Source organism: Nostoc sp. ChiVER01 (genome assembly GCF_034531155.1).
GTDB lineage: Bacteria > Cyanobacteriota > Cyanobacteriia > Cyanobacteriales > Nostocaceae > Nostoc.
The window spans coordinates 1-42,514 of sequence record NZ_JAVRBS010000046.1 but is presented as its reverse complement, the minus strand read 5'-3'; the positions used below and the strand labels follow the sequence as shown (position 1 = coordinate 42,514).

Below are 42,514 nucleotides of genomic sequence, written 5' to 3'. Positions count from 1 at the left end.
AGAAGAGGTAAATTCAGGACTAAAAGCGACTTTTGAGTACAATACCGACTTGTTTGAAGCTGATACTATTGAACGGATGGCAGGGCATTTGCAAACACTGTTGTCTGGAATAGTTGCTAATCCCCAGCAGCAACTTTGGGAGTTACCACTGCTTACTGAGGCTGAAAAGGTGCAGTTTGCACGCTGGAATCAAACACAAACTGAGTATCCACAACAGTGCATTCATCAACTATTTGAAGCGCAAGTAGAGCGTACACCCGATGCTGTAGCTGTAGTGTTTGCAGACCAAAATTTGACCTACGCACAACTGAATCAGCGTGCCAATCAACTGGCGCATTATTTGCAAAAGCTGGATGTGAAGCCAGAAATGCCTATAGGCATCTGTGTAGAACCTTCCCTTGAGATGATAGTGGGGCTTTTAGGAATTCTCAAGGCTGGTGCAGCATATTTGCCGCTTGACCCTGCTTATCCACAACAGCGATTAGCTTTCATGTTATCTGATGCAGCTGTTCCAGTGATATTAACTCGGCAACAGTTAATTAAAAGACTTCCCGAACATAAAGCACAGTTAGTTTGCCTAGATACAGACTGGGACACCATTGCCCAAGAAAGCCTAGAGAATCCCTTTAGTCATATAACAGCCGACAATCTTGCTTACGTCATCTACACCTCTGGTTCTACTGGCAAACCTAAAGGAGTTCTCGGACTTCATCGAGGTGCTGTCAATCGTTTTTACTGGATGTGGCAGACTTACCCATTTACAGAGGGAGAAGTTTGTTGTCAGAAAACATCCTTAAATTTTGTAGACTCAGTTTGGGAAATTTTTGGGACTTTACTGCAAGGAGTAAAAACGGTAATTGTACCCGATGATGTTGTCAAAAATCTACAACAGTTTGTGGAAACACTGGCCAACAATCACGTTACGAGGTTGGTACTTGTTCCTTCATTGCTACGCGTACTATTAGAGATTGACAGCGACTTGCAAAAGCGACTACCCCAATTGAAGTTTTGGGTAACTAGTGGAGAAGCTCTATCTTTAGAACTTTCGCAGAAGTTTCGGCAGACTATGCCTAACAGCATCCTCTTAAATCTTTATGGTTCTTCAGAAGTATCTGCTGACGTTACTTGCTATAAGATGGGTACTGAAGATGAGACTTTGCGTGTTGCGATCGGTCGTCCTATTAACAACACACAAGTTTATGTAATGGATAGTAACCTACAGCTTGTTCCTGTTGGCGTACCTGGAGAGCTGTATGTTAGCGGTGCAGGATTGGCAAGAGGCTATCTCAATCAACCAGATTTGACAGCACAGAGGTTTATCTCAAGTCCGTGTGAGAAGGTAGGGAAAGCAAAGGAGCAGAGGAGCAGGGGAGCAGAGGGAGCAGAGGGAGAAAACTATACTCAGCACCCCTTACTCAGCACTATTTCAATTCTGGAGGATAAACCAAAGCGTTTGTACAAAACAGGAGACTTAGTACGTTATCGAGCTGATGGTAACTTAGAATTCTGGGGGCGAGTTGACCATCAAGTTAAGCTACGTGGCTTCCGCATTGAACTAGGAGAGATTGAAGCGGTGTTAAGTCAACACCAAGGAGTGCAGGAAACTGTAGTCGTGGCTAAAACAGATGAACACAGTCAACAGCAGTTAGTAGCTTATGTTGTTTCTCAAGCCGAGCAAATCATCACTATTACCGAGTTGCATCGCCTGCTAAAAGAGAAGCTTCCCGAATACATGGTACCAACAGCTTTCGTGATGTTAAAAGCTTTACCATTACTGCCTAATGGCAAGGTTAACTACCAAGAACTTCCGATGCTGGAGGGCGCACGTCCCGAACTAGACCAAAAATTACAGCTTCCTCAAACCGACATAGAACAAGCCATTACTGATATTTGGCGTGAGGTGCTTCATATTCAAGAAATAGGTCTACATGATAATTTCTTTGAACTTGGTGGTCATTCACTACTATTGATTCAAGTTCATCACAAGTTACAACAAAAATTTCAACACGACTTTTCTTTAGTTGAAATGTTTCGATATCCAACTATTAGTCACTTAACAAAGGTTTTCAGTCAAGGGGAAAGCGCACAAATATCTTTAGGACAAAATGTTCGCCAAGTCGAAACCAGAACTGGATCAATACAGCGTCGTAAAGAAGTTAGACAAAGGTACAGAACAGCTAAACAAAAAGGGTAGAAATTTTAATATAAAAATTCTATTTAATGAGTAAAAGCGAATTTCTGAGAGCCACAGAGAAAGCAAAAACATTTTGGATAAAAATCACATGACATTAAGCCAACAAGAAATTTCCAAGCCAAATTACTTTGTTGATAGCGAGCAAATATTGCATTATGGGATTGAGAAAGAAATAATGCAATTGTTTAATCCATCTAGCCAATCGACATCTGTAGAAAAAAATATAGATGAGTTGGTTGATAATTTATGCAATTCTTTTTTAAGCGCAAATAATGCTAATACTGATATTGATTTAAATTTTTTAAAAAATCAGTTCTTTGACAGTGAAATACCTGAAAATCCTGCTGATTTTGAAAAGTATATTGAATATTTAAGCGATAATGTTATTGACCATTCAATACACACATCTTCGCCAAGGTTTATTGGTCACATGACCTCGGCACTCCCTAATTTTGTGATACCCATTGCCAAACTGATGACGGCAATGAATCAAAACGCCGTAAAAATTGAGACTGCTAAAGCTCTCAGCTTTTATGAACGTCAGGCTTTGGCGATGATGCACCGTCAAATTTACAATTTTTCTGATCGCTTTTACGAGCAGCATATTCAAGATAGTCAAAGTACGCTGGGAATATTGGTATCTGGTGGTACTACAGCAAATATTGCAGCGCTTTGGTGCGCTCGCAATGCGGCTTTGGGAGCTAAGGATAATTTTTCTGGTGTAGAAAAGGAAGGCTTAACAGCAGCACTCAATTTTTACGGTTACAAAGGAGCCGTAATTATTGGCTCGGAATTGATGCACTATTCTTTTGATAAAGCCGCAGACTTATTAGGTATGGGTCTTCGGAGTTTAATTAAAGTTCCCACTGACAGTAACAATCGAGTCAATTTGCGATCGCTACGTCAGGCTGTGGCAGAATGTCAAGAACAAAACTTGTGTATTATTGCGATCGCTGGTATTGCTGGCACTACAGATTCTGGTGGGGTAGATTCGCTCTTAGATATTGCAGAAATAGCACATGAAGCTAATGTTCATTTTCATGTAGATGCTGCTTGGGGCGGGCCGTTAGTTTTTTCCAGACAACATCGCTACAAGCTTGCAGGTATCGAACTGGCTGATTCAGTCACCATTGACGGACACAAACAACTTTATCTGCCAATGGGTATTGGTATGGTTTTCATGCGCGAACCGTACACCGCACAGGCGATTGAAAAGCAAGCTAGCTATACCATGCGTAAGGGATCATTCGATTTGGGCAAACGTGCTTTGGAAGGTTCTCGACCAGGTATGGCTTTATTCTTACACGCAGGACTGAATCTCATCGGGACTCAGGGATATGAATTTTTGATTGACGAGGGAATTAGAAAAACTCAGTATCTTGCTAATCGTATTTCTGCAATGCCTGAGTTTGAATTGCTCGCAGAGCCTGATACTAACTTAGTTATATATCGCTATATTCCTGAGCAATTTCGAGAAATTGTTGCTCAAAAAAATTTGACAGAAATTGATAATTTACTCATTAGTGAATTTAACCAAACTCTGCAAAAATTACAGCGTCAAGCTGGTCGTACTTTTATTTCGCGAACAACAAAAACGACTAACTGCACGGGTAAAGAAATTCCGATTATTGCTTTGCGTGCAGTCCTCGCTAACCCGTTAACAACTGAAAATGATATTGATGCAGTTTTGAACGACCAAATACAGATTGCATCGGAAATTTCTATATCTTGAACTGGGGATTGGGGACTGGTGAATTAATTATTTCTCACCCTGCTCCCCTGCCTCCTCTGCTTCTTCTGCCTTCTACTAAACACCAGGAATAAATTTAACAGATTTGATAAGGTATAGATTGATGGATATTTTGCATGATTTAAATAGCTCCTCTGGACAGGATGAAATAGCTATTGTTGGTATGGCCTGCCGTTTTCCTGGTGCGAAAGATGTTGATAGCTTTTGGCAAAATTTGCAAAATGGTGTTGAATCAATTTCTTTTTTTAGTGATGAAGAATTGAACACAGCAGGAATAAACCCTACTGTATTAAATGACCCCAACTATGTTAAAGCTGGCGGTGTAATGAAAGATATAGAATTATTTGATGCTGCTTTTTTTGGTTTTACTCCTCAAGAGGCAGAAATTACAGATCCCCAACATCGCCTTTTTATGGAATGTGTTTGGGAAGCTTTAGAAAATGCTGGGTATAATTCCGAAACTTATCCCGGTCAAATTGGTCTTTTTGCTGGTACCGCTCTCAGTTCTTACTTACTAACAAATATATTTTCTAATTTCTATGCCCATTGGGATTTATTGAAACCAGCAGAAACATTCAAAATTTTTATTGGCAATGATAAAGACCACTTACCAACTCAAATTTCTTACAAATTAAACTTGAGGGGCCCAAGCGTTAATGTTCAAACAACCTGTTCTACATCCTTAGTGGCTGTTCATTTTGCTTGTCAAAGTTTGCTCAATGGCGAAAGTGATATTGCTTTAGCAGGTGGTGTTTCAATTACAGTGCCACAAATAACTGGTTATTACTATGAACAAGGGGGAATTGTTTCACCAGATGGACACTGTCGAGCCTTTGATACCAACGCTGGGGGGACTGTTTTTGGTAATGGTTTGGGTGTGGTAGTACTGAAGCGACTAGAGGATGCTATTAGCGATCGCGATTATATTCATGCAGTTATTAAAGGTTCGGCAATTAACAATGATGGCTCTTTAAAAGTTGGTTACACAGCTCCAAGTGTGGATGGACAAACAGCAGTAATTTCGGAAGCAATGGCTTTAGCTGGAGTCGCTCCCGAAACTATTTCTTATGTCGAAACTCATGGTACTGGCACTTCCTTGGGAGATCCAATTGAAATTGCCGCTCTGACACAAGCTTTTGCTTGCAGCACTGATAAAAAGAATTTCTGTGCAATTGGTTCTGTAAAAACTAATGTTGGACACCTAAATACAGCAGCAGGTGTAACTGGCTTAATCAAAACTGTTCAAGCTCTGAAATACAAGCAAATACCCCCCAGCTTAAACTTTGCTCGTCCCAATCCCCAGATAGATTTTGCCAACAGTCCGTTTTATGTCAATACCACACTATCAGAATGGAAAACTAACGGTGTCCCTCGCCGTGCTGGAGTTAGTTCCTTTGGTATAGGAGGAACTAACGCTCATGTGATTTTAGAAGAAGCACCTGTAACAGAGCAGGGGTACAGAGAGAAGTCCGAGCGGAGGCTTCCTCCGTTGGCGAAGCCCGCCGAAGGCATCGGAACTTCGGAGGGTGCAGGAGTGCAGGGGAGAGCATATCAGTTGTTGTGTTTATCGGCTAAAACTGAGAATGCTCTTGAGCAGGTGACAGCTAATCTTGTTAACCATTTAAAAGAGCATCCCGAACTTAACTTGGCTGATGTTGCTTATACACTCAACATCGGGCGGCAGACTTTTGAACATCGCCGGATGGTGGTTTGCCATGATTTTGATGATGCGTTAAAGGCTTTGATTACCCTAGATCCGCAACGAGTTTTTAACTATTACCAAAAACCTAGCAACCGTCCAGTCATCTTGATGTTTTCTGGACAGGGCGTGCAATATGTAAATATGGCGCGGGAACTCTACGAGGTTGAGCCAATATTTCGTCAACAAGTAGATATATGTGCGGATATTCTCAAACCTCACTTGGGGCTTGATTTACGTCAGCTAATTTATCCCAGCAAACAACAAATAGCAACAGCCTCAGCGCAACTGCAACAAACAGCACTCGCTCAACCTGCACTATTCGTGATTGAATATGCGATCGCCAAGTTATGGATGCAATGGGGAGTGTGCCCCACTGCTATGATTGGTCATAGCATCGGTGAATATGTAGCCGCAACTTTAGCAGGCGTTTTCTCTTTGGAAGATGCTTTAGCTATAGTCACAGCCAGGGGTGCAATGATGCAGTTATTACCTGCTGGAAGTATGCTTGCTGTACCACTACCAGAAAAAGATGTACAACAATTTTTGGGTAAGGAACTCTCTGTTGCTGCCATTAACAGTCCATCTACTTGCGTAGTGTCGGGAAGAACAGAGGCTATAGAAGCACTACAAACCTACTTAGGCTCTAAAGGTATAGATTGTCGCCTTTTGCATACATCTCATGCCTTTCATTCTCAGATGATGGAACCTGTTTTAGCATCGTTTCAAGAGCAAGTCAAAAAAGTTCGCTTAAAATCGCCTCAAATTCCTTTTATCTCCAACCTTACTGGCACTTGGATTAGAAATGATCAAGCCACAAATTCAAATTATTGGAGCCAGCATCTACGCTCTTGTGTGAGATTTTCTGCTGGGATATCTGAGTTATTGAAACAGTCAGAAGGAATTTTTTTAGAAATTGGCCCAGGACGAACATTAAGCACATTAACTAAACAACATTTAGCACCAGATACAAATCAATTGGTACTCACATCCTTACGTCATCCTCAAGAACAACAATCAGATATTGCTTTTTTATTAAATACATTAGGTCGCCTTTGGCTGGCAGGTATAGAAATAGATTGGTCGGAATTATATCAGCAAGAACAGTGTTATCGCATTCCTTTGCCTACTTACCCTTTTGAACGTCAGCGTTATTGGATTGAAGCCAAATTGCCATCTTTATTAACAGATGAAAGAAATCAAACTTTTGATTCTATAGCGCATCCGCAAGATACAGAAGTAAAAGACTTATACTCACAATATTCCCGACCCAAACTCGGTAATTCTTACGTTGCGCCAACTAACGAATTAGAACAAAGAATTGCCCATATTTGGCAAGAAGTTTTGGGAATTGAGCAAGTCGGTATTTATGATAATTTCTTTGATTTAGGAGGAGATTCTTTAATTGCTACTCAATTAGCTTCTCGTCTACAAGTGAATTTTCCTGTGGAATTACCACTACGTGAACTTTTACTGCAAGCTTTGACTGTTGCCAAGCAAGCAGAAATGATTGAGGCATTTATGATTGAAAAAATTGCTGAATTATCTGAAGAAGAAGCTGAAGCTTTTTTGAATACTATTCAGGGTTGATTGTTTCTTTGCTTTTTTAAACGCATACCGCTAATACCAATTCGCAATTGATAAATCCTGACTTGACAAGGGTTTCTGGGTTTGGATCTGTATCAGAATTTTAGTGAATGGGTATAACGCAAAACCCGCAGAATAGGTGCGCGGAGATTGGCGCAAAGGTACGCAGAGTTTTTATAAAGTTAACTGGGCAAATTTTTATTGGGGATTGAAGTTTATAAACGAAATAAAAGCCTGTTTGACATCTGACTCCTAACTCATGTTTTAATTATCAGTACATCTTTAATTATGGACAAGCAATATTCTAATTTATCAACTACTAAAAAGGCTCTTTTAGAAAAATTGAAAGGAGGAAAATTTAAAGCTGAGACTATTCCTCAACGTCAAAGCTCTGAACCTGTACTTTTGTCTTTTTCTCAGCAGAGACTATGGTTTATTGACCAACTTTATTACGGTAGTTCTTTTTACAATATTTCTAGTGCTTTACATTTAAAAGGTTTTTTAAATGTCACAGCACTTCAGCAAAGTCTTAACGAAATTATTCACCGTCACGAAGCTTGGCGAACAAATTTTATTACGGTAGATGAACAACCATTACAAGTAATATCATCCCAAGTCAATGGGAATTTAAATATTATAAATATTGAACATTTATTTGGGACAAATTGGGAAGTAGAAGTTACAAAAATAGCAAATACAGAGGCTAAAAAGCCCTTTGATTTAGCTAAAGATTTGCTAGTAAGAGCTACTTTGCTACGCTTGAGCGAAGAAGAACACGTTTTGCTTTTGACTATACATCACATTGTGACAGATGGATGGTCTATGGGTGTATTTGCACAAGAACTGGCAAAGTTGTACGCTGCTTTTTGTGCAGGTAAACCTTCCCCTCTACCCGAACTTCCCATCCAGTATGGAGACTTTGCTATTTGGCAGCGCGATCGCCTGCAAGGTAAACTACTCGAAACCCAACTTAATTACTGGAAGCAACAATTAGGAGGTAAGCTACCAGTACTACAGTTGCCTACAGATCGTCTACGTCCTGCTGTTGCTACTTTTAAAGGTGCAAAACAATATTTTACGTTCTCCAAACAATTGACTCAAGCACTCAATAAGTTCAGCCAGCAAGAAGGATGCACCTTATTTATGACTCTGCTGGCAGCTTTTAATACATTACTTTACCGCTACACAGACCAAGAAGATATCCTAGTAGGTTCTTCAATTGCAAACCGCAATCGAGCTGAATTAGAAGGGTTAATTGGTTTATTCGTTAATAATTTGGTACTGCGTAACAATCTAGGTGGTAATCCCAGCTTTCGAGAATTTTTAAGTCGAGTCCGAGAAGTAACTCTTAATGCTTATGCACATCAAGATTTGCCCTTCGAGAAGTTAGTAGAAGCTTTACAACCCGAACGCGACTTAAGCCGTAATCCATTGTTTCAGGTGATGTTTATTCTACAAAATGCACCCACGCCTGTTAAAGAGGTTTCTGGTTTAAACTTGCGTGCGTTGGAAATTGATGGTGGTACATCTGAGTTTGATATTTCTGTGTCTATTTCTGAATTTGAACAAGAATTAACTGGATTTTGGGAATACAATACAGATTTATTTGATTCTTCAACAATTAAAAGATTGATTGATAATTTCCATACTTTATTAGAAAGCATTGTTAGTAACCCCAATCAAAATATTTCTGAATTGCGGCTACTAACTGCTCAAGAGCAAAAACAATTATTAGAAGAGTGGAATAATACCAGCGCAGATTATCCTGGTGATGTATCTTTGCACCAATTATTTGAACAGCAAGCCAAGCGATCGCCCAATATTTTGGCACTAATTGACCAGTCAGAACAGCTAACTTATCAACAACTCAATCAAAAAGTAAATCAGCTTACTCATTATTTAATCAATTTAGGAATTACCAGTGAAATTGTTGGTATTTGTCTAGAACGCTCGATTGATATGGTAGTGGCAATTCTAGCTATTTTCAAAGCTGGTGGTGCTTATCTACCCCTTGATCCTAATTATCCGGTTGAGCGTCTTCAGTTTATGCTTGCTGATTCCCAAGTTTCATTAGTAATTAGTAATACATCATTAATTAATCGCTTAGACAAAATAACAGCGATCGCTCTTGATACAGAGTGGGATACTATCCAGAAAAAAAGTCCAGAAAATCCCGTCAGCAAATCTTCAGAAAACGATATTGCTTATGTAATTTACACCTCTGGTTCCACCGGAACGCCTAAAGGTGTTCTCGGTACACATCGAGGTACAGTTAATGGCTTACATTGGTTGTGGAAAACCTATCCTTTTACAACCGATGAAATTTGTTGTCAGAAAACAGCTATTAGTTTTGTAGACTCGGTATGGGAAATTTTTGCCCCCTTATTGCGGGGGATTCCTACCGTTATTATCCCTGATGCGATCGCTAAAGACCCCCAACTTTTCTTAGAAAACCTCGCTCGTCACAAAGTTTCGCGCTTGGTGCTTGTTCCTTCACTGCTGCGAATACTCTTAGATTCTTACAGCCATCTCACTCAAAATTTGTCCCATCTCCGACTTTGGATTTGTAGTGGAGAAGCTCTTAGTGTTGATTTAGCGCAAAATTTCCAAAAGTTACTCCCAAATGCAAAACTAATTAACCTTTATGGTTCCTCTGAAGTCTCTGCTAACGTAACTTTTTACGATACAAATTTGTTAACTGAAAAGTCTACAAATGTTCCTATTGGTTATCCCATAAACAATACACAAGTTTACGTCTTAAACCGTCATTTGCATATTGTTCCCATCGGGGTAGTTGGAGAATTATGTATTGGTGGATATGGATTAGCCAAGGGTTATTTACATCGTACAGGACTAACTGACGAACGATTTATTGATAACCCTTTTGTTCCAGGGAATAAGCTTTACAAAACTGGCGACTTAGTGCGCTTTCTCAACAATGGTCAGTTGGAATATTTAGGTCGCTATGATGACCAAATCAAAATCCGTGGTTTTCGGGTAGAGTTGGGAGAAATTACTTCAGCAATTACGCAACATCCATCTGTGCAAGATGCTGTTGTTATATCTCGTCAAGATGCTCAAGACGAGCAATATTTGGTTGCTTATATAGTCACTAAACAAGAAGATTTAATTCCACAAATAATACAATACTTGCAGCATAAATTGCCGAGTTTTATGATTCCTGCTGCTTTCGTGGTAGTAGATACAATACCACTAACACCAAATGGAAAAGTAGACAAAAACTCACTACCAAATGATGATTTAATTCGTTTACATTCTACTAAATCCTTCATTGCTCCTCGGAATTTTACAGAATTAGCATTAGAAAAAATCTGGTCAAATCTCCTCAATATTAGTCCTATAGGAGTAACCGATAACTTTTTTGATTTAGGTGGACATTCTTTTTTAGCCGTGCGCTTAATGGCTAAAATTTATGAGCGTTTTGGCCACAATCTACCTCTATCTACTCTTTTTGAAAATACAACAATTGAAAAACTAGCAAAGATTGTTAGCCAGCCAGTTAGTTTGGGTTCTGGTTCTCCTTTGGTAGCAATTCAGGCTTCTGGTTCTTTGCGTCCTTTCTTCTGCATTCATGCAGCCGGAGGTGATGTTAATAATTATCCCATTGTGGCAAAAAAGCTAGGAAAAGAACAACCATTTTATGCTTTAGAACAGACTCCCGAACAACTCGATTTTGCAGTTATTTCAGTAGAAGCCACAGCCGCTAACTACCTCAAAGAAATTCGTACTGTACAGCCAAAAGGCCCTTACCTTTTGGGAGGTTGGTGTTATGGCGGTGTCATTGCCTTTGAAATAGCACAACAATTACAAAGGCAAGGTGAAACTGTTGATTTGCTTGTGGTAATTGACGCTATATTGCCAGAAACAGTTATTCAACCGACAAAAGACGATGATGCTAAATTCTTACTTCGTCTAGCTGAGTCTGTAAAAAGCTGGTTTAATGTTGATTTTTCTGTTTCTTACGAAGAATTGAGAAATTTGCCAGTAGATGAGCAATTTCATCTGTTATTTAAAAAAGTAAACCTCGAATTGAGTAATACGGAGATGGAACAATATATAAGTGGTTTTAAACTATTTAAAGCTCACATTCAAGCTATGCGAAACTATGTTCCACAAGTTTATCCTCATGAGATTACTTTATTTATAGCTAGCGAAATCATTAATCACGATTTTGATAGTTCAGAATTCTATACTGATGACCCCCTGTTAGGTTGGGGCAAATGTTCTAGTCAACCCATCAAAACAGTTGAAGTGCCAGGCAATCATTTCTCTATGTTCACTGAACCCCATGTCCAAGAGCTAGCAAATCAATTAAAAAATTGTCTTGATCAGGCTCAAAAAGTTTTGATGTAAATGTATATTAATTAGGTTAATTACAATAATGAAAATACCTGAAATCAAAAAAATTCCTCTCTGGTCTGACTATAAAATTACAAAAGATCCTCTGAACTATCTCGATAAGATAGCTCAAGACTATGGAGATATTTTCACTATCCTTTTTGGTTCTACACCTATAGTCTTCGTTGGCAATCCACAGGGAATTAAGCAGATTTTTAGCAATACAAAAGATATTACAGCTCCTGGTGAATTGAACCAAGATATGGCTTTGATTACAGGGAAGCAGGGATTACTTCAACTTGATGGAGTGCGCCACAAAAATCGACGTAAGCTAATCATGCCAGCTTTTCACGGTGCTAGGATACAAGCATACGGACAGCAGATTTGCGAGATGACTCAGAGAGTCATGAATCAGCTGACCATTGGTAAACCTTTCTTAGCCTACCCTACTATCGAAGCTGTTACATTGCAGATAAGCATAGAAATTGTGTTGGGTTTACGTGAGGGAGAGCGTTACAAACGACTCAAGCAATTACTTCCTGCCCTATTTGAACATATGCGATCGCCAATGATGCAAATGGGCTTTGCTCTTCCGTTTTTGTTACAAGACTTAGGCTCTTGGAGTCCGTGGGGATACCTTCTCCAGCTAAAAGAAGAAATTTACCAACTACTCTACGCCGAAGTTAAAGAACGCCGCGAACGAGCAGACTCTTCTCGCACTGATATTCTATCCGAACTCATATTTGCCCGTGACGAAACGGGTGAACTTATAGGGGATGAAGAAGTGCGCGACTTGTTGCTTTCGCCACTGTTAGCCGCTCAGGATGCTTCAGCTGTGGCGATCGCTTGGTTGTTGTACTGGACTCATAGTTTACCAGAAGTTTGCGAACAATTGCTGAGAGAACTTAAGAGTCTTGGTGAGTCCCCCAACCCAACTAATATAGTTCAACTCCCCTATCTCAACGCTGTTTGTAATGAAGCTTTGCGAATTTATCCAACTCAATTATTCGCATTTCCCCGCAGAGTAGAATCACCAACTGAGGTAATGGGTTATGAGTTGAGTCCAGGGACAATACTCACTGGCTGTATTTATCTACTCCACCAAAATCAAGATTTATACCCACAACCACAGCAATTTAAACCAGAGCGTTTTTTAGAGCGGCAATATTCTCCTTATGAATTTATGCCCTTTGGTGGTGGCACTCGCAGCTGTATCGGGGCATCGTTGGCTTTATTTGAAATGAAGTTAATATTAGCAACTATTTTTTCACACTATCAATTAGCACTAGTCAACAGACGACCAGAGCAAGCAAATTTTGATGGTCTAATGTGTTACCCAGCCAGTGGTCTCAAGATGGTGATGCGTCAAATAAATCAACACCAAAGTCAACCACAACATTTTGTTTCTGGCTCTGTTTAGGAAAATCATCCAGCAGCTCGAAAATCAAAAGTTGCTTGGCATCACTAAATTATTGCTTATAAATATCATGAAACTACCTCAAACCTCGAATATTCCCGGTTGGTTGCTGAGAATGCAATTTGCCGCCGATCCCCTTGGTTGTATGGATAATTTTTACAACCGTTATGGTGACATTTTCATGATCGTGTCGGATTCTACGCCGATAGTGTATGTTAGCAATCCGCAGGGAATGAAGCAGATTTTTACCAATACAACGGAGATTATAGCCTCTGGAGAATTGAACCAAGATGTGGCTCCATTGGTGGGAAACAACGGATTACTTCTATTAGATGGTTTACGCCACAGACATCGGCGCAAGCTACTGATGCCTGCTTTTCACGGTAATCGGATACGAACCTACGGAGAGCGCATTTGTGAGTTAACAGAAAAAGTTATGGAGCAGTTGCCAGTTGGCAAATCTTTCTTAGCTTACCCAACTATGCAAAAGATTACTCTAGAGGTAATCTTAGATACTTTGTTTGGCTTACGTGAGGGAGAGCGTTACGAAAAACTCAGACAAGTACTTTCTACTTTAATGAAGTATGCCAGGTCTAGTTTTGTTGGTCTATCTTTATCTTTTCCATTTTTACAACGAGATTTGGGTAGATGGAGTCCGTGGGGTTACTTTCTTTACCTATGGCAACAATTTGACGAGTTGCTTTATGCTGAAATTAGCGATCGCCGCCAACAACCAAATTCGTCTGGTATCGATGTCCTCTCCGAGTTAATATTTGCCCGTAATGAAACAGGCGAGTTGATGACAAATGAAGAAATACGGGATTTGTTTCCTTCATTACTGTTTGGTGGTCGAGATGCTTCAGCTACTGCAATTACTTGGTCATTGTATTGGATTCATCGTCTCCCAGTCATCCGTGAGCGATTGCTAGAAGAAATCGCCAGCCTTAGTAACTCAAAAGATCCCATGAAAATTTTTGAACTCCCTTACCTCAATGCTGTTTGCAATGAAGTCTTGCGGATTTATCCGACTCAAGTAGTAACTTTTCCCAGAATCATAGAATCACCGATAGAAGTTATGGGCTATAAGTTAAATCCAGGAACAATTATCATCGGCTGTATTTATTTGACACATCAAAATCAAGATTTATATCCGCAACCACAGGAATTTTTGCCAGAACGTTTTTTGGAACGACAGTACTCTCCCTATGAATTTCTACCCTTTGGCGGTGGCGCTCGTCGTTGTCCTGGCGAAGCTTTAGCTCTATTTGAAATGAAACTAGTACTGGCAACTATCCTCTCACGGTATCAGTTAGCACTTAGCAATAAAAAACCAGAGCGACCCCAAGCGCAAGGTGCAAATTTTCCTCCCGCTAGCGGTTTGAAGATGATGAGACTAGAGACTATTCAACATCAAGGACTAGTCTAGTTCTCGATGCGAAACTCAAAAGCCTTACAGTGATTGAAATCTTAAGCAAATGACAGCAAAATTTTCATCGAATAAACATTCTCCTCTTCAACGGTTACTTAACTACGGAAAAAAATCTCAAAGACAAATTTATCAAGCTTTCACTTACTCTGTAATTAATACAATGTTAGATTTAGCACCGCCTTGGTTAATTGGTGTTGCTGTAGATATATTAGTTCAACAACAAAATTCTTTTATTGCTAAATTCGGCATTAAAGCAGTAGTATGGCAATTTGCTCTACTTTCACTATTAACTGTTATTGTTTGGATATTTGAATCCCTTTCTCAATATGCTTATGATAGACTTTGGCGTAACGTAGCCCAAGATATTCAACATAGTTTACGTTTAAATGCTTACAATCACTTACAACAATTAGAGTCAGCTTATTTTGAAGACAGTAGTACAGGCAGCTTGATGTCTATTCTCAGTGATGATATCAACCAACTGGAGGATTTTTTAAATGGGGGAGCCAATGAAATCATCCAGGTGACAACTTCGTTGATAATTTTAGTTGTTGGTGCTTTCTTTATTTTACCTACTAACATTATTATAGCAGCAATGTTACCTATACCCTTTATTCTTTGGGGTTCCTTAATATATCAAAAACGTCTTGAACCTCGTTATGCTGATGTCAGAGAAAAAATTAGTTTTCTTAATTCACGTTTAGCAAATAATATTAGTGGCATCACTACAATTAAAAGTTTCACTTCAGAAAAGTATGAAAGTGTAAGATTAGCACAAGAAAGTGAGGCTTATAGAGCAAGTAATGCTAAAGCGATTAAACTTTCATCTGCTTTCATTCCTTTAATTAGAATGTTAGTTTTAGTAGGATTTACGGCTTTATTATTTTTAGGAGGTATGGCAGCATATTCAGGAAAAATATCTATAGGCAATTACAGTGTTTTACTAGTTCTTGTACAAAGGTTATTGTGGCCGTTGGTATTTTTAGGAGAAACTTTTGATAGATATCAACGAGCAATGGCATCAACTAAGCGTGTGATGGATTTGTTAGATACGCCTATTCAAATTACCACAGGTGATGTGCCTTTAGTTGTAGAGAATGTGCAGGGTGAAGTTGATTTTAAAAATGTTACTTTTGCTTATCGTAATAGTGAACCAATCATTAAAGACTTATCTTTACATATTCCTGCGGGAAAAACGATTGCAATTGTTGGCTCGACAGGTTCTGGTAAAAGTACTTTAGTAAAATTATTATTGCGCTTTTATGATGTTTCTAGCGGCTCAATTACAATTGATGGAATTGACATTCAAAAGTTGAATTTATATGATTTACGTCGCAGTATAGGCTTAGTTAGTCAAGATGTGTTTTTATTTCACGGTACGGTAGCAGAAAATATTGCCTACGGTACTTTTGATGCTCCTGATACAGCTATTATTAACGCGGCGAAAATTGCTGAAGCACATGATTTTATTATGCGGCTGCCCCAAGGTTATGAAACAATAGTTGGGGAACGCGGACAAAAGTTATCTGGGGGACAACGCCAACGTATCGCCATAGCTAGAGCGGTTTTAAAAAATCCGCCAATTCTGATTTTGGATGAGGCGACATCTGCGGTAGATAATGAAACCGAAGCAGCTATTCAACGTTCTTTAGAAAAGATTACAGTGAATCGGACAACGATCGCGATCGCTCACCGACTTTCGACAATTCGCCATAGTCATTGCATATATGTAATGGAACATGGTCAAATTTTAGAGCAGGGTACACACAAAGAATTAATCGCGCTTGATAGAATTTATGCCAGCTTGTGGCGTGTACAGTCTGGGATTTAGCCCTCTTGTGTCACTTTAGGCAGAAGAAAAATAGAATTCAGGCTGATCGAGAAAGAGAAAAATTGGGGAAGTGAGCCTATAAACGATTGCTTGAAGCGTAGAAAAACCCCAAGACAGTTGAGGAATAGGAAAAACGGGTTCATGTCTGCGTTCATAAGTACTGAGTACTTTTTAATTTACTCAGCACTCATGACTCAGCTTTACGAAAGGACTGGTTGTGCTTCCTTAGACTCAGCTTTCTGCTTGAAGACGCTTGGTACTTTAGCGCTGAAAGCTTCACCTTGAACCACTTGTGAACGGGAACCATCAACCCCTACTGGAACATCGCCTGTGATGGTGGTGCGATAGAGGAGACGTTCGACATCTAAATGATCCAAATCTTGAGGAGCCAAATGCACGGTGGCGCGGTTGTCCCAGAAGGCGATATCACCGTTGTTCCAACGGAAGCGGGTGGTATAAGCAGGTTTGGTGACTTGGTTAAAGAACAACTCTAGCAACAGTCTGCTCTCTTCTGGTGACACATCAACAATGCGGGAGACGAAGCCAGGATTGACGAATAAGGCACGCTCACCAGTCTCAGGATGAACTCTGACGACTGGGTGAATAGAAACTAGGGGATTGACAGCAATGCGCTCGTCGAATTTGTTGTTGCGGGGTTGATAACCGCCTCCATTGAAGCGATGTTCCGCTTTTAATGTATCAGCTAGCGATCGCAGGGGTGCTGAGAGTCCCTCATAAGCTGCCACAAGATTACTCCACTGGGTGTCACCACCGAAACTAGGGACATTAACTGCGCGTAAAATTGACGCTGCTGGTGGGTTAATCGCCGCCGTTACATCTGTGTGCCAAGGGCCGCCAGTGCGAAAACCATACTGCTGCTCATAAAGCTTACGGTCTACGGGTTTGATCTGGGGAAATCCCGGAACTGGTTCAGGCTCTCCCAAGGGATGGGCGAAAGTCACTTCGCCAAAACGAGATGTGAACTCGACCTGGGCAGCATGATCGATGTTCTGACCACGAAAAAACAAGACTTTCCACTTTAATAGCGCTTTGCGAATTTCTTGGACTTGATCCTCCGAAAGAGAGCGGGAAAGGTCTACGCCGCCGATTTCTGCACCAATGAAACCAGCTACTTGTTTAACTTCTATATGTTTGTAGCCCATTAGGATTCTCCAGAGTTTGATCTATCGGAAGGTGTTCACACTCGCCTATTTCCTTGGGAATTTTGCCGATACCCAATATCTGCTAGCAACATTCCCATACTGGGAGCATAACTGAAATTATCATACACTATTTCGATACAATTATCGTAGTATGCAGTTGCTAAATAGTAACTTCCTACGTTTTTGCAGGCCAATCATCTTCTATAACGATCCGATGTTACTTTGCAAAAGCCTTAGCTCAGACAGATTAGCGATACCTGGGCAGCAAACTACGCGATTATTTGATAATTCTTAGTTAATCTAATTATTAGTAAACCATGATAAAATTTTCCTCATGAAAATTTGGCATAGACAACTAGGGAAAAGCATCAGTAATATCACGTACCACCATTTACCTGCCTTGCGCTGGCGTAACTTTCGCCTGTTTTTCGGGGGACAGTTACTATCAATGTCTGGAACATTTATGACTCAGCAGTTAACTATTCCTTGGCTGGTATACGATTTGACTCAATCGCCTTGGTTGTTAGGAGTTGCAGGGTTTGTACAATTTTTACCTACGTTATTACTGATTCCCTTTTCGGGCATATTGTCCGATCGCTGGAGTCGTCGTGACTTGTTAATGGTGGTGCAGATATTGGGAATTAGCGTTTCCCTGGCTTTAACGATTCTCACCTTTACCAATTGGATTACCTTTCCTATCCTCTTGGTACTGAGTGCTTTCAATGGTTTGCTCAAGGGATTAGATATGCCCGTGCGCCATACAATCGTCACCGAAACCGTAGACGATCGCGCCGATTGGAGTAATGCGATCGCCTTGAATTCAGTAATGTTAAGTTCCTCTCTTGTCGTGGGGCCTGCTATGGGCGGGATTTTGATTGCTACACTAGGGGTAAAATATTGTTTTCTTTACGATACCCTCAGCTATATTCCTGCCATATTTACCTTGCTAGCGATGCGGCTGCCAGCCAGACAGATGCAACCCCTTACGGGCATTAGCGATACTTTGGAGAAATTGCGGGAGGGCTTTGAATATGTCTCGAAATTCCAGCCGATTAGAGTAATTTTATTAATGCTAGCGTTACATGGTTTCGTCGGGATGTCTCATGTTGCGCTCATGCCTGTTTTTGCAGCAAAGATTCTCAATGGGAACGCAACTACAATGGCTCATCTCAGCACTTCAGCACCGATTGGCTCGTTGTTTGCTTGTTTGTATCTAAGTGTCAGACGAGGGATTGTAGGCTTAGAGCGTTTAATTGTAGTCGCTCAAGTTTTGATTGGGATGAGTTTGATATTCTTTTCACTCTCGCGTCAAGTTTGGCTATCTATAATCATTCTGGTATTTGTAGGCTGCTTTTCTATCCTCAACATTACCAGTAGTAATATGATTATTCAAACCCTAGTTACCGAGGATAAGCGCGGACGGGTAATGAGTTTTTACGCCCTAGCAATGGTGGGTACAATGCCCTTTGGGAATTTGTTAGCGGGGACTTTGGCAGATAATTTTGGTGCGACTAATGCCTTGATTGTCTGTGGTAGTCTGATTATTTTAGGTGCGTTTTGGTTCTCTGCACAATTGCCAGCAGTAAGCCGTTGGATTGCTCGGTGAACAAGTCGCTTCTCTTTGTACAACAAAGCAGATATTTGGAAAACAAGCATCTTCTACTACACCTTAAAAGTGTAGTGGAAGACGATCAATTACATCAACTTGGCACAAGAAAGTTGCACTTATAGCTCAATACAGTTCAGTTAAGTATTTCTTCCTCCTCCTCCTTCGCGTTCTTCTCTGACGAGACGCTGCGCGAATGCGTCCTTTGCGGTTCGTGAAAAAATTGAATTTGACAAGAGTTAAGCCTTAACTAAACCGTATTGACTTATAGCTGATAGCTGATTTTTTCATCCCAAGGAGCAGGTTTGCTAATTTGCTTCCATATAGGACTATACAAGGCTTCATGTAGTTCGCGTGCTAGTACTACCAAACCTGCATAACCAGCGTAAGCATGGTGACGTTCATGGTTAATGTCTAAAAAAGGAATTCCCGTTTTGAGTGCTGTATATTTATTGCCAGCCCCAGTAATCAACACATCAGCTTTTGTTTGGTGTAATACCTTTAATAATGCCTGGGGAGTTGTGTCAGACAAAAGCATTGCATCTGCACCAAGATATTGTTTAATTTTAGCTTTCTCCTCTTCTGTTGTTTTGCCATCTGTAGCTGCAATAACTTCCATTCCCAAATCTTGGGCTGCTAAAATAAGCGACCAACTTTTCACACCACCAGTAGAAAGAATAATCCGTTTACCTTTTAAATCAGCAAGGTAAGGAGCTAAAGCAATATCTAGAGCAGCATTTTCTTGAGCAATTAACTTTTCTGTACGTTCTTGCAGTTCAGAGGCAATAAGATTATCTCCCAAGGATATACTTAATTTTGTCGCAACATTCCGCAAGCAATCGTTTAAGTTAGTCGCACCATAAAACGATTCTTCAATATAAGAAATTCCATAGCGTTTCGCCATAGTTTGCGCCATTTGTATAGCTACATTTGAGCAAAGCACTACATTTAATTTGGCGCGATGAGCATAGCAAACTTCTTGATAACGAGCATCACCTGTAATTTTAGAAAGAACGCGAATTCCCATTTTTTGGAATAATGGTAAGATATTCCACGTTTCACCTGCAACATTATAGTCACCAACAATATTAATATCGAACGGTGTGGTAAATTCCGGTTCGGCTGTACCGATGACAGCATTCAATAAAGCTTCATTACCGATGCGATTTCCTAAATTTTTACTACCAAGAAATCCAGGCGCATTTACATAGATAACTGGGATATTAACTTGTTGTGTAGCAAGTTGGCAAACACTATCAATATCATCACCAATTAAAGCAGACAGACAAGTAGCATAAACAAAAATAGCGGCAGGATGATAGCTTTGAGCAACATCCACAATCGCTTTGTACAGTTTCTTTTCTCCACCAAAAACGATATTACCCTCACTAAAGTCAGTAGTAAAAGCAGTTTGGTATAATTGTGAGCCTGATGATAGGCTGCCATGAGTTGCCCAAGGATTGTGAGTACAAGAAACAGCACCATGTACTAAATGAACAGCATCAGTAATAGCTCCGACAGAAACCGTCGCTCCATCAAAAGGGCAATTTCCTTGAGTTGAACCTGGTTGTGGTGGTTTTGTGCAAGTGAGTTTTTTCTGGTTAGATTTGCAAGCTGTTTCGCTAATGGGTTCGTTTATTGTTACTTGAGTGTTTTTCATGTTTTTCCTGTGCTAAAAATAAGTACAAAACAGCCAATAATGAAGAATTAGGAGTATTATTTTTTCTCTATCTCCTATTTTTCTTACTTACCAATTTTGCTGCTTAGTCTCCACTCGTCTTTATAGATGCTCTGGTAGACAAAGTTTATTGAGACTGATTTCTGAGAAATTATAAAAAACAGCAATTGATGCACTACGATTTCAGATAAAACAAGCAACTCCTCTGATGCATCCTGTATTTTTAGAAAGGCTTGTTATGGCAGCCCTCGCATAAGTTACATCTTCGCCTGTAGCCCCTCACTGCAACGAGATGTAACTCACTCAGACGATAAACACTATAATTCTTTGGCTAGTATTAGTTTATCTAAATATTAGTATAGCTAATAATATCTGAAATTAAGTATTGTTTTGAGATTTTTAGAATATAAATTATTAGATAATAAAATAGGATAATTTACACACATATTTCCTATGTAACTTATATTATTTGTTATTATCTAAGCAATAAATTTATTGTTTACTAATAGTAGTTCAAGTATTTTATTTAACTAAAATAACAATCTATCCAGGTAATTGTAGCCTTAACTATTTTAAAAGGCTCTAAAACTATCGATAAGTATAACTATATTAAAAATTTTCTTGAAATTTGAAAAGTATACACTATTTGAACTATGAGCTTTAGCCGTAGCCCTAGTTGGATTGACGGTGGCGATCGCTTTCCAGATCCGAGAGATTTTACCAACAGCCCCCTGTGTCAAACATTTTCTGATTTCCTATTCCATATTTCTCATTTATATGCAATTCTTAATATTATAGCTAATAACTCCGGCAAGTCGATTGATATATAGTATTTTGCATCCTGGCTTTTGCAAAGCAATGCTCATAGCTCTGCAATACTCTAGGCAAATCAATGTCAAAAGGCTATAGAAATATCACAGCCTTATTAAGCATCCCAACAAAAAGTAGAGCAAACCGTATGACGAAATATGTAAATCTTGGCAAAACTGGACTAAAAGTATCCCGTATTACACTAGGCACGATGACTTATGGTTCGCGTAAATTGCGCGAATGGGTATTAGAAGAAGAAGAAAGTCGTCCATTTATCAAACTGGCTTTGGAATTGGGGATTAATTTCTTTGATACCGCCGATGTCTATTCCTTGGGGAAGAGTGAAGAAATTGTCGGACGAGCGCTGAAAGACTTTGCCAAACGAGATCAAGTTGTGATTGCTACCAAAGTACATGGTAAAGTCGGCGATGGGCCTAACGATCGAGGACTATCTCGCAAACATATTTTTGACAGTATTGATGCTTCTTTGCGGCGGCTACAGACTGATTATGTAGACTTGTACCAAATTCACCGTTGGGACTATGAAACACCAATTGAAGAAACCCTAGAAGCACTGCATGATATTGTCAAAGCAGGTAAAGTCCGTTACTTAGGAATTTCTAGTGTTTACGCATGGCAGTTTGCTAAAGCCCTTTATACAGCAGACATTCACGGCTGGACTCGTTTTGTATCAATTCAAAATCACTACAACCTAGTCTATCGGGAAGAAGAACGAGAAGTGATACCCTTAGCCCTAGATCAAGGGATTGGTATTATTCCTTGGAGTCCCTTGGCGCGGGGCTTTTTAGCAGGGAATCGCAGCAAGTCAGACCATGGCCAAACACTGCGGGCAAAAACTGACGAATTTGCTCACAATCTCTACTATCAAGATTCAGATTTTAAAGTAGTCGATCGCGTAGTTGAATTAGCCGGAAAACGGGGTGTGAAACCCACACAAATTGCCCTAGCTTGGCTATTGCATCAACTAGGTGTGACATCTCCCATAATTGGCGCTAGTAAGATAGAACATCTTAAAGAGGCTGTGGAGGCGGTGGATTTAGAGCTTTCTGATGAAGAGCGTAAATTTTTAGAAGAACCTTATACACCCCATCCCATCTTAGGGCATCAACATCCCTCTGGAAATCGCCCATAGAGTAATCTTGCACCAGGCGACTGGAAGTCACGGCTACACAGGTAAAACCCGCCTACGCGGGTTAAAAACCTTGATTTTACCTTTTATGACTATGCTTGAATACGCGCCTCCTCCGATTTGGCTAAATGCTCACATTCAAGAACCGCGTATCAACGTTGGAGATTACACCTACTTAGATCAGCACATCAGTTTGCCCCCTCATATTCTCAAAAATGGATAAAGTCGAGCTTAGAGGTAATCAAGCAAAGTAGCTACGGAATTAAACTTTACCCTGATCTATTATGGGAAGTATCTTGAGTTTCCACCACTAATCTGGCTCACGAGCTAATTTTAAATTTTAAGTTATTACTAATATTATTTATACAGTAAAATTACATAAGATAATGAATAAGGCTATCATTATTGCAGCATTTCTACTGCTGATCTCTGGAATTCCGCTTACTTTGGCTCCCCACTCCAACCTTGGATGCTTTTGCTATCTCAGCAGCTTGTTCAAAGCTCAGTTGATTCGGGCATTCCACCCCACCAAGTCGCGTTTTAGCCAAGCCGCTTTTAAGCAGTTCTTCCTGAAAGCTAATCTCAGCCTCACCCTGTCCACGAGCCATGACTTCAGCAACAGTGCGCCCCTGCTCATCTTTTGCCACTGGAATAATCATCAGTTGGTTATCAGCAGCAGCGACTAGCTTGAGCAATTTCTGTTTTGATTCATTGCTCAATGCTTGTCCTGGCACTTCGGCTTGTTTCACTTGTGGGGCATCAATTCCACAAAGCTCAACTGACATTTTACTGCCATCGGTTTGGCCGACTGTGATGCTGTCCCCATTTATCACTTGTGTAGCTATCCATTCTTCAGTAAGGGCGATAGATGGCTGGTTAGTTCTTTGGAAAATCAAGATAGTGGTGATGATAGCTCCAGCGATCGCAGTTAAGATTATGGGAGTTCTCCAGAATGGCTTCATGTTGCGATATCTGTTGTTGTAGGAAACCACAATTTTAACTGCACTCCGTTCCAAATTCTGGGGAGTGCGCTCGCTACATCAAGGATTCCGTCGGTTTTCCACTGGTTCAGGTCGGCGGCTTCAAACCGTTGTAAAATAAGCTCTTTGGCTAATTGTGAGAGTGCTAGGTCGGCGTATGACTATTAAGTATGACTACATTGTTATTGGTGCGGGTTCGGCAGGCTGCGTTGTCGCCAACCGAATGTCACAAAACAGTGATACAACTGTGTTACTCCTTGAAGCAGGCGAGCCGGATACGAAACGGGAGATTCATATTCCGCCGGAATGTGTCAATCTACAAGGCTCCGAGGTGGACTGGGGCTATTTCTCTGAACCAGAGCCGTACTTGAATCATCGCAAAATGTTTTGTCCCCGTGGCAAAGTTTTGGGGGGCAGCAGTTCAATTAATCTCATGATTTATATCCGGGGCAATCCTCACGATTATGACCACTGGCAGGCACTAGGAAATCTGGGTTGGTCGTACCTTGATGTCTTGCCCTATTTTAAGAAGTCTGAGAACCAGCAACGCGGTAGTAATGCTTACCACGGGGTTGATGGTGAGTTGAGCGTCACCGATCTGATTTCCCCTGCTGTAGTATCGCAACGCTTTGTCGATGCCTGTATAGCAATGGGATACGACTACAATCCTGATTTCAACGGGATGCAGCAGTCAGGAACCGGACTTTATCAGGTGACAATCAAAGATGGTTTTCGGCACAGTGCTGCTGCTGCCTTCCTCTTGCCGATTCTCCAGCGTCCTAATTTGACTATAACGACAGGAGCGTTGGTGACTCGCTTGTTGTTTGAGGAAACTCGCGCTGTTGGAGTAGAATATCTGCACGAGGGAATGCTGCATCAGGTCAGGGTCAATCAGGAAGTAATTTTAAGTGCAGGCGCGTTTGAGTCACCCAAGTTATTGCTGCAAAGCGGCATTGGCGATGCAGAATACCTGCAAGGGCTAGGAATTTCTGTCGTGGCTGATTTGCCAGGGGTCGGTCAAAACCTGCAAGACCACCTGATCGTTCCAGTAACCCAACAGACGACTCAAGAGGTACACCCTGCCATCACTAGTAATGTGTCTGAAGCCGGACTGTTCTTTCATAGCGAGGGCAACCTGGAGGCTGCACCCGATGTCCAGTTCTTCTTCGGCCCCGATATATATTTACCGCCTGGCTATGTCCGTCCCAATTGGGGATTCACGGGTGTAGTCTCTTTGACTCGTTTCCAAAACATTGGCAGTGTCAGTTTGCGCTCATCTGACCCCCAAGATGCTCCAGTTCTGCGGATGAATTATTTGCAAAGTGAAGCTGATGTGCGTCTTCTCGTTGCCGGAATTCGATTAATGCGGCAATTGTTTGAGTTTCGTGGTTTTGATGAGTTTGGCGTTAAGGAAATTGCTCCGGGTGCTGGTGTGACTAGCGATGCAGCACTCGTTGCTTACATCCGGGAAACTTGCAGTACTGGACATCATCCGGCTGGCACTTGCAAAATGGGTACTGACCCAATGGCAGTGGTAGATCCCGAACTGCGAGTATATGGGGTTAAGGGATTGCGGGTCGCGGATGCATCGATCATGCCAACTCTGGTCAGGGGCAACACAAACGCGCCCATTATTATGATTGGCGAAAAAGCAGCCGATTTAATTAAAGCCGCAGGTGGCATTTTATAGCAAGCACTGCTTGACCATTTAATGAAATTCAAAATTCACTTAGGAATAATTTGAATAATTTTGAATTAATTCTGGGTACAGAGCAAACACTGATTCAAAGAATTAGTGGTCTACAAGACGCTCTCTACGAGACGCTACGCGAACGCGGACTCGCTAACGCTACGCTATCATTGGCGGGTTCAGAGCAAACACTAATAGTGCAGCATTAGCGACGTAGGAGCGTCTTGTAATAATGAAATTGTTTTGACATACTCACAGTTAAAGTAGCTATACTAGCTGTTTGAAGAACTAGCTTGATTAAGAAGGTCAATAGCATCTTGGTCGAGATTTATATTGACAGCTTTGATGATATCGTTGAGTTGCTCAACTTTTGTTGCACTAACAATAGGTGCGGTAATGGTAGGATTAGCAATGAGCCACGCCAGAGAAACTTGGGTGGGAGTAGAATTATAAGTAAGAGCCACCTGATCAATTGCCTCTAGAATTCGTAAACCACGAGGATTTAAATATCTTTTTACAGAACTACCACGCAGACTAATAGACAAATCTTTTTCTGAGCGATATTTACCAGAGAGAAAGCCACTGCACAGAGAAGAATAGCTAATTACACCAATTGAGTGTTCTTGGCAAATTTGTTGTAAATCTTGCTCATAACCATCTCGGTCATACAAGTTATAACGGGGCTGAAGGCTTTCGTAGCGAGGATATCCATGTTGACGGCTAATTTCTAATGCCTGTAACAGACGCTCTGCACTATAGTTTGAAGCACCAATCGCACGTACTTTTCCTTGACGAATCAATTCTGCGTAGGTTTCAAGAGTTTCTTCAAATGAAGTACTTTCATCGTCGATATGCGATTGATATAGATCGATATAATCGGTTTGTAACCTCTGCAACGAGTCTTCAACAGCTTGTTGAATGTGTTGGCGAGAAAGCCCTTTGCCTTTAACACCCATATCGTTGCCAACCTTCGTTGCAATCACCACTTGGTCACGATTGCCACGCTGCTTGAGCCATTTTCCTAAAATTGTCTCAGATTCTCCACCAATATTTCCTGCAACCCACTTGGAATAGACATCGGCTGTGTCAATAAAATTACCTCCAGCCGCTATAAAGTGATCTAAAATCTTAAATGAAGTATTTTCATCAATTGTCCAGCCAAAAACGTTTCCACCAAAAGATATTGGTGATATTTCTAGCCCTGAACGTCCAACTTTACGTCTTTCTATAATGGCCATAAGTTTTCTCTCAAAACAGTTTTAGAATTACTTGTGCCAACTATGGCTAATTCAAATGAAAAATACAGTATGCTATTAAAGCTACGATAAAGCTATCGGCAAACCGGGTTTTAAAATCCAAACGCAGATTATCATGGAAAATCATCCAAAATCAAGTCTTATTATCAGCAATAAGCTACGCTATTGACATAGACGAATGAGCATAAGCGCAGTGCTGGAAGCGATCACACCCAATAATTGTTAACAAGTTTTAGTTCTGGGGGAAAGTATGGGAGAAGCGATCGCCCTAATTCAAGCGAACGCGAGTTAACTAATTTTCGACTTTGTAACTTTCAGGCTTACCTAGCTGAATCATGCGGTTAAGGGCAGCACATTGTAAAAATAACTCCACAGCCTGAGTGTCAAAAAAGCGTCGTCTTAACTTACCACCAAAAATGGTTTTGAGCTGAAAGATAGCAGTTTCGGATAAAGAACGGCGATGATATCCGCTTTCTTGTTTCCATTGTTTACGTCCAACTTGATTGATCCGACGCAGATTCTCATCCTTGTGATAGGGACTTGCTTGAGTGTTTGCGTGAAGTTGAATTTTGGCGTTGCTACGAGGTGGAATTGCTGCTTTTGCCCCTCGCTCGGCAATAGTGTCATAATAGCCTTTTGTGTCATAGCCACCATCACCAGAAACTTGCTCTATGGGCTGCTCTATCTGCTCTAATATATCTGGTAGTACTTCACAATCCGCTAAATCATTAGTAGTGACTACCGCAGCCAAAATTTCTCCACTCCCCTCATCAACTCCTAAATGCAACTTCCGCCACGTCCTTCTTTTAGCTACTCCATGTGTGCGGACTTTCCATTCACCTTCACCATAAACTTTTACCCCAGTTGAATCCACCACAACATGAACAGCTTTATCCTTTGGTATAACTGGCAGTTCTACTGATAACTTGGTTAAACGACGAGATAAAGTAGAGTGATCTGGGACTGCTAGCTCAATCCCCATGAGCATGAATAGCGATTCTAAAAACCATAAGAGCTTGCCGCCCAGGTAAATAAAATACCGATTGAATTGTCCCCATTGTAGCGATTGCCGTATCTGAGTAATAATTCGATGCTCCTTTTTTCCCCGTTTTCTGCTGGTTGCGCCACTGCTCGATGACTTCTTCGTTCACCCAGAAAGTTATACTGCCTCGTTGCTTTAGTGCTGCATCATAAGCGTTTCAATTTTTAACTTTATACTGGGCTTTGGTCTTCATCGTTGGGCTAGGCGGCAAGCGAACATAGGCGATAGGTACAATTTACCATTTTGCCTATTCACGCAACAACTCCACTTTTATACCCTTAGTTTAATCTAGCTCAAACATTCTTCCCGGACTTGGTTGCCAATAACGATGTTTAGCCCACCTGATTGTGATGCTCCCAAACGGAGTCGCCTTCTTGCGATCGCTGGATCAACCAAAAACTGACCACATAAGGATTGTGACAGCCATCGCATGAGTTAAATCAACATATTTTGTCATCAGTATTAAAATTCAAGGGTCATCATTTCTTTAACAAACTAGGTATGAGTTCAACACTTCTGACAATTACGATTAATGTACAGGCTGACGATGATAATGGACAGTATGTTTGTGAACTGTTGTCATCTGTTGACCAACCAAGAGATGAAATTCGTTGCTGCGGGCAAACCAGAGAACACGCTATAGCTATTGCATTAGAACAGTTAGCCAGCGAATATCGTCAGATTGCCGAAGAAGGCCAAAATAAGGATTGGCTTGCAATGGAGGGTTCTGAGTCTGGAGAAGCAATACAAAAGCATTATCATGTGATTTTGCATTATGAACGTATTGGGAGAGCAGAGTCTAAGTTTGAAGCCATGCAGGACACGCTAATGGGAAATACAGTAGTTGAAAATGCCAAAGTTACTTTGATTGAGATTGATGTAAATTTACCAGTCCAGCCATTAACTTGATGACATTGAGGCGATAGCTCAAACGGTGATTAACCAATAACTCGAAGTCTATGTTGGCGTAGCAGAAAACGCACTCCAATTAAGGCGATGCTAAATATCGCCGCGTTATTCCTCGGTTCTGGAACTGTTTTGAACGTTTGAAACGAACCTGAGATTAGAGGTAGACCTCTTACAAGAGCAGTTGGATCTGGGTTGAGTGTAAGATTCTCCGACAATAACAGTGTGCCAATCGCACCGTCGAATGTACCCTCTCCACCAGTAATACTTATAGTATCAGAAACCGTGCCCACAAAATTTTGAAAGTCAACACAAGGATTTGAGTTTTTGTCAAAATTTTGAAAAGATTAAGATTGAAAATTAAATCATCAAGAATTTTATGGTAACCGAACAAGAGCTTCAAGAGATTTTTAACGAATTAGATTCAGACGGTGATGGCAAGGTCCACATTGATGAACTTATTTCAAATAAGAATCAGGCTTTGTACTTATCAACGTTAGCTGAGACCGGAAATTTCAACAATCTGCTAACACAGTATGATTCGGATTCAGACGGTAGCCTTTCCTTTGAAGAATTAAAAACAGCAGTTTCAGCAGCAGGTAATTTAGAAGATTAATCCCCAGTAATCGCCAAGTTACCCACACTATCCAATAACTCAGACGTTAGCCCCGGCATTTTCTGATCGCGGAAATCCGGGGGCTTTTGCTTATCGTTCAATTAGCGGGGTCTACAGGCGATTGCCCTGCCTTGAGAGGGGAGCAATGCTAACAGTGAGATGGGGAAGCAGGGGAGGCAGGGGAGGCAGGGGGAGTGAAAGAAATAAGTGTATTCAGTTCTATCTAAGTAGCAAAAATTACCAAAATATTCTTTTTTTCCCCATGCTCCCCCTGCTACCCTTGTTCCCGAAGCTCATTTCACGATGATCTCACTTTTTCGCGTTGCTCCCGGATAATCCAGAACTCAGGGGTAAGGGTGGTTATTGGGCGATTGTTACTCAAGTGAATGACTTTAGTTGTACTGTGAAAACTTGGAATGGCGAATGTACTGTTGGTGTGCAGCATTTGAAATCATTCAATTACCTGCCTGATGAATGTCAACAGGTACACGAGATATGCGATGCCTACGGCGGGCTACGCCTACGCATTGGTCGGGTGTATTCGAGTGAGCTGGAAGAGTCGGTGCAGAAGTTTTTGGAGATGCTGGGAAAGCTGAACCGGGGTTATCTTACTGCTGTGGAAGAAAAACTACTGAGTGTTTTGGAGCTTGAATATTTGGGTAAAACTCCTCATCATCAGGCAAATACAACCTACTGCTATCAGTCGGTCTGGCATAAAGATACATTTCAGTGATGGCCACCGAACTATGCCCCAGCGTTTTCTGTAACAAGTGTATGGGCGCTCCCCTATCTAAACTGTGACTAGCGTGACTATGCCTGAGCCAGTGGGGTGAAACATTCCCCTCAATGCCTGCACGAGTAGCAGCATTCTTATGTTGAATGCCATCCATTAAACCCTACTGCGGGGACAGTTGAAATTATTTCACTGGGTGGTAAAGTCAGTAGATCGAAAAGTTTTCCAGAAGCCTGAAGAGCCGTTCATTTGAGTTTAGGAACATAGTCTGCCGGAATCCTGTTGGAGTCTGCTTTTCAAGGAACGGGCATTGTTGGTGGGTTAAGAGTGCAGTGCAAGCGATCGCGATCGTCAACCCCAAAACGTCGGCTGAAACCCTGATTATTTCGTCAACTTATAAAAGTTTTCGATCTACTGACAATGGAAAAGAGAGAAAATATAATGTCTAGAACACCGAATAAACCTGTCGAATGTAGGTTTCAAGCAGCTGTTGTTGGCTGTAGATAGTGTGAGTCATAATAAATCAGTTCCTAACGGGACGGAAAGCGCTTCGATTACCAGTCTGGGGCGCTTTCTTTATACTTAATAGTGTAATCCATTAATTAACAGGTTGTTAACTGTTTAGTTGACAATTAACATATACTTTTAGAATTGGAATTATGACTATGACTGTGAAAGTAAGACGGATTATTAAGCTAGAAGTTGATGTTCCTGGATTGGGCGATCGCATTAAACAGGCCAGGGAAGCTAGAGGGCGACCAGTAACACAGATGGCCAAAGAAGTTGGAATATCTCGTAACTAATGGTATCAGTTAGAGGCGGAGGCTGTTTTAGGTGGTGTAGCAGAAGAAACTCTTCGGAAAATTGAAGAGATGCTGGGTGTAGATTTAGGGGTACAGTTTGATGATTGATCTTCATACTATTAATCCTCTTGCTCTCCCTTGTGTCTTAAATAACCATGCCATCGGTAACTTCTCTATCCGCTAAGGTCATGCCTTAGACCTTTTAGTGAGTTCATTACGAGAGCAATGGAAGCCAAGAGCATGGCGCGATAAATACCTGGAACTGCCAAATCTAGAATCACCTGGACAAAGGTGGTGGAATGAAGCTCGATAGCAATTTCCATTGTTCCGAAGTCAAGTCACTTGGGTATGATTTAGACATGGCTCTAGTCACGCTGTCGCATTTTTATCTACTGACAGATTATCGTTACTAGAGCTTTTTTTGACTTTCCAAACATCCTTTAAGCTGAGAACGCCTATGGCGTAGTAATTACCGCTACTGGGCAATGAGCTTTACTTAAGATTGCATCTACTCTGTGACCGAAGAAAACGCGACCCGTAACCATTCGGATACTACTCCCTAGAATAATTAAGTCAACTTCCTTGGTTTGGGCAAACTTGAGGATTTCCCTTTCTGGGCTAGTTCCTTGAAGAATATAGGTTTTGACATCAGCACCTAGATTGCGGCCAATTTCAGCCTGTTGTTCGAGCAGATCGTGGGCAATTTCTTTGACTGGAGTTAGCGATCGCTGTTCGTAAAGAATATATTCAAGCTGTGGCACATTTATCACGTTCACGATCATAACTAATGCGCCTGTTTGAGCAGCGATCGTACTTGCCATCTCTACAGCATTTTTGCTATAGTCTGTCCCTACTGTTGGTACCAGAATCTTTGTCAGCTGTTGTTGATCAATTTTGCATATCTCGCCTTTGAGTTGGGGTAGATGCGACTTCACTACCATCGTTGCACAAGGTGCTTCTTGTACTACCCGATCTACAAGCAAATTGAACAATGTTTTCTGGGGGCGGAGCTGTTCAGAAGCTCCCAGTACAATCAAGTCATAGTTTTTCTTCGCTTCATTTAGAATTACCCCCGCTTTATTACGCCCAGACTCCGTTTTTGTTTGCAGGGTGGTATCAGCAGGTAGCTGCATTTCTTCAACAACAGAGGTCAAAGCTTGCTCTGCGGCAGTATCTTTTACCTCGGTTGCCGTTCGACGGACTTTTTTTTGGGGCTGCTTATCACTCAGGGCATACAGAGATGTAACTTCTATCGAGTTTTGGTGAGCCATGTAACCGACTAGTTGCGCCGCGAGTTGGATGTTGGGGCCACCGCTAGTAGGTATTAAGACACGGTGAATCTGCTTGATAAAGCTGCGGCTATCCTGTTCTTCTTGTTCCAAACGTCTAGCTTCCTCATCACTCATAACCACCTTCGACAAACACCAGCGCAAAAGGGGTGGAGCCATTAGGGAAGTGACGATCGCCACCATAACAATAATCGAGTACATCTGGGGATTCAGCACTCCCAAAGATAAACCAATCGTGGCAACGACAATTTCCATCGCCCCGCGAGCATTCATCCCCGAACCCATCGCCAAACCTTCCCAATGGCTCAAGCCGCCTGCGCGAGAACCAAGGTAAGCACCTGTAAATTTGCCAACGCAGGCGACAGCGAGAACAATCAAGCCGAATATCAATGTTTTAGGGACTAACAGAGTTTCCAAGTTAACTTTCAAGCCAGCTGAAGCAAAGAAAATTGGCGCTAGAAAGCTTGCTGTGAAAATTTCTAGCATGTGTCCAGCTTCATTGCTAAAGCGGCGAGATTGGCCTGCCAGAATCCCTAGCACGAAAGCACCTAATGCTGCTTCTAGCCCTAATGCATGGGTAAGTGCTGCTGCTGAGAGCGAAAGAATCAGCACAACCGACATACTCGCGGCAATTCCACCAACATAATCATCAACCCAACGCAAAATCTGGTCTACGATGGTACGCCCAATTGTAAAGGCGATCGCTAAAAACAATATAGCCGCACTCACGGAATGGAAAATTGTCCCCAGGTCAAATTTGCCGCTACTAGCTAAACCTGAAACCACAGAAAGTAAAATCCAGCCGATAGTGTCGTCAGTCATGCCGGCAGCTAAGGTGACTTGACCAATGTCACGGCGAATCAAGTTTAAATCCATCAGCACCTTAGCAATTACTGGTACTGCCGAAATACTCATTGCTGTGGCGATGAACAGACTAAATACTAGACGCTTTTCTGGGTCGGCTAAAAAACTATCTGGCAATAGCCAGCCTAATCCGAATCCGGTGATAAACGGGACAATAATTCCGCCCAGTGAAATCAAAAGAGCCGTTTTCCCCTTACGAAGAATCAGCTTGAGATCCGTTTCCAATCCAGTCACAATCAGCAAAAATAACACGCCTAACCAAGAAATCACCGAAAGTAAATTAGACTGTTCTTGACTTTTGGGAAAGATATGTGTCTGTAAGTCTGGAAGGAGCAAACCAAATAAAGAAGGGCCAAGCACCACACCCGCTAGTAATTCTCCAACAACAGGCGGTAGGTTAATCCGGCGCATTAACTCACCTAATCCCCGCGCTACGAGAAGCAATAATGACAGTTGCACCAGCACCAACAGTAGCTCATGATGACCAAGAGGTTTAATTAAACCGTCACCTGCTACTTTCTGTGCAGCAAGTACAGGCATTAACATTAGGGGCAGGTTTTGCATATAAATGTCCAAAGGTTGGATTACAAATATTTAAAGGGGCTGTTCAAGTAAATCCTGAAAATGTTTACTTCCACATCGGTCTAAAAGATTAAACTGTCATTGTCATTAGTAACGGTAAGATTGTGATGCGCGATCGCCCTCATCTAATCTGTCAGTTCAGGAGCAAAGCTCATTAACTTATTTTCGAGCGCGAACAAAAAACTTTGTAGTATCTTCCCAAATACCCTGCTCGGTTGCTAGTTTCTCAATTTCTGCTTTGTACTCAACTTGCAACTGATTTAATTGCTCTTGTGATAATTTTGACAACAGTGGATTACCTTTAAAATTTATATTAATTACTGTTTCAGATAATTTGTTATCCCTAAGAAGGCGATAACGTCCTGATGGCTCAATCTTAATTTCGATATCTCTAAAACCTGCCTGATTGAGCAAATTTTGACATTTTTCTGGAGTTCCCAGTGGTTCAAGGATGTGTGGTAGCGATTCACCCAAAACTCTAGCGTAGATCCTCTGCTGAAGAGATGCCATAAAAGCTGTTTCGGGAGGACAGGTAAATGCCACAAATCCTCCAGGTTTCAAGAAGCGATACCATTTTTTTAAAATAGCAACTATATCAGGAAAAAGTACAATTGCTTCACAGCAAAAGACAACATCAAAACTACTATCACTAAAGTTAAAATATTCTGCATCTGCCTCAAGTAACTCGATATTTTGTAATTTTGCTGCTGCAATTTTAATTCTTGCTTGATGCAACATTCCAGGGGTCATGTCAATCCCAATCACATAGCCCTCTGAACCAACTTTTTCAGCTGCGGGTATTGCAACTAAACCTGTTCCAGTCGCTACATCAAGGATTTTCTGTCCCGAATGTAGTGGAACAAATTCAAGTAAAATCTTGGCATCTAGAGGATGGCGAGTACCTTTCTCATGGTCATAAGTCGTTCTACTACCATAGAATTCTTTTAGTTGCTGCTTATAACTATCTAGATCAGTCATAACCAAATGTTGAATTTTCTCCACTTTATAGTAACTTTTATTGTGATATTGAGTTGCTTGCTGCTGAATCCAACCCTGACAGCACAAGCCGCAACTTCATCCAGCACTGTTTACGAACAACGGATAATCCATAGTCCAGATGGTATCGGCAAATATTATATGGGGCGCGAAATTGCCAAAGTTATGGGATATACAGGTGCAGGCTGGCTAGAACGTCCAAGCCGAGAGAGAGAGGAACAGCCAAGTAAAATCGTCAGCCTCCTCAACCTAAAACCTAACGATGTAGTCGCAGATATTGGCGCTGGTACAGGTTACTTAAGCTTTCGCATTGCGCCGCTATTAACAGCAGGTAAGGTATTAGCTGTAGATGTTCAGCCAGAAATGTTGGAAATCATTGAGTTGTTCAAAAAAGAGAAAAATATCACCAATGTTGAGTCTGTTTTAGCAACTCTTAGTAACCCAAACTTACCATCTGAAAGCATAAATTTGGCGTTGATGGTGGATGCATACCATGAACTTGAATATCCCCAAGAAGTGATGCAAGGAATTGTGAAAGCACTTAAACCAGGTGGTCGGGTAGTGCTGGTTGAGTACCGGGGTGAAAATCCCTTTATTATGATTAAAGCTCTGCACAAAATGACTCAAAAGCAAGTTCGTAAAGAAATGCAAGCTGTTGGTTTGGTTTGGCGTGAAACTAAAAACTTGTTACCTCAACAGCATTTAATGGTATTTGAGAAACCTGATTATAGCGCTTCTAGTTTACTCTGATCTCTCTGTAAACCTCTCTTTTAAAAGGCTATCCATTACCCGGATTTTTCTTAACAATCAAACAAAATACTTCAAATAAGGCCAAAGAAGCTATAACAATCCTAAATGAGTTGTGAAAATCGAGAAACTAAGATCCCCGACTTCTTAAAGAAGTCGGGGATCTTATTGTTCACAACTGATTTAGTGCGCCGATATCGTGTAATGTTCTCTGACGGAGTAGTATCTCAAGATTTAATGACTCTCGCGTTGCAGTTTGATAGCTGAATCATTAGCCTTTACTTACACGTAGGAGCTGAAGCCGAGTTCACCTTTGTTAAATCGCCAGTGAATACTGCTGTGTATTGATAAGGTGATGAACCAGTGCAAGTCATAGAATTTGTATTAGCGCCACGAGGAGTCCACCATGACTTTGCCTGCACAGTCAAATTTGTGCCATTCCATGATAGATTTTGCACAACTAAAGAGTTAGTTTGTCCATTATCCGCCTTTTTGGCAGTTAAAAATGTGGCATAGTTAACCTGACCATTGGCTGGATTAATTCGGGCTATAACCGCGACTTTTGGCCCACCTCCGCTACCATAGCTAGACAACCAACGCCCAGTTGCAAAGCGGCGAAAATCACTACCAGTCTGACTACCAGTGGAGGAGTAAACACCATATAAAACATTCGCTCCATCCCAATACAATCCATAACCTGTACCATCGTCATTCGTTGTTTCGTAGTCAGTTCTACACCATGTTTTAATACCATTATTAAAACGGATTGTTACAGGGTTTTTATTATTAGATGAAACCTGCTGATAACCAATATAAAAGGCTGTATTTCCTTGAACTACTCTTGGGCCATTTTTAGCTTTGATTGTCGCTTCACTATCATTGCAACTGAATGTTACACCATTACCGATAGATGAATTTACAGTCTGGGCAAAAGCTGGAGGAGCTTTTTGTGTGATTACTAAATCAGCTACTAATACTAAAGATAAAGAGAAAGTAGCCAAATACTTCTGCAATTTGTGAGAATAATTCATGGTAAAAATTTGCCGAATAATTGTCAGGGAAAACACCGTATTACTATAAAGTCTAATTAGCAATTAGACAAGCAAAATTATTGAAAATGCTGCAATGCGCGATTTTCAATATCACCAAAAATGAGCCTATGCTACAAAATGCATAATTAAATATGCATGATATTGCCTGATATTAACTACACCTAAAGCTTCTTTATCAAAGAGCATAAGTGGATAGAAGAAATTGCGTAGGTATAAGCAAGCTACGCGCAGCATCTCGTAGAGAAGCCTACCAGAGGTGTCGCAGCAGTCCACAACAAATGGTTTTAATGAACAAGTGGGGTTTACTTTTTGCTTTTGAAAAAGTCAATCATAAATAAAGCGATTTTATCAGCATCAAGCATAGTGCAGAACTGCTCAATTGATTGAGCCATATTTCGCAAATAGCAATTATCACCAAACTATACTTAAATCAATTGTTTTTAGTCCAGCCAACTCAATTCAGCTTTTTCTAAAACACTGATTTATACCAATTCGCAATGGGCAACTCTTGGAGACGCTAAAAGCGAACGCCCCGCTACGCTAACGCCCCGCTTTGCTGTTTTCATGCCCGCAGGGCTGTACGCAATTAAAAAACTTAGAGATACTTGCCTTTCAGGGTTTACATCTGTTTCATAATTTTAGTGAATTGGTATTACGTTTTGGATAGGACACAGATATATTCGTTAGAGAGGGTTCTAAAGCTAGTTTGGCTTAGTAAAGCTGTTTACTGGTTCAGTAAAATTAGTGAATATTTTTTTATTTTTTAAAAAACTAATATATAAAACTGAGTAATTTCTCTTAATTCAGATATAGCACCTGTTTTTTTGAACAATTGCTTTAACGTTAGTTATTAATGTTGCCATGTTGCTCGTAATGGCTTAGTAAAGCTTTAACAAACTAGGTTTTTAAGATTTGTGTGTACACCATAGCCTAAAAGGAGAGAAGCTTAGAATCTTACTTCCCAACGTTAATAAGCTCTATTGAACTCAACCCAGAAGCTTCATAAATGCTGCTTCACCACATCTAAACGTGAACAATTCCAATAATCGACATGGGAGACAATCAAACCATCAGAGTTGAGACTTAATTCACTCCAACCAGGAATAGAGATTCGTGGTTTCCAAGGAAGAGGAGTATTCCAACTTAGTGTCCACTCAGTTTTTATTGTGTCTCCTAAACGTTGAATATTATGTAAGTCCATTTTGGGATCTAAAAACCAAGTTTGGATAAAATTAACCATTTTCTTATAACGTTTAACGCCACGAAATTTATTTAGTGGATCTTGAAAATAAACGTCTGGAGCGTAAATGCTGTAAGTTTGATTTACTGGGAATCTTTGATAGTCTTCTTTGAGGATTTCAATGATATCCATGATAAATATATATCTATAAAATTGGTTATATGGAAATGTGGTGTGGATATAAATTCTTATTAAAAATTTAAATTAAACCTCATTCCATAAACGTTCTAACTGACGCCGCCAAGCGACTAAAACTTCTTCTTGCGCCTCTGAACTTTGATTTATTTCACCCATCAATCCTTCTGCATAAAAGCGTTCCAAAGTTTGCATAGTAGCTTGCAGAGATTGTCCTTGCTGTTTTGCTGCCTGAATAATTTGCCGGATACGGCTTTCTATTAATCTATTAAAGACATTATCTAATCCAGCCTCATGAAGAGATACAAGTCGATTGATTGCATTGGATAAATCTGCACCCACTAGAGTGCTACTGTTATGTTGAAATACTCCATAAATCACTCCTTCAAACAAAGCGTAACGTACTTCTTGAGTGTCATCAAAATTGGCTTCTAGGAACTGTTCTAAAAATGGTTGGGCTTCTTGGATAGGTACAATAGGTAGTAAAACTCGCAACCAAGTATTATCTTCAGAAAGCAGCACCAACAGCCGGAAAACTGAAGTGTCTACTTGCCAAGATCCAGGAGCGATCTCTACGACGGGCTGCGCCAACGTACCAACGGACGATGTACCAAATAATTCTGTTAGCGTACCAGCAATTTCTTCGGGTGTCATAACGCTTTATTTATATATAGCCTCTAGATTAGCGCAGAGGTGCATCAGCTTATTCACTAAAACCCTGTGTTGTTTGGTTACTGGAAAATTTTTCAGTCTAAAGACGTAGTGAGGGCGTACACTTAGCTGCACGCCCCCACAAATAAATGTATTCTACTAAGTTGAAATATGTGATTTAGATTATTGAATTGCTCAAAAACACAATGCCGATCGCACACAAAGCGAAGCCAGCAATAGTAATTTTCCAGGGTAAAATTTGGTTTACTCCCATACCCATTGCACTACCAATTTTTCTGGCACTCATGGCAACTGCAAACAGAGTTAAGGTCATGCCTAGCATATAGGCAGTTAATGGCATGATTCCTGCGCCAATAATAGATTCGGCATCAGCGTAACCCTGAAATAAACCAGCACTGATGCCTACCAGAGCAAGTACTATAAAGTTTGGTTGATTTGGCATCATCAGCATAGTACCAAAAAGGATGGTAGAAATGGCGATCGCTATTTCTGTACCCGGCAAATTTAGCTGAAATGTATGAATTACAATCCCCAAGATTGATGCTAAGACAAAACATCCAGCGATCGCAGCACCACGAACAAATACAGATGATAGTAAGCCAATAGCAATAATACCAACTAAACAATTCAAGCCAATTACTGGATCTGCCAATCCCCAGATAAAGCCTTCCCAGCAGTTAGAGATGGTATGGTTAACTGGTGTTCCACTCAATGAACTCAGTAAGCTAATTAAAATTAGAACTGCGATCGCGCCAATATGGCGATGCATTAACCTCAAGGTGGAAAATTCGCCCCAAGCATGGGATTGTGATAATTTAGTTTTGAACATCAGCATCTGCCAAATTAGTTGTTTCGGTAATTTATACTACCCACATACCAAAAAAAACTAACCTGGTAATCATGCCAGATTACACTAGCTTCATCAAGTATTCCTGACGATGCACTCAACCAAATTTTGAATTATTTCAGCATCTGTTTCACTTAAACTTTCCAATTCAAGTCTGTTCCCCTCTTCTGGGGTACTAAATTGACTACTGTATATACGGCGACTTAATCCTACTGGGCTATTCTGTAAAAATATTGTATAAAATACGCAAGCTGCTACGTAGGAACCAATAGGACTAGGGTGGCTTTGATCTGGACTATAAAGGTTTAATTTCGGATTAGCTTCCTGAACTTTTTCCCAAGCTATTCCAACAGGTGCAACTTTGGCTTTCAGTTCTTTTGCAATTGTCATGTATGAATCGGTCAATATCTGTTGCGTTTCTGGTTGATTTTGCTTTGCCCAAGTCAAGTAGAATACTGTTTGAGAATTCACTCGCTTGATTTGGGCATCAAACAAACTGGCGTACTTGTACATCTCCTTGGGATTAGTAATGGGTAAGGTACTTTGCTCTTGAAGTACTACGTAGTCCCAGCGTTTCGCTCTCAATACCCTGAGTGCTTTACCACGTTTCCAGTGATTTTTGAGGGTAGCTCCAGCAACCACAACCATTTCAGTTTCGAGGATTGTAGTTTCTTTTGCCGACTCAGCCAACTGTTGTGTCAACCAAGGAAGGTCATTGACATAGGTATAGCTGTTGCCAATAAATAAAACTCTGCTTGTCTGCTGTTCAGTTTCTTGGAAGGTATTTGCCTCAGTTGGCTTCTCTATGAGCCGAAACAAAGCAATCATCAAAAAGAGAAATAAACATATATATACGATCTTTGTAATTATCATCATCCTCAAGACTTTTGCAGCATAATACCAATTCTGTATGAGGATGCACATAATAAGACTTCCCTGTAGTCCCCCCTTGATAAGGGGGGACGGCGTAGCCGGGGGGTAAATATATGCAGCTTCACAAAGAAACGCTATAACTTAATATTGAACAAGCTTTTTTAGAAAACAGCTCTAATTTTTATCAATTTGTATAGGTTGAATGGAACACAAGCTTTACCTAAGCTAAAGCTTATCTTAACTGAACTCTGTTAAGAAGAAGACTAATCTAGAAAATACCTTCATAGGAAGAGAGAATGAAATTTCTTAAATTGGTACTACTTAGTATTGCTCTCATCTTCTTTGTATGGATTAGCCCACTGCAAGCTAGTCCAATAGCTCAATTGCCAACTCCTGTACCTTCAGTTTCAGAACGTGAAACAACATCTCTGAAAAATTCCCAGGATATATTGACTGTTGCAAGTTTTAACGTCGAGAATTTAGACCCGAAAGATCGACGTTTTGATAATATTGCCAAAATTATTCTCAATAATTTGAATGCACCAGATGTCATCAGTTTAATTGAAGTTCAGGATAACAACGGGCCAATCAATGATGACGTTGTGAGTGCAAACCAGACTTACCAAAAACTGATTGCTGCACTCGAAAACATCGGTAGTCCAGCATACGATTTTGTTGATATTCCGCCCCGTGACGATGAAGATGGTGGAGAACCTGGAGGTAATATCCGTGTCGGTTTATTATTTCGACCTAGCCGGATAACTCTAGCAAAACTGCCTAGAAGAGGCGGTTCATTAGATGCTGTGGCTGTTATTCAAGGGTCAAATGGTCTTGACCTTTCGCTTAACCCAGGTCGCATTGACCCTACAAATAGTGCTTTCGAGCAAAGCCGTAAGCCACTTGCGGCAGAGTTTATATTTAACGAGCAAAAACTGTTTATTATTGCGAATCACTTTGTTTCTAAAAGAGGGGGTTCTCCCACCGACGCTCAACGAATGAAACAAGCCGAAATCGTTAATGAATTCGTAGCGCAACTATTACAAGTTGACCCGCAAGCCAAAGTAATTGTACTGGGTGATTTAAACGATGTACCAGATTCTTTACCTCTGAAGACCTTGAAGGGTAACATTCTGGAAAATCTGACTGATCGTTTACCTCTTAGCGATCGCTTTAGTTTCAAATTCAGTGGAAATCTTGAACTTATTGACCATTTGTTAGTCAGTGAAAATCTTTCTCGTGTTGCTCAACCGGAAATTGACATTGTACATGTCAATGTTGGCTTTAGTAGACCTGTCAGCGACCACGATCCGGTGATTGCAGCGTTTACATTACCTACTAACCAGTCCACCTCTAACACCATCCCTCCTGTTAACCAACCTCCCGTAAGTGACACCATCCCTCCTGTTGGTCAACCCACTCCCGCGAGTGATTCGGCAATTATATTGCCTCAATTAGCAAAATTCGCTCTAGTTGACGAACTAGCTAAGGAGTATACGCCTAGCAAAATTTTGAATTATGATCGCGCAAGAGACGAAATGTTTGGCATTATTGATAACCGAGCAGGGATTGTGACAGATATTTATGCCAATTACCCAATTCGTTTAACTGGCAATGGCGATCCTAGTCAGGAAGCTGACAAATTAGGGCTAAATACGGAACATGTTTGGCCACAGAGTAAAGGTGCTGACAAAGGTAATTCCCGAAGTGACCTTCATCATCTATTTCCTGCACGAGAAAATATCAATAGTGAGCGAGGCAATAAACCCTTCGACGATATAGCCGACACAATGACTAAGAAATGGTATCGAAATGATACTGTTCAATCTACAATTCCTAGTAGTGCAATTGACGAGTTTAGCGAATCAGGATCTGCCAAATTTGAGCCAAGAGAGAAAGTAAAAGGGGATATAGCTAGGGCAGTGTTCTACTTTTATACCATCTATCGGAATCAGGCTGAGAGCGTAGACCGAAATTATTTTCAGAATCAGCGTCAGACTTTGTGTAAATGGAATCAGCAAGACCTACCTGATATTACTGAAATAGAACGCAGTCATGCGATCGCAAAATTTCAAGGTAATGACAATCCATTCGTATTAGATGCCACATTAGCAGAACGGACATACTGTAATTCCTAAAACGGTAATGTTTGAGATTGGTTGTTTTACGTCTTGATAAATAGACCAAATTACCATCAAATAGATTTTATCCTCTGTTTAGTTTTTTCTAGCACGGGAGAGATTTTTTTTTGGCATAGCATTAATGCATACTTTTTACTAAACTTTATCTTTCTAGAGTGTCTCAATGGAACAGTATCGTGGTTCAGTAAAATTTGCAAAAAAAGGTGTTTCTTGTAAGAAGATTGGAATACTAGCTCAGTAATTACACGACAATAAACTTGTGTTCTGAACGAATGAACTTGTGTTCTGAACGAATGAACTTGTGTTCTGAACGAATGGACTTGTGTTCTGAACGAATGAACTTGTGTTCTGAACGAATGAACTTGTGTTCTGAACGAATG

Annotated in this window: 32 protein-coding genes and 3 pseudogenes; 20 read left to right on the top strand and 15 right to left on the bottom strand. The window is 40.7% G+C overall.

The genetic code is table 11. The features are described from left to right. The 8 genes and pseudogenes from RMY00_RS34340 to RMY00_RS34310 form a co-directional block, all read left to right on the top strand. Positions 1-2,194, top strand: a 2,194-nt coding sequence (locus RMY00_RS34340) for an amino acid adenylation domain-containing protein (RefSeq protein WP_322651829.1), incomplete at its 5' end; no start/stop codon positions are given. Positions 2,195-2,282: 88 nt separating this feature from the next. Further along, complete coding sequence (gene panP / locus RMY00_RS34335) at positions 2,283-3,926, top strand: pyridoxal-dependent aspartate 1-decarboxylase PanP (RefSeq protein ID WP_322651828.1); 1,644 nt, start codon at positions 2,283-2,285, stop codon at positions 3,924-3,926. Positions 3,927-4,047: 121 nt separating this feature from the next. Further along, a pseudogene (locus RMY00_RS34330) lies at positions 4,048-6,813 on the top strand (type I polyketide synthase); the annotation flags it as partial. Then, the gene (locus RMY00_RS36300; RefSeq protein WP_416212126.1) at positions 6,814-7,233 is read left to right on the top strand and encodes a phosphopantetheine-binding protein; all 420 of its coding nucleotides are present in this window, start codon (positions 6,814-6,816) and stop codon (positions 7,231-7,233) included. A gap of 285 nt (positions 7,234-7,518) precedes the next feature. Then, positions 7,519-11,604 carry an amino acid adenylation domain-containing protein gene (locus tag RMY00_RS34325; RefSeq protein WP_322651827.1) on the top strand — a complete coding sequence of 1,362 codons (4,086 nt, stop codon included), beginning with the start codon at positions 7,519-7,521 and terminating at the stop codon, positions 11,602-11,604. A 28-nt stretch (positions 11,605-11,632) separates the two neighbouring features. Beyond that, positions 11,633-13,009 (top strand): cytochrome P450, encoded by a 1,377-nt coding sequence (locus RMY00_RS34320; protein ID WP_322651826.1) that lies wholly within the window; start codon positions 11,633-11,635, stop codon positions 13,007-13,009. A gap of 67 nt (positions 13,010-13,076) precedes the next feature. Continuing rightward, positions 13,077-14,432, top strand: a complete 1,356-nt coding sequence (locus RMY00_RS34315; RefSeq protein ID WP_322651825.1) for a cytochrome P450 — start codon at positions 13,077-13,079, stop codon at positions 14,430-14,432. Between the two features lie 49 nt (positions 14,433-14,481). Beyond that, positions 14,482-16,266 (top strand): ABC transporter ATP-binding protein, encoded by a 1,785-nt coding sequence (locus RMY00_RS34310; protein ID WP_322651824.1) that lies wholly within the window; start codon positions 14,482-14,484, stop codon positions 16,264-16,266. A gap of 200 nt (positions 16,267-16,466) precedes the next feature. Here the strand turns inward: RMY00_RS34310 and RMY00_RS34305 are convergent, their stop codons facing one another. Then, entirely contained in the window at positions 16,467-17,429 is a 963-nt protein-coding gene (locus RMY00_RS34305; RefSeq protein WP_322651823.1) for a TauD/TfdA dioxygenase family protein, read from the bottom strand. A 334-nt stretch (positions 17,430-17,763) separates the two neighbouring features. Between RMY00_RS34305 and RMY00_RS34300 the strand changes: the two genes are divergently transcribed. Further along, entirely contained in the window at positions 17,764-19,035 is a 1,272-nt protein-coding gene (locus RMY00_RS34300) for an MFS transporter (RefSeq protein ID WP_322651822.1), read from the top strand. A gap of 265 nt (positions 19,036-19,300) precedes the next feature. Here the strand turns inward: RMY00_RS34300 and nifE are convergent, their stop codons facing one another. Then, on the bottom strand, positions 19,301-20,695 hold the full coding sequence (gene nifE / locus RMY00_RS34295; protein ID WP_322651821.1) for a nitrogenase iron-molybdenum cofactor biosynthesis protein NifE: 1,395 nt from the start codon (positions 20,693-20,695) through the stop codon (positions 19,301-19,303). Positions 20,696-21,366: 671 nt separating this feature from the next. Here nifE and RMY00_RS34290 point away from each other — a divergent pair. The 3 genes from RMY00_RS34290 to RMY00_RS34280 all read left to right on the top strand — a co-directional run bounded on the left by RMY00_RS34290 (position 21,367) and on the right by RMY00_RS34280 (position 22,896). Further along, positions 21,367-21,543 (top strand): hypothetical protein, encoded by a 177-nt coding sequence (locus RMY00_RS34290; protein WP_322651820.1) that lies wholly within the window; start codon positions 21,367-21,369, stop codon positions 21,541-21,543. 128 nt (positions 21,544-21,671) lie between these two features. After that, complete coding sequence (locus RMY00_RS34285) at positions 21,672-22,676, top strand: aldo/keto reductase (protein WP_322651819.1); 1,005 nt, start codon at positions 21,672-21,674, stop codon at positions 22,674-22,676. Between the two features lie 7 nt (positions 22,677-22,683). Next, entirely contained in the window at positions 22,684-22,896 is a 213-nt protein-coding gene (locus RMY00_RS34280; RefSeq protein WP_322651818.1) for a hypothetical protein, read from the top strand. Positions 22,897-23,089: 193 nt separating this feature from the next. Here the strand turns inward: RMY00_RS34280 and RMY00_RS34275 are convergent, their stop codons facing one another. Further along, complete coding sequence (locus RMY00_RS34275; RefSeq protein WP_322651817.1) at positions 23,090-23,635, bottom strand: thermonuclease family protein; 546 nt, start codon at positions 23,633-23,635, stop codon at positions 23,090-23,092. A 175-nt stretch (positions 23,636-23,810) separates the two neighbouring features. Here RMY00_RS34275 and RMY00_RS34270 point away from each other — a divergent pair, with 175 nt between their 5' ends. Next, positions 23,811-25,343, top strand: coding sequence for a GMC family oxidoreductase (locus RMY00_RS34270; protein WP_322651816.1), 1,533 nt, complete (start codon positions 23,811-23,813; stop codon positions 25,341-25,343). Between the two features lie 50 nt (positions 25,344-25,393). Then, entirely contained in the window at positions 25,394-25,552 is a 159-nt protein-coding gene (locus RMY00_RS34265; protein WP_322651815.1) for a hypothetical protein, read from the top strand. Positions 25,553-25,615: 63 nt separating this feature from the next. Here the strand turns inward: RMY00_RS34265 and RMY00_RS34260 are convergent, their stop codons facing one another. From RMY00_RS34260 to RMY00_RS34250, 3 genes and pseudogenes are all read right to left on the bottom strand, one after another. After that, a complete protein-coding gene (locus tag RMY00_RS34260; protein WP_322651814.1) occupies positions 25,616-26,581 on the bottom strand; it encodes an aldo/keto reductase in 966 nt (321 codons plus the stop codon). Between the two features lie 310 nt (positions 26,582-26,891). Then, a pseudogene (locus RMY00_RS34255) lies at positions 26,892-27,762 on the bottom strand (IS5 family transposase). A 167-nt stretch (positions 27,763-27,929) separates the two neighbouring features. Beyond that, the gene (locus RMY00_RS34250) at positions 27,930-28,073 is read right to left on the bottom strand and encodes a hypothetical protein (RefSeq protein ID WP_322651813.1); all 144 of its coding nucleotides are present in this window, start codon (positions 28,071-28,073) and stop codon (positions 27,930-27,932) included. Positions 28,074-28,142: 69 nt separating this feature from the next. Here RMY00_RS34250 and RMY00_RS34245 point away from each other — a divergent pair, with 69 nt between their 5' ends. Then, positions 28,143-28,550, top strand: coding sequence for a hypothetical protein (locus RMY00_RS34245; RefSeq protein ID WP_322651812.1), 408 nt, complete (start codon positions 28,143-28,145; stop codon positions 28,548-28,550). 29 nt (positions 28,551-28,579) lie between these two features. Here RMY00_RS34245 and RMY00_RS34240 read toward each other — a convergent pair whose 3' ends face one another. Beyond that, positions 28,580-28,840, bottom strand: a complete 261-nt coding sequence (locus RMY00_RS34240) for a hypothetical protein (protein WP_322651811.1) — start codon at positions 28,838-28,840, stop codon at positions 28,580-28,582. 86 nt (positions 28,841-28,926) lie between these two features. On the opposite strand from RMY00_RS34240, the gene RMY00_RS34235 reads away from it, so the two are divergent. Both RMY00_RS34235 and RMY00_RS34230 read left to right on the top strand, forming a co-directional pair. Beyond that, a complete protein-coding gene (locus RMY00_RS34235) occupies positions 28,927-29,163 on the top strand; it encodes an EF-hand domain-containing protein (protein ID WP_322651810.1) in 237 nt (78 codons plus the stop codon). A gap of 322 nt (positions 29,164-29,485) precedes the next feature. Beyond that, on the top strand, positions 29,486-29,896 hold the full coding sequence (locus RMY00_RS34230) for a hypothetical protein (protein ID WP_322651830.1): 411 nt from the start codon (positions 29,486-29,488) through the stop codon (positions 29,894-29,896). A gap of 40 nt (positions 29,897-29,936) precedes the next feature. Here the strand turns inward: RMY00_RS34230 and RMY00_RS34225 are convergent. Beyond that, a pseudogene (locus RMY00_RS34225) lies at positions 29,937-30,053 on the bottom strand (hypothetical protein); the annotation flags it as partial. A gap of 508 nt (positions 30,054-30,561) precedes the next feature. Between RMY00_RS34225 and RMY00_RS34220 the strand changes: the two are divergent. Then, positions 30,562-30,699, top strand: a complete 138-nt coding sequence (locus RMY00_RS34220) for a hypothetical protein (RefSeq protein ID WP_322651809.1) — start codon at positions 30,562-30,564, stop codon at positions 30,697-30,699. 455 nt (positions 30,700-31,154) lie between these two features. Here RMY00_RS34220 and RMY00_RS34215 read toward each other — a convergent pair whose 3' ends face one another. Together RMY00_RS34215 and RMY00_RS34210 are read right to left on the bottom strand one after the other, a co-directional pair. Next, the gene (locus RMY00_RS34215; protein ID WP_322651808.1) at positions 31,155-33,416 is read right to left on the bottom strand and encodes a cation:proton antiporter; all 2,262 of its coding nucleotides are present in this window, start codon (positions 33,414-33,416) and stop codon (positions 31,155-31,157) included. 177 nt (positions 33,417-33,593) lie between these two features. Next, positions 33,594-34,412 carry a class I SAM-dependent methyltransferase gene (locus tag RMY00_RS34210; protein WP_322651807.1) on the bottom strand — a complete coding sequence of 273 codons (819 nt, stop codon included), beginning with the start codon at positions 34,410-34,412 and terminating at the stop codon, positions 33,594-33,596. Between the two features lie 6 nt (positions 34,413-34,418). Between RMY00_RS34210 and RMY00_RS34205 the strand changes: the two genes are divergently transcribed. Beyond that, positions 34,419-35,180, top strand: a complete 762-nt coding sequence (locus RMY00_RS34205; protein ID WP_322651806.1) for a class I SAM-dependent methyltransferase — start codon at positions 34,419-34,421, stop codon at positions 35,178-35,180. A 275-nt stretch (positions 35,181-35,455) separates the two neighbouring features. Here RMY00_RS34205 and RMY00_RS34200 read toward each other — a convergent pair whose 3' ends face one another. The 5 genes from RMY00_RS34200 to RMY00_RS34180 all read right to left on the bottom strand — a co-directional run bounded on the left by RMY00_RS34200 (position 35,456) and on the right by RMY00_RS34180 (position 39,951). After that, on the bottom strand, positions 35,456-36,208 hold the full coding sequence (locus RMY00_RS34200; RefSeq protein ID WP_322651805.1) for a hypothetical protein: 753 nt from the start codon (positions 36,206-36,208) through the stop codon (positions 35,456-35,458). 1,021 nt (positions 36,209-37,229) lie between these two features. Further along, the gene (locus RMY00_RS34195; RefSeq protein WP_322651804.1) at positions 37,230-37,601 is read right to left on the bottom strand and encodes a DUF2358 domain-containing protein; all 372 of its coding nucleotides are present in this window, start codon (positions 37,599-37,601) and stop codon (positions 37,230-37,232) included. A 72-nt stretch (positions 37,602-37,673) separates the two neighbouring features. Then, the gene (locus RMY00_RS34190; RefSeq protein WP_322651803.1) at positions 37,674-38,258 is read right to left on the bottom strand and encodes a leucine zipper domain-containing protein; all 585 of its coding nucleotides are present in this window, start codon (positions 38,256-38,258) and stop codon (positions 37,674-37,676) included. A 175-nt stretch (positions 38,259-38,433) separates the two neighbouring features. After that, positions 38,434-39,105, bottom strand: a complete 672-nt coding sequence (locus RMY00_RS34185; RefSeq protein ID WP_322651802.1) for a HupE/UreJ family protein — start codon at positions 39,103-39,105, stop codon at positions 38,434-38,436. Positions 39,106-39,198: 93 nt separating this feature from the next. After that, positions 39,199-39,951 (bottom strand): hypothetical protein, encoded by a 753-nt coding sequence (locus tag RMY00_RS34180; RefSeq protein ID WP_322651801.1) that lies wholly within the window; start codon positions 39,949-39,951, stop codon positions 39,199-39,201. A gap of 341 nt (positions 39,952-40,292) precedes the next feature. On the opposite strand from RMY00_RS34180, the gene RMY00_RS34175 reads away from it, so the two are divergent. Beyond that, positions 40,293-42,131 (top strand): endonuclease, encoded by a 1,839-nt coding sequence (locus RMY00_RS34175; protein WP_322651800.1) that lies wholly within the window; start codon positions 40,293-40,295, stop codon positions 42,129-42,131. Positions 42,132-42,514 lie beyond the last annotated feature (383 nt).

Coding starts and splice junctions, on each gene's coding strand:
- RMY00_RS34245 (WP_322651812.1), top strand. CDS start 28,143: ATGAGTTCAACACTTCTGACAATTACGATTAATGTACAGGCTGACGAT.
- nifE (WP_322651821.1), bottom strand. CDS start 20,695: ATGAAAAACACTCAAGTAACAATAAACGAACCCATTAGCGAAACAGCT.
- RMY00_RS34320 (WP_322651826.1), top strand. CDS start 11,633: ATGAAAATACCTGAAATCAAAAAAATTCCTCTCTGGTCTGACTATAAA.
- RMY00_RS34185 (WP_322651802.1), bottom strand. CDS start 39,105: ATGTTCAAAACTAAATTATCACAATCCCATGCTTGGGGCGAATTTTCC.
- RMY00_RS34275 (WP_322651817.1), bottom strand. CDS start 23,635: ATGAAGCCATTCTGGAGAACTCCCATAATCTTAACTGCGATCGCTGGA.
- RMY00_RS34325 (WP_322651827.1), top strand. CDS start 7,519: ATGGACAAGCAATATTCTAATTTATCAACTACTAAAAAGGCTCTTTTA.
- RMY00_RS34210 (WP_322651807.1), bottom strand. CDS start 34,412: ATGACTGATCTAGATAGTTATAAGCAGCAACTAAAAGAATTCTATGGT.
- RMY00_RS34300 (WP_322651822.1), top strand. CDS start 17,764: ATGAAAATTTGGCATAGACAACTAGGGAAAAGCATCAGTAATATCACG.
- panP (WP_322651828.1), top strand. CDS start 2,283: ATGACATTAAGCCAACAAGAAATTTCCAAGCCAAATTACTTTGTTGAT.
- RMY00_RS34270 (WP_322651816.1), top strand. CDS start 23,811: ATGACTATTAAGTATGACTACATTGTTATTGGTGCGGGTTCGGCAGGC.
- RMY00_RS34250 (WP_322651813.1), bottom strand. CDS start 28,073: ATGCGATGGCTGTCACAATCCTTATGTGGTCAGTTTTTGGTTGATCCA.
- RMY00_RS34310 (WP_322651824.1), top strand. CDS start 14,482: ATGACAGCAAAATTTTCATCGAATAAACATTCTCCTCTTCAACGGTTA.
- RMY00_RS34215 (WP_322651808.1), bottom strand. CDS start 33,416: ATGCAAAACCTGCCCCTAATGTTAATGCCTGTACTTGCTGCACAGAAA.
- RMY00_RS34235 (WP_322651810.1), top strand. CDS start 28,927: ATGGTAACCGAACAAGAGCTTCAAGAGATTTTTAACGAATTAGATTCA.
- RMY00_RS34290 (WP_322651820.1), top strand. CDS start 21,367: ATGAGCTTTAGCCGTAGCCCTAGTTGGATTGACGGTGGCGATCGCTTT.
- RMY00_RS34200 (WP_322651805.1), bottom strand. CDS start 36,208: ATGAATTATTCTCACAAATTGCAGAAGTATTTGGCTACTTTCTCTTTA.
- RMY00_RS34305 (WP_322651823.1), bottom strand. CDS start 17,429: ATGGGCTACAAACATATAGAAGTTAAACAAGTAGCTGGTTTCATTGGT.
- RMY00_RS34260 (WP_322651814.1), bottom strand. CDS start 26,581: ATGGCCATTATAGAAAGACGTAAAGTTGGACGTTCAGGGCTAGAAATA.
- RMY00_RS34315 (WP_322651825.1), top strand. CDS start 13,077: ATGAAACTACCTCAAACCTCGAATATTCCCGGTTGGTTGCTGAGAATG.
- RMY00_RS34285 (WP_322651819.1), top strand. CDS start 21,672: ATGACGAAATATGTAAATCTTGGCAAAACTGGACTAAAAGTATCCCGT.
- RMY00_RS34220 (WP_322651809.1), top strand. CDS start 30,562: ATGACTGTGAAAGTAAGACGGATTATTAAGCTAGAAGTTGATGTTCCT.
- RMY00_RS34190 (WP_322651803.1), bottom strand. CDS start 38,258: ATGACACCCGAAGAAATTGCTGGTACGCTAACAGAATTATTTGGTACA.
- RMY00_RS34205 (WP_322651806.1), top strand. CDS start 34,419: ATGTTGAATTTTCTCCACTTTATAGTAACTTTTATTGTGATATTGAGT.
- RMY00_RS34180 (WP_322651801.1), bottom strand. CDS start 39,951: ATGATTGCTTTGTTTCGGCTCATAGAGAAGCCAACTGAGGCAAATACC.
- RMY00_RS34195 (WP_322651804.1), bottom strand. CDS start 37,601: ATGGATATCATTGAAATCCTCAAAGAAGACTATCAAAGATTCCCAGTA.
- RMY00_RS34175 (WP_322651800.1), top strand. CDS start 40,293: ATGAAATTTCTTAAATTGGTACTACTTAGTATTGCTCTCATCTTCTTT.